Genomic DNA, 56,684 nt, shown 5'->3' with positions numbered 1-56,684 from the left:
CCACCCCGCACCCGACCACGGGCTGATCAGCCGCCGGAGGTGTCCAGCTCCGCGTCCTCGCCGACGCCGGCGCAGTCGTACGGGTCCTTCAGCCAGCCGTCCGGCAGGACCACCCGGTTGTTGCCGGAGGTGCGGCCGCGCGGGCCGTCGGCGCCGGTGGGCCAGGGCTGGTCCAGGTCGAGTTCGTCGAGGCCCGCGCGCAGCGCCTCCAGGGAGGAGGTGATCGCGAGGCGCTTGCGCATCTCGGAGCCGACCGCGAAGCCCTTGAGGTACCAGGCGACGTGCTTGCGGAAGTCGATGACGCCGCGCGCCTCGTCGCCGATCCACTCGCCGAGCAGCGTGGCGTGCCGGACCATGACGTCGGCGACCTCGCGCAGGGCGGGCCGGGCGAAGGAGTCGGTGCGGCCCTCGAAGGCGGCGACCAGGTCGGCGAAGAGCCACGGCCGCCCGAGGCAGCCGCGCCCGACGACGACGCCGTCGCAGCCGGTCTCGCGGACCATGCGCAGCGCGTCCTCGGCGGACCAGATGTCGCCGTTGCCGAGCACCGGGATCTCCGGGACGTGCTCCTTGAGGCGGGCGATGGCGTCCCAGTCGGCGGTGCCGCCGTAGTGCTGGGCGGTGGTGCGGCCGTGCAGGGCGATGGCGGTCACGCCCTCCTCGACGGCGATGCGGCCGGCGTCGAGGAAGGTGAGGTGGTCGTCGTCGATGCCCTTGCGCATCTTCATGGTGACGGGCAGGTCGCCGGCGCCGGTGACGGCCTCGCGGACGATGGCGCGCAGCAGGTTCCGCTTGTACGGGAGGGCCGAGCCGCCGCCCTTGCGGGTCACCTTGGGCACGGGGCAGCCGAAGTTCAGGTCGATGTGGTCGGCGAGACCCTCCTCCGCGATCATGCGGACGGCCTTGCCGACGGTCACCGGGTCCACGCCGTACAGCTGGATCGAGCGCGGCGTCTCGGTCGCGTCGAAGTGGATGAGCTGCATGGTCTTCTCGTTGCGCTCGACCAGCGCCCGGGTCGTGATCATCTCGCTCACGAACAGGCCCTTGCCGCCGCTGAACTCACGGCACAGCGTGCGGAACGGCGCGTTCGTGATCCCGGCCATCGGTGCGAGCACCACGGGCGGCGCGACGGTGTGCGGGCCGATCCGCAGGGGTGCGGCGGTGGAGCCGGGGGCGGGCGTGGTGAGCGTGGACATTCCTCCATTGTCACGTACGCGGGGCAGTGCTCGGCGGGCCGCGGGCCGGAGATCATGTATTGGTCATTAGTTAGCCGCACTATTGAAACGGGCGTACGATGGCGGTCATGCCGGAGCTCACCCACCGCCGACGCATGCTCGTGCTGGCCATCTGCTGCATGAGCCTGCTGATCGTGAGCATCGACAACACGATCCTCAACGTCGCCCTCCCCTCCATGCAGCGCGACTTCGGCGCGAGCACGTCGGGGCTCCAGTGGGCGGTCGACGCCTACACGCTGGTGCTGGCCGCGCTGCTGATGCTGGCCGGCTCCACCGCGGACCGGATCGGCCGCAAGCGGGTCTTCATGACCGGCCTCGTGGTCTTCACCCTCGGCTCGCTCCTGTGCTCCCTGGCGCCCGGCCTGTCCTCGCTGGTCATCTTCCGGATGATCCAGGCGGTGGGCGGTTCGATGCTCAACCCGGTCGCCATGTCGATCATCACCAACACCTTCACCGACCCGCGGGAGCGGGCCCGCGCGATCGGGGTGTGGGGCGCGGTGGTGGGCATCTCCATGGCCGCCGGGCCGCTGGTGGGCGGGGTACTGGTCGAGTCGGTCGGCTGGCGCTCGATCTTCTGGGTCAACCTCCCGGTGGGCCTCGCCGCCCTGCTGCTCACCCTCCGCTACGTCCCCGAGTCCCGGGCGCCCAAGGCCCGCCGGCCCGACCCGCTGGGCCAGCTGCTGGTGATCGTGCTCTTCGGCTCCCTGACGTACGCGATCATCGAGGCGCCGAACGCCGGGTTCACGGCGGTCCTGCCCTTCGCGGTGCTGGCGCTGGCCGCGCTGGCCGGCCTGCTCGTGCACGAGCCGCGTCGCGCCGAACCCCTCATCGAGCTGCGCTTCTTCCGTTCCGCGCCGTTCAGCGGCGCCACCGTCATCGCGATCAGCGCGTTCGCGGCGCTGGGCGGCTTTCTGTTCCTGTCCACGCTGTACCTCCAGAACGTGCGGGGACTGAGCGCGCTGGAGGCCGGGCTGTGGATGCTGCCGATGGCCGTCCCGACCTTCCTGTGCGCCCCGCTGTCCGGGCGGCTGGTCGGCAGCCGGGGGCCGCGGCTGCCGCTGCTGATCGCGGGCGGCGCGCTGACCGTGAGCGGGGCGCTGTTCGCCGCCTTCGAGGCCGAGACCTCCGACGTCACCCTCTTCGTCGGCTACGTCCTGTTCGGCATCGGCTTCGGCTTCGTCAACGCGCCCATCACCAACACGGCCGTCTCCGGCATGCCACGCGCCCAGGCCGGGGTGGCCGCCGCCGTCGCCTCCACCAGCCGCCAGCTGGGCCAGACGCTGGGGGTGGCGGTGATCGGCGCGGTGCTGGCGACGGGCGTGGGCGCCTCCTCGTACCGGGACACCTTCGTCTCGGCCTCCCGCCCCGGCTGGTGGATCCTGGCCGCCTGCGGGCTGGCGGTCCTCGTCCTGGGGGCCGTCACCAACGGCCGCTGGGCCCACCGCACGGCGGAACGCACCGCCGACCGGCTCAGGTCACCGGAGGCACGGGAGACGGCGCGGGCGAAGGCCTGACGCGCTCCACAGGGGCGCGGGGAACCGCGCGACCGGCCCGCACGCCCCGGCAGGCGACGGACCCGAGCGACACAGCACCCCCTCGTCCCGGCCCGCATCACGCGGGGAAGGGGCGCGGGGAACTGCGCGACCAGCCCCCACCCACCCGCAGACGACATACCCGAGCGACACAGCACCCCCTCCGCCCCGGCCCACCCCACGCCCCGAAGGGGCGCGGGGAACTGCGCGACCAGCCCCCACCCGCCCGCAGACGACATACCCGAGCGACACAGCACCCCCTCCGCCCCGGCCCGCATCACGCCCCGAAGGGGCGCGGGGAACTGCGCGACCAGCCCCCACCCACCCGCAGACGGCGACGCAGCGCACCCCTCCGCCCCCGCCTCAGCGCAGCGGAATCGGCAGCCGCTCCGCCACCATCGGCCAGTACTTCAGGATCGCCTCCTCCACCTCCGGCAGCGCCCGCTGGCCCGCCAGGGCCAGGACGATCGCCGCCGCCACGCCCGTCCACGCCACCGGGCCCAGCGGGGTGCAGCCGAAGAGGCGGCTCACGCCCGGGGTCTGGACGAGGGCGACCAGCGCGGCGGCCGAGCCCAGGGACGTGACCTGGACCAGGCGGCTGTCCCGGCGGTCGGCGAGGGTCTGGGCGAGCTGGGTGCCGACCACGGCGCACAGGGCCATCGTCGTCGAGCGGCGGTCCGTGCCCGGCGTGAAGCGGCCGAAGAGCCAGGCCGCGGTCGCCCCGAGCGCCGTGGTCAGGGCCCGGTGCCGGATCTGCCGCAGCAGAGGCTCGCCCAGCACCGCCGTACCCAGCGGCGCACCCGCGTCGGCTGCCTCCTGCTCGGGGTCCCCCGTGCGCGTCACCGCGACCGCCATCGCCGGGAACAGGTCGGTGAAGAGGTTCACCAGCAGCATCTGGCGGGTCGACAGCGGCGAGGAGCCGCTCAGCACCGTGCCGAGGATGCCGAAGCCGACCTCGCCCGCGTTGCCGCCGATCAGGATCGCGATGGCGTCGGCGACGCTGTGCCACAGCGCCCGCCCCTCCCGGACCGCCTCCACAAGAACCAGCAGGTCGTCGCCGGTCACCACCAGGTCGGCGGCGTTGCGGGCGGCGGCCGAGCCGCGGGCGCTGATGCCGACGCCGATGTCAGCGGCGCGGATGGCGGCGGCGTCGTTGGCACCGTCGCCGACCATGCCGACGACCCGCCCGGCGTCCCGCAGCGACTCGACGACCTGGAGCTTCTGCTCCGGCGCCACCCGGGCCACCACGTCCGCGTCGCGCAGCATGCGGGAGCGCGCCGTACGGTCGGCGGCGGCGAGTTCGTCGCCGGTGACCACGACCGCGTCCTCGGGCCAGCCCAGGTCGACGGCGATGGCGTGGGCGGTCTGCGGGTGGTCGCCGGTCAGCACCACGGGCCGTACGCCCGCCTCGCGCAGCCCGCGCACCAGCGCCGGGGACGTCTCGCGGGGCACGTCGGCCAGCGCCAGCAGCCCCGTGAACTCCAGCTTCGCCGGCTGCTGTTCGAGGACGTCGGCCGCCTTCTCGCCCCGGCGCAGGGGGCGGGAGGCCACCGCGATGATGCGCAGTCCGTCGCGGGCCAGGGCCTGCGCCACCTCCAGGGCGTGCGACGGCAGGTCGGCGCAGGCCGGCAGCACCGTCTCCGGGGCGCCCTTGACCACCAGCGTCTCGGGACCGCGGGCCCGGTCCCGTCCGACGGCGGCGGCGTAACCGCGCGAGGTCTCGAAGGGCAGGCCCTCCACCTGCGTCCACCCCGGGTCGTCGCCCGCCGCGTCCAGGACCGCCTCGTCGGTCGCGTGGGTGGGCCGGTTCCCGTCGCCGTTCAGCCGGGGGACGGCGCGCGCGGCGGTCCGTACGGCGTCGGCCGCCTCCGGGTCGCCCACCCTGCGGACCGTGCCGTCGGCGCCCGCGACGCGCGTCAGGCGCAGCCTGTTCTCGGTGAGCGTGCCGGTCTTGTCGAAGCAGATGGTGTCCATCCGGCCCAGCGCCTCCAGCGTGCGCGGGGTGCGCACGAGGACCCCGCGCCGGCTCAGCCGCCGGGCCGCCGCGAGCTGCGCCACCGTCGCCACCAGGGGCAGCCCCTCGGGCACGGCGGCCACCGCGACCGACACCCCGCCGGCGACGGCCTGCCGGACCGGCGCCCCGCGCAGCAGCGACAGACCGGTGACCGCGGCCCCGCCCGCCAGGGTGAGCGGCAGCGCCTTGCGGGTCAGTTCCTGGAGCCTGGCCTGCACCCCGGCCGCGGCGGGCGTCCGGGCGGCGAGCGCCACCGCCCGCGCCGACTCGGTGTGGTCGCCGATGTCCACGACGACGGCCCGGGCGCGGCCGGCCACCACGGTCGTGCCCTCGAAGACCATGCAGTACCGCTCCGCCACCGGGGCCTTGGGCGCCGGGTCCACGCTCTTGCCCACCGGCAGCGACTCACCGGTCAGCGCGGACTCGTCCACCTCCAGACCGTCCTCCCACAGCAGCCGGGCGTCGGCCGGGACGACGTCGTCCGTCTTCAGTTCGATCACATACCCCGGGTGCAGCCGGGACGCGTCCATGATGCGCGGCAGCCCGCCCTCCCGTTCGGGCTCCTCGGTGACCCGGGCCTTCTGCGTCTGCTCGGCCAGCAGCCCGGACAGCGCCCGCTCGGCGCGCAGCCGCTGGAACCCGCCGACCAGGGCGTTCAGGTCGAGCGCCCCGACCACCAGCAGGGCGTCCACGACCGACCCGAGGATCGCGGAGGCCGCCGAGCCGACCGCGAGCACCGGGGTGAGCGGATCGTCCAGTTCCCCGCGGACCGCCCGGGCCAGCTCCCACGACCAGAACGCCGGGGCCAGCACCGGCACCCGGCCCGCCCGGTCGGCGACCGCGCGCAGCCGGGCCGCGGCCTGCTCGACGACGGTCGGATCGGGCTCGCTCTCCCGCTCCAGGCGGTCCCGTACGGCGTCCGGGGCCAGCGCGTGCCACGCCACCCGGGCCCGGGGATGCGGGGCGCGGGCCATCGCCACGCCGACCGCGGCACGCGTCCCGGACAGCAGGGCCGCCGCCGCGCTCGCGTCGACCGGCGCGTGCCGCAGCCCGGACAGCGCGATGAAGCTCGGCCTGCCGCGACGACGGCCGCGCGCCTCGCCGACCGCCACAAGCAGGCCCGACAGCGCGGCACCGGACCGGGCCAGCGTCTGCGAGCGGCGCCCGACGGCACGGGCCGCGGGCACCGCCCGCAGCAGCCGCCACACGTCGGAGAGCCCCTGCGGAGCGATCACGTCCGCGCCCCATGCCACCGGGGAGTCCGCGTCGGCCAGGGCGACGGCCACGTCCCCGGCGAGCAGCCCGGCCAGCACCGAGTCGTCGTCCTCGGGCCGGGGCCGTACGACCGTGACGACGCCGCCCTCGGGCTGCAGTTCGGCCACGACGTCCGCGAGCGGGCGCCGCGCGTCGACGACCTGGTCCGCGAGGCCGGTGAAGTCGGCCAGCGCCGGGTCCTGGACCATCACCACGCGCAGGCCGGCCCGCCGGGCCGCGTCCAGCACGTCCTCGGTCCACGGGTCGGCGCCGTCGTCCGGCAGCCGCAGCGCGCTCGGGTGCAGTACGACCGTGCGGGCCATCTCCAGCTGCCGCAGCCGTCCGGGGTCGCGCACCAGCAGACCGGTACGGGACAGGGCCGCGCTCAGTACGGCGTGGAAGGCGGCGGGACCGTACCGCGCGGCCTTGGGCGAGCCGGCCAGCACGGCCTCGGCCGCCTCGGCCACGTCGTGCTTGACCAGCAGCGTCGCCGCGGCGCCCGCGACGCTGCCGGCCGAGGCGTGGGCGGCGTAGTCCTGGGCCGGGGAGGTGCGCGGCGCCGGGCGCAGGGTGAGGTCGGCGGGCAGGCTGCCGCGGCCGGGGGCGCAGAGCTGGTCGTGCACCACCTCGAAGGCCGCCGTCCGGGCCACCGCCTCCGTCAACTGGCAGGCACGCAGCGCCCCGTCGAGGACCAGCGAGGTGGGGCTCTGCCCGGCGCCGTGCACGGCGGCGTTGGCGGCGGCCAGCGCCACGTCCATGCGGTGGTCGCCCATCCGCTCGCGCAGCCAGGCGCGGAAGGCCGGGTTCTCGCGCAGCAGTGTCGCCACGGCGGTGATCAGGCGCGGCGAGGGCGGCAGCCGCAGGCGTGCGCCGGTCACGGCGGCGGCGATGCCGAGGAGATCGGCGCCGAGGGCGGTCGCGGCGACGCGCACCGGGGCCGGGTCGCCGGGGTGGGCCAGTTCGTCCACCTGGTCGCCGGCGTCCTGCCGGTCCCGTCGGTCCGTACGGGTGAGTCCGTGCCGCTCGGCGAGTTCGGTGACGTGGTCCACGACGGAGTCGGTCAGCTCCTCCTCGGTCGCGGTCACCACCAGCCTCGCGAGGCCGGTGTCCCAGTAGGCGACCAGCACGTCCGGGTGTTCGGCCACCTCCGCGGCCACCCTTCGCGCGACGCGTTCCGTGCCGCCCGCCAGGCGCACCTCGTCGGACTCGGCCGGGGCGAGGGCGAGGTGGGCCCGGGGTCCGGCCCGCCAGTCCCGGGTGCCGCCGGGCAGCGCGGACCGGGCGACCCGGGCCGCGCGGGCGGCGAAGTCGGCGCCTCGCACACCGGCCCGCGCGGTGCCCGCGACCGCGCCGGCGGCGGCGCCGACGGCGGGTGCGGTGGAGCGGGCGAGCAGCCGGGGGCCGGCCAGTACGAATCCGGTGACGGCGTCCTGGGACCGCGTCAGAAGTGCGCCGACCATGGCCGCGGCTCAGCCCGTCCTGCGGGTGCGCGAGGCGGCGGCCGTCCTACGGCCGCCGGCCGGGCCCGAGGCGGGGGGACGGCTGGACGACGCCTTCTTTCCCGAGCGGCTCCTGCTCCGTGCGGGTGACGCGGTCTTCTTCGCGGGGGCCTTCCTGGCGGCGGTCTTCGTGGCGGTCGTCTTCTTCGCCGCGGCCTTCTTCGCCGTGGCCTGCTTCGCCGTCGTCTTTCTGGCCGTCGCCTTTTTGGCGGTCGCCTTCGTCGCCGCGGTCGCCTTCTTCGTCGCCGCCGTCGCCTGCCTCGTGGCCGCCGTCGCCTTCTTCGTCGCCGCCGTTGCCTGCTTCGTCGCCGCGGTCGCCTTCTTCGTCGCCGCCGTCGCCTGCCTCGCCGCGGCGGACTTCGTGGCCGCCGACTGGGCCGTGGTCTTCTTCGCGGTGGTCTTCCTGGCGGTGGTCTTCTTCGCCGCCGCCTTCTTCGCCGCGGCCGGCTTCGAGGCAGTCGACTTGGAGGCAGTCGACTTCGCCGCCGCGGTCTTGGCGGTGCTCTTCCCGGCGGCGGCGCTCTTCCCGGCAGTCCCGGTGGCACCGTTACCACCAGCGCCCCGCCCGGCGACCCCGTTCCCGTTCCGCCGCCGTGACTGCGTCAGCCAGGCCACCGCCGCTCCGGTGAGCGCCACCGGCCACTCCACCATCCCGGCGACGCCCAGCACCCCCGCACCCGTGTAGACGATCACGCGCCGTCCGCGCGGCGACACCGCGCCGATCCGTTCCAGCGCGCCCTCGGCGGCCTTACCGACCGTCGTGGCGCCCGGCACCTTCTGTACCGCGGAAGCGGCCGCGTGCAACGGCCGCGGGAGTGTCTGCGCCGACTTCTGCTCAGCCATGACTGTTCGTCCTCGCCCTGTCCGTGCGGTGGGAAACCCTGGGAACATCACCTTCCGCACAACTCCGCGTTCCCGCACCTCGGGCGTCACCCCGACGGCGTCACCCCGACGGGGCCGCGGCACGCTCCAGGGCGATCGCGTGCAGCCTCTCCAGCCGCTCCCGGGACTCCTCGTCGGCGGGCGCGTACGTCACCATCCGGGGTCCGGCCCCGGGCCCCAGCCACAGGTCCGTGTGGTCGAGACGGAGCCGCCCGACGTACCGGTTGAGGAACTCCTTGCGCTTGCCGCGGTGGGCGAGTACCTCGTGCCGGTCCCACACCTCGCGGAAGTCCGGCGACTGCGTCCGCAGCCGTTTCAGCAGCATCTTCCAGGCCGGTTCGCCGAGATGACCGGCCATCGAGGCGCGGAACCGGGCGGCCATCAGCCGCTGGGTCTCCTCCAGGTGGACGATCGAGGACCGCCACGGCTCGTGGGTGAAGGAGAGGACCATGCAGTTGCGGTCCTCGGGCGGCACCGCGTCCAGGTCGCACAGCAGCAGCCCGTACGTGCGGTTGTGGGCGAGGATGTCGTAGCGGCTGTTCTGCACGCACGCCGGAAAGGGCTCGAACTGCTCCAGCAGGGCGCGCAGCGCCGGGGTGACGGCCGGGCAGACCGTCGCGGGCGTCGGGTCGACGGCTCCCGCCAGCTGGAAGAGGTGGGCGCGCTCGGACGGGTCGAGCAGCAGGGCGCGGGCGAGGGCGTCGAGGACCTGCACGGAGACCTGAATGTCGCGGGCCTGCTCCAGCCAGGTGTACCAGGTGACGCCGACGGCCGAGAGCTGGGCGACCTCCTCGCGCCGCAGCCCCGGTGTCCGGCGGCGGCGTCCGCGGTCCAGCCCGACCTGCTCGGGGGCGATGCGTTCGCGGCGGCTGCGCAGGAAGGCCGCGAGTTCGTGGCGCCGGACCTCCGAGCCCGTGTGCCCGGGCCGGGCCCCCGGCGCCGTCTCCTGGGCCGTCATCGTCGTCATTCCTCCAGCGTGCCGCGGTCCGGACCCTGTTGCCAGGTACTTCTTCTACCAGGACAAGGAGACTCTGGTACCACCCTGGAAAGGGTCGCAGGCTCGTCCACGTGACCGAAACCATCACTTCACGTCCCGTCCGTGCGACCGTGCCGGCGCCATCCGTGCTCGGCGGCCTCGGACTCTTCACGGTGCTGCTGGCCGCGGCACTCCCCTTGATCGACTTCTTCATCGTCAACGTCGCCCTGCCCACCATCGGCGCGGACCTGTCCGCGGGCGAGGCGGTCCTGGAACTCGTCGTCGCCGGGTACGGGGTGGCGTACGCCGTCCTGCTGGTCCTCGGCGGCCGCCTGGGCGACCTGTTCGGCCGGCGACGGCTGTTCCTGGGCGGCATGGCGGCCTTCGGACTGACCTCGCTGGCCTGCGGGCTGGCCCCGGACGCCTGGACGCTGGTGGCGGCCCGGGTGGCGCAGGGCGCCGCGTCGGCCGCGATGCTGCCGCAGGTGCTGGCCACCATCCAGGCGACCACCTCCGGCCCCCGGCGCGCGCGGGCCATGGGCCTGTACGGTGCCACGGCCGGCCTGTCGATGGTGGCCGGGCAGATCCTGGGCGGCGTGCTGGTCGCCGCGGACATCGCCGGCACCGGCTGGCGCTCCGTCTTCCTGGTGAACGTGCCGGTCGTCCTCGTCGGCCTGTTCCTGGCCGTCCGCGCGGTCCCGGAGACCCGCTCCGCGCGCCCGGAGCCGGTGGACGTCGCGGGCACCCTGCTGCTGGCGGCGTCGCTGCTGGCCCTGCTGGTACCGCTCACCGAGGGCCGGGCGGCCGGGTGGCCGCTGTGGACATGGCTGTCGCTCGCCGCCTTCCCGCTCTTCGCGTGGGCCTTCTACGCGGTGGAGCGCCGGGCCGACCGGTCGGGCCGGACACCGCTGGTCCCGCCGAGCCTGTTCTCGATCGTCCCGCTGCGGCGCGGGCTGCTGCTGCTCGTGCCGTTCTCGATCGGCTTCAGCGGCTTCATGTTCGTCATCGCGGTGGCGTTGCAGCAGGGCGCGGGCCTGGGCCCGGTGGCCGCGGGGCTGACCCTGGCGCCGCTGGCGGTGACGTTCTTCCTCGGCTCCCTCGCCGGCCCCCGGCTGGTCGCCCGCTACGGCACCCGCGTGGTCACGGCCGGCGCCGCCCTGCAAGGGGTGGGCCTGGCGCTGATGACGCTCGCGGCGTGGCGTTCCTGGCCGGACCTCGGCCTGGTCGAACTCCTCCCGGGCGCGGCGGTCGCCGGGGCGGGCCAGGCGCTCCAGCTCCCGGTGGTCTTCCGGATCGTCCTCTCGGAGGTCCCGCCCGAGCGCGCGGGCGTGGGCAGCGGCGTCATGATCACGGCCCAGCAGTCGGCGCTGGCCCTGGGCGTGGCCACGCTGGGCACGCTGTTCCTCTCCCTGGTCCCGGGCGCGGGCATGGGCGACGCGCTGGTGATCACCCTCCTGGTACAGCTGGCGACGGTGGTACTGACCGGCCTGCTGAGCCTGCGCCTGCCGCGGACGATCGACTGAGCCCCGCCTTCCTGGTCCAGACCTCTTGACGAAAGGTCTGGACCACACCACTGTCATGCCTACGACATTCTCGACACCTCACCGCACCCCCACCGGGAGGCCCGGCATGACCCGCCCCAAGGTCCGCCGCACGATCCGTCTACTGGCCGCCGCACTGGCGGCCACCGTCCTGGCCCCGCTGGGGGCCACCACCGCGTCCGCCGCACCCTCACCCGCCCCCGCGGCCGACACCTGCGCCGTGAAGTCCAAGCCCGCCGGCAAGGTCCTCCAGGGCTACTGGGAGAACTGGGACGGCGCCGCCAACGGCGTGCACCCGCCCTTCGGCTGGACGCCCATCACCGACTCGCGCATCGGCACCCACGGCTACAACGTGCTGAACGCGGCCTTCCCGGTCATCCGCTCCGACGGAACGGCCCTGTGGGAGGACGGCATGGACAGGGGCGTGAAGGTGGCGACGCCCGCGGAGATGTGCGCGGCCAAGGCGTCCGGGCAGACGATCCTGCTCTCGATCGGCGGCGCGACGGCCGGCATCGACCTCAACTCCACCGCCGTCGCCGACCGTTTCGTCGACACGATCGTGCCGATCCTGAAGAAGTACAACTTCGACGGCATCGACATCGACATCGAGACCGGCCTGACCGGCAGCGGCAGCATCGGCCGACTCTCCACGTCCCAGGCCAACCTGATCCGCATCATCGACGGCGTACTCGCCCGCATGCCCGCGAACTTCGGCCTCACCATGGCCCCGGAGACCGCCTACGTCACCGGCGGCAGCGTCACCTACGGCTCCATCTGGGGCGCGTACCTCCCCGTCATCAAGAAGTACGCGGACAACGGCCGCCTGTGGTGGCTGAACATGCAGTACTACAACGGCAGCATGTACGGCTGCTCCGGCGACTCCTACCCGGCCGGCACGGTCCAGGGCTTCACCCAGCAGACCGACTGCCTGGACAAGGGCCTCGTCATCCAGGGCACGACGATCCGGGTGCCCTACGACAAGCAGGTCCCGGGCCTGCCCGCCCAGCCCGGCGCGGGCGGCGGCCACATGTCCCCGTCCCTGGTGGCCCAGGCCTGGAACCACTACAACGGCGCCCTCAAGGGCCTGATGACGTGGTCCCTCAACTGGGACGGCTCGAAGAACTGGACCTTCGGCGACAACGTGAAGTCACTCCAGGGCCGCTGACGAACGAGCAGGTCCCCGAACGCCAAAGGCCCACCCCTCACCCGACCGAGTCGGGTGGTGGGTGGGCACAGGCCCGGGGGTCCAGGGGGCGGAGCCCCCTGGTACCTCAACCGAAAAGAACGGTCAGCACCCGACCAGCCGGGACGCCAGGTACCCCTCGATCTGGTCGAGAGACACCCGCTCCTGCTTCATCGTGTCCCGCTCACGGACCGTCACCGCATTGTCGTCGAGCGTGTCGAAGTCGACGGTGACGCAGAACGGCGTACCGATCTCGTCCTGCCGCCGGTACCGGCGCCCGATCGCCCCGGCGTCGTCGAACTCGATGTTCCAGTTCTGCCGCAGCGCCTGCGCGAGCCCCTTCGCCTTGGGCGAAAGCTCGGGGTTGCGGGACAGCGGCAGCACGGCGACCTTCACCGGGGACAGCCGCGGGTCGAGCCGCAGCACGGTGCGCTTCTCCAGCTTGCCCTTGGCGTTCGGCGCCTCGTCCTCGATGTACGCGTCGAGCAGGAAGGCGAGCATCGCCCGGCCGACACCGGCCGCCGGCTCGATGACGTACGGCGTCCAGCGCTCGCCGGCCTCCTGGTCGAAGTAGGAGAGGTCCTGGCCGGAGGCCTTCGCGTGCGAGGAGAGGTCGTAGTCGGTGCGGTTGGCCACACCCTCCAGCTCGCCCCACTCGCTGCCGCCGAAGGAGAACCGGTACTCGATGTCAGCGGTGCGCTTGGAGTAGTGGGAGAGCTTCTCGGCCGGGTGCTCGTACCAGCGCATGTTCTCCTCGCGCAGGCCCAAGCCCGTGTACCAGTTCCAGCGCTGCTCCATCCAGTACTCCTGCCACTTCTCGTCCTCGCCCGGCTTGACGAAGAACTCCATCTCCATCTGCTCGAACTCGCGGGTCCGGAAGATGAAGTTGCCGGGCGTGATCTCGTTGCGGAAGGACTTGCCCATCTGGGCGATGCCGAACGGCGGCTTGCGGCGCGAGGTGGTCTGCACCTGGGCGAAGTTGGTGAAGATGCCCTGCGCGGTCTCGGGCCGCAGGTAGGCGACGGAGCCGCTGTCCTGGGTCGGGCCGAGGTGGGTGGAGAGCAGACCGGAGAACTGCTTGGGCTCGGTGAAGGTGCCCTTGTTGCCGCAGTTGGGGCAGTTGAGGTCGGCCAGGCCGTTCTCGGGAGCCTTGCCCTTCTTCTCCTCGTAGGCCTCCTCCAGGTGGTCCGCGCGGAACCGCTTGTGGCAGGAGGTGCACTCGGTCAGCGGGTCCGTGAAGGTGGCGACGTGACCGGAGGCCACCCAGACCTCGGGGGCCAGGATCACGGAGGAGTCGAGACCGACGACGTCCTCGCGCGAGGTGACCATGTAGCGCCACCACTGGCGCTTGAGGTTCTCCTTGAGCTCGACACCGAGCGGACCGTAGTCCCAGGCGGCGCGCTGACCGCCGTAGATCTCACTGCAGGGGAATACGAAGCCACGGCGCTTGCTCAGGCTGACGATGGTGTCGATCTTGTCGGCGGCCACGGTGCTCTCTTCATTACGACGACGGTGACTGACTGGTGCGGCGCGAAGCGCCTCGATGAGGGGTGGTGGTCGGGAGACGGGCGGGCGAAGCGAGATGCTTCCAGAGAATGCTTCAGGTTACCGGCGTGGACTGCCCCTCAACCAAATCGGGTCCACGTCCGCCTCCGAAACATCATTGTTGACAACCGTTTCCATATTCAGTGAAAATGAATGCCATGAACGCACGACGACGCCGCATATCCGGCATAGCACTCACCGCGGCCACCGCCCTCGGCCTCGGCACCCTTACCGCCTGCTCCGGCGACGACGGCGAGGCCGCGGTCGGCACGGACAAGTTCGACGTCGTCGCGTCCTTCTACCCGATGCAGTATCTCGCCGAGGAGATCGGCGGTGACCACGTCAACGTCACCACGCTCACCGAGCCCGGCCAGGAGCCGCACGACCTGGAGCTGAGCGCCAAGCAGACCGCCGAGATGGGCGAGGCCGACGCGGTGCTCCACCTGTCCTCGCTCCAGCCCGCCGTCGACGAGGCCATCGCCCAGTCCGACGTGAAGACCAAGATCGACGCGGCGAAGCTGACGAAGCTCGAGGACCACGGCGAAGTGGAGCACGACCACGGCGGCGAGGGGCACGCCGAGGAGGAGCACGCCGAAGAGGGCCACGCGGAGGAGGAGCACGCCCTCGACCCGCACGTCTGGCTGGACCCGGTGAAGTACGCCGAGATCGCCGAAGGCGTCGCCGCGGCCTTCGAGAAGGCCGACCCGGACAACGCCGCCGACTACCGCGAGAACGCCGACGCCCTGGCGAAGAAGCTGGACGGCCTGAACACCGCGTTCGAGGACGGGCTGGCGAACACCGACTCCAAGGTCTTCTTCACCAACCACGCCGCCTTCGGCTACCTCGCCGAGCGCTACGGCCTCACCCAGGAGGCCATCACCGGTGTCAGCCCGGAGAGCGAGCCGAGCCCCGCCCGGATCAAGGAGCTGCAGAAGGAGGCCAAGGCCGACGGCGTGACGACCGTCTTCTACGAGACCCTGGTCTCCGACAAGACCGCCAAGACCCTCGCCGATGACGCCGGCCTGAAGACCGACGTCCTCGACCCGCTGGAAGGCATCACGGACAAGTCCAAGGGCGACGACTACGTCCAGGTCATGGAAGCGAACCTCAAGGCACTGCAGGCCGCCCTCGGCGCCAAGTGACCGCCACGACCGCCACGGAGGACATCGTGAGCGACGAACCCGTCATATCCCTGCGCGGCGTCCGTGCCGAGCTGGGCTCGCGCCCCGTGCTGCGCGGCATCGACCTCACCATGGGACGCGGTGAGGTCGTGGCGCTGCTCGGCGCGAACGGCTCGGGCAAGTCCACGGCCGTGCGCACGCTCATCGGCCAGGTGCCGCTCACGGCCGGCCAGGTCGAGCTGTTCGGCACCGCGCGCCGCCGCTTCCGCGACTGGGCCCGCGTGGGCTACGTCCCGCAGCGCACCACGGCCGCGGGCGGCGTCCCGGCCACGGTCGACGAGGTCGTCTCCTCCGGCCGCCTCTCCCGCGCCCGCCTCGGCATCCTCCGCAGGGCCGACCGCGAGGCCGTACGCCGGGCCCTCGTCCTGGTCGGCATGGCCGACCGCGCCAAGGACTCCGTGAACGCCCTCTCCGGCGGCCAGCACCAGCGGGTACTGATCGCCCGCGCGCTCGCCGCCGAACCCGAGCTGCTGATCATGGACGAGCCGATGGCCGGGGTCGACCTGGCCAGCCAGGAGGTGCTGGCCGAGACCCTCACCCGGCAGGTCGCGGCCGGCGCCACGGTCCTCCTCGTCCTGCACGAGCTGGGTCCTCTGGAGCCCTTGATCGACCGGGCCGTGGTGCTGCGTGACGGCTGCGTCGTGCACGACGGCCCCCCGCCCGAGGCGGTGGGGCAGCACGCGCTGCCCGGCCACGACCACGTACACCCGCACGCGCCGGTGGACGCCGCGCCTCTGCGCACCGGACTGCTGAGCTGAGAAGCCCATGGAAATCCTGAACTACGCCTTCATGCAGCGGGCCCTGCTGGCGGCCGTCCTGGTCGGCATCACGGCTCCCGCCATCGGCATCTACCTGGTACAGCGCCGCCAGGCCCTCATGGGCGACGGCATCGGCCATGTCGCGATGACCGGCGTCGGCCTCGGCTTCCTGCTGACCTGGTCCCCGGTCTGGATGGCGACCCTGGTCGCCGTTCTCGGCGCGGTCCTCATGGAGCTGATCCGCTGGTACGGCAAGACGCACGGTGACGTCGCCCTCGCCATGCTCTTCTACGGCGGCATGGCCGGCGGCGTGATGTTCATCAACCTCGCGCCGGGGGGCTCGAACGCCAACCTCACCTCGTACCTCTTCGGCTCCCTGTCCACGGTGTCCGAGTCCGACGTGACGGCGATCTGCCTCCTGGCCGCGTTCGTGGTCCTCGTCACCGTCGGCCTGCGGCGCCAGCTCTTCGCGGTCAGCCAGGACGAGGAGTTCGCCCGCGTCACCGGCCTGCCGGTGCGTGCGCTGAACCTGCTGACGGCCGTCACGGCGGCGGTCACGGTGACGGTCGCGATGCGCGTCGTCGGACTGCTGCTGGTGTCGGCGCTGATGGTGGTCCCCGTGGCCGCCGCGCAGCAGCTCACCCGCAGCTTCGCCGCCACCTTCGCGATCGCCGTGGCCATCGGCGTCAGCGTGACGATCGGCGGCACGGTCTCGTCGTACTACCAGGACGTGCCGCCCGGCGCGACCATCGTGCTGCTCACCATCGGGGCCTTCGTCCTGCTGACCCTGCTGGCCGCTCCGCTGGCCCGCAGACGCGCACGGGCCGCCACCGCGGGCAAGGGCGCCGACGACCCGGCGGGGTGCGGTATTCCCGCCACTCGTGGAGCCGACGACGGCATCGGCGTCTGACGAGCGGACGCCGGACTGGCACAATGGCCCGGCAAGCCGCAGACGTGAGGAGGAACCGGTGACGACCGCTGGACCGCCCGTGAAGGGCCGCGCCACCCGGCAGCGGGCCGCCGTGTCGGCGGCGCTGCAGGAGGTCGAGGAGTTCCGCAGCGCGCAGGAACTGCACGACATGCTCAAGCACAAGGGCGACTCGGTCGGACTCACCACGGTCTACCGCACCCTGCAGTCCCTCGCCGACGCCGGCGAGGTGGACGTCCTGCGCACCGCCGACGGCGAGTCCGTCTACCGCCGCTGCTCCACCGACGACCATCACCACCACCTGGTCTGCCGGTCCTGCGGCAAGGCCGTCGAGGTCGAGGGCCCCGCGGTGGAGAAGTGGGCCGAGGCCATCGCCGCCGAGCACGGCTACGTCAACGTCGCCCACACCGTGGAGATCTTCGGCACCTGCGCCGACTGCGCGAAGGCCGGCGCCTAGGCCTTCGCGACGCACCCGGCCCGGACCCCCGCGGCCGGCCGCACGCCGACGAGCACCACCGCCGACACAACCGCACGACCGGCCTACGGAAACCACGAGACCGGCAGGCCGCGAGACCGACAGGCCGGCTGGCCACGAGGCCGCGAGGCCGCGAACCCACCAGACCGCGGCACCGCCAGGCCGGCAGACCACCAGACCGCGTGACCGGCTGGCCCGAGCCCACCAGGCCCCAGGCCCCAGGCCCCAGGCCCCACACTCCAGGCCCCACACTCCAGGCCCCAGGCCCCAGGCCCACAATCCACCCGGCCGACAGGCCTGCGGGCCTGCGGGCCTGCGGGCCACCAGACCGGCAGGCCACCAGACCACGAGACCGCCAGACCGCGGCACCGCCAGATCGCGAGACCGCGGAACCGCGGAACCGCGGAACCGCGAGGCCACCAGACCGGCAGGCCGCCAGACCACGAGACCGCGAAACCGGCTGGCCACCAGCCCACCAGACCCCAGCCGCCACACCGCCAAGCCCCAGGCCCACGATCCACCCGGCCGACAGGCCTGCGGGCCTGCGGGCCTACGGGCCGTCCGGTGGTGGCGTCGGCGGGCGGTCGGTGGGGCCGGGGGGCAGGTTCGCCGCCGCCAGGAGGAGGACCACCGCGGCGATGACGAACAGGGCCCGGCCGGTGCCCAGCGGCACCAGCAGCAGGGTGCCCAGCGTGCCGCCGGCGAAGATCCCGGCCACCGTCGCCGTCCACCGCGTCCTGGCCAGCCGCTGCCCGCCCGTCATCCCCCGCAGCGCCGCGCGCGGATCTCTCAGCACGTCGTTGACGAGCTGGGCGATGGCGGTCTGGCTCAGCAGCGTCGGCATCCCCGGTACGTGCACGCGCAGCGCCGTGGAGGCCCGCAGCCCCATGGCCAGCGCCACCGTCCCGACCACCACGAGGTCCGCCCCGGCCACCGCGCCGGTGCCGTGCCGCCCCACGGCCACGCCACCGGCGAGCACCAGCAGCAGGCCCTCACCGGCCAGCCCGACCGCGAACCAGGGCCGCCCGCGCGCCGCGAGCCACGTCAGCAGCACCGCGCCCACCGCGGCCCCCACCAGGAACGCCCCGATGGCGGTGGCGGGCCGCGCCACCGGCACGTCGCCCTCCCCGGCCAGCGCGAACGACAGGAACAGCACGTTGCCGGTCGCCAGCGCGCAGAAGACCTTGCCCATGGTCAGGAAGCTGACGGCGTCCACGGCGCCCGCGAGCACCGTGAGCACGGTCATCACGGCCGTACGCCGGACGTCGGGCGGGGACGCGGAGGGCTCCTCGGGCATGCCGTCAGCATGGGCGGGGCGGCGGGACGGTCGGCGCGACCGGCGCGGCGACACACCCCGAAGCACCCGAGCGCCCCAGCGGGCGCCCGCCGCTACGCCTGCCTGCCCTCCATGGCGAGCAACTCCTCGTTCGGGATGGCCCCGCCGAACCGCCGGTCGCGGGAGGCGAACTCCAGGCACGCCCGCCACAGGTCGCGCCGGTCGAAGTCGGGCCACAGCACGTCCTGGAACACCATCTCGGCGTACGCGCTCTGCCAGAGCAGGTAGTTGGACGTGCGCTGCTCGCCGCTGGGCCGCAGGAACAGGTCCACGTCCGGCATGTCCGGGTAGTAGAGGTACTTCGCGAGAGTCTTCTCGTTGACCTTCGACGGGTCGAGCTTCCCGGCCCGCACGTCCTCGGCGAGAGCCTGCGCGGCGTCGGCGATCTCGGCGCGGCCGCCGTAGTTCATGCAGAAGTACAGCGTCAGCCGGTCGTTCTCCTTGGTCTGCTCCTGGGCGACCTGGAGTTCCTTGGCGACGGACTTCCACAGCCTGGGCATCCGGCCCACCCAGCGCACGCGGATCCCCAGCTCGTCGAGCTGGTCGCGGGTCTTGCGGATGAAGTCCCGGTTGAAGTTCATCAGGAAGCGCACCTCGTCCGGCGACCGCTTCCAGTTCTCGGTGGAGAAGGCGTACAGCGAGATGTTCTGCACGCCCATCTCGATCGCGCCCTGGAGCACGTCGAGCACCCGCTCGGCCCCGACCTTGTGCCCCTCGGTCCGCGGCAGCCCGCGGTCCTTGGCCCAGCGCCCGTTGCCGTCCATGACGATCGCCACATGCTCGGGGACCAGCTCACCGAGGCCCGGGGGCCGCGCGCCGGACGGGTGCGGCTCCGGCGTCCTGTACTCCCGGCGCTGCCGCCCAAGGATCCCGCGTACCGCCATGTGTCTCTCGTCTCCTCGTACTGTGGTTCTGCGTGGTTCTGCGTGTTTCTGCCTAGGACTTCTCGACGTACCGCAGGGAGCGCAGGCCCCGCTCCAGGTGCCAGTGCAGATAGGCGGACACCAGCCCGCTGCCCTCCCGCACGTACCGCGGCTCGCACGCGTCCGCGGTCCCCCAGTCTCCCGTGAGCAGCGCCCCGAGCAGTTCCAGGGCCTGCGGCGAGGGTACGACGCTGCCGGGCACCCGGCAGTCGGCACAGACGGAACCGCCCGACCCGACCGAGAAGAACCGGTTCGGACCGGGCAGGCCGCACTTCGCGCAGTCCCCGAAGGTCGGCGCGTACCCGTTCACCGCCAGCGAGCGCAGGAGGAACGCGTCGAGCACGAGGTTCGGCGCGTGCTCGCCCCGGGCGAGGGTGCGCAGCGCGCCGACGAGCAGCAGGTACTGCTGCACCGCCGGCTCGCCCTCGTGGTCGGTGAACCGCTCGGCCGTCTCCAGCATGGCCGTCCCGGCGGTGTACCGGGCGTAGTCCGTGACGATCCCGCCGCCGTACGGCGCGATGGTCTCGCTCTGCGTGCACAGCGGCAGCCCGCGCCCGACCAGCTCGCTGTTCTTGGCGAAGAACTGCACGTCGACATGGGAGAAGGGTTCGAGGCGGGCCCCGAACTTCGACTTCGTCCGCCGCACCCCGCGTGCCACGGCGCGTACGCGTCCGTGACCGCGCGTGAGCAAGGTGATGATCCGGTCCGCCTCACCCAGCTTCTGGGTGCGCAGCACGATGCCGTCGTCGCGGAACAGACTCATGCCGCCCATTCTCGCGCATGCCCCGGGGCGCCTCGCCACGACCGCGGACATCGGGGTGCGCCGCGGAAAACCCGTTGGCGGCCCACGGCGAGCGCTGCTACTTTCCCGGTGGCCGTGCGACAGAGCGAGGAGGTGGTACCCGTGAACGTTTCGACGTGGGTGCTCCCCTCCGGGGTCACGGTCGGGCGATAGGTCGTCCGGGAGCGCCGTTCCAGCGCACTCCCGAAAGGCACGACCATGCACTTCACTTCCGAACGACGCCTCGACGACGGTGTCGTCGCCCGCGACTTCACCCTCGGCGAGATCCCCGGCACCCTGTGGACGCCGGAATCCGCATCCGCCGCACCGGTTCCGCTGGTCCTCATGGCCCACAACAACGGCATGGCCAGGACGGAGCCCCGGCTGGTGGCCCGGGCCCGGCACACCGCGGCGGCCGGCTACGCGGTGGCCTCCGTCGACGCCGCCGGATGCGGTGACCGGCCCCGTTCCGCGGCCGACGAGCGGGTACGCGCCGACCTCCGCCGGGCGATGCGGGCCGGGGAGCCGGTCGACGAGATTTTCGAGTCGCTGGTCGGCCCGCTGGTCGAGAACGCGGCACCGGAATGGCGGACCGCCCTGGACGCCCTCCTCGCGCTGCCCGGGATCGGCGGCCCGGTCGGGTACTCGGGGTGGATGGCCCTCGGCATCCGCCTCGCGGTGGACGAGCCGCGCGTCGCGGCCGCCGGCTTCTTCGCCGGCGGATTCGTGCCCCGCGCCCAGCGCGAGGAGGCACGGCGGGTCTCCGTTCCGCTGCTGGTCCTGCTGCAGTGGGACGACGAGGGGAACCCCCGGCAGCGGGCCCTGGACCTCTTCGACGCCTTCGGCAGCAAGGAGAAGACGCTGCACGCCAACATGGGCGGGCACACCGGCACCCCGTGGTTCGAGGTGCAGGACGGGGACAGGTTCTTCGGCCGGCACCTGAAGTAGGGCCGCGGCTGGGGTGGTTCCTCGGGTAAACCCCCGTATGGAGAGGGTTGTTGCCCGGATGGGGGCGGCGCCTCGGATCCGTGAGGCTCGTCGTATGACGCAGCGCAAGCGAATCATCCGCGACGCCGCCCTCGTCGGCGTCTCCACCGCACTCCTCGGGATCACCGCGCCGGTCACCGCCTCGGCCGCGACCGCGGACCCGGCCGGGACCCTCACCTGGACGGACTGCGGCGGGGGCGCAGTCGACCCCCGTCAGCAGTGCGCCACGCTCCAGGTGCCCATGGACCACGCCGATCCCGGCGGCCCCCGTATCGACATCGCCGTCTCGCGTATCCGGAGCGAGGATCCGGACGCCCGGCGCGGGACACTGCTGCTCATCCCCGGCGGGCCGGGCGGGTCCAGCCTGAACGACCCGTCGGGGAAGGGGCAGAAGCTGCCGCAGAGTGTCCGGGAGGCCTACGACCTCGTCGGGTTCGCGCCGCGCGGGCTCGCCCCCTCCGCCTCCGTCGACTGCGGGCTGGAGACCGCCGACCTCGCCACCTCCAGGCTCCGCCCCTGGCCCGCCCCCGACGGCTCGATCGACGCGAACCTCGGCACCGCCCGGCGCATCACCGACGCCTGCCTGCGCAACGGCGGCGAGCTGATGCGGCACCTCAGCACCGCGAACGAGGCCCGCGACCTCGACCGTCTCCGGGCCGCGCTCGGCGAGCGGAAGATCTCCGCGTGGGGGGTGTCGTACGGGACGTACGTCGGCGCGGTGTACGCGCAGCTCTTCCCGCACCGCACCGACCGCGTCGTGCTGGACAGCAACGACGACCCCGACCCGGCCCGCGTCGGCCGTGCCTGGCTCGCCGGGCACGAGCAGGGCGTGGAGGACACCTTCCCGGACTTCGCCGCGTGGGCGTCGCGGCCGGGCAACCCGGACCGCGTGGCGCGCCGTGCCGCTGACGTACGGCCGCTGTTCCTGCGGCTCGCCGCCCGGCTGGACCGCGAGCCGATCCCCTGGCCGGGAGCCAACCCGGAGGAGCTGAACGGCAACGTGCTGCGCCAGACGATGCTGGACAGCCTGGACCGCCCCAGCGGTTATCCCACGCTCGCCAAGCTGATGCGGGCCGCGGCGCAGGGCACCGTGCCGCCCGCGCCCCAGGCGCCGCCCGAGTCCGTGCTGCAGAACGTCACCGCCGTGGGCGTCGGGACGCTCTGCAACGACGTCGCCTGGCCGAAGTCGCCCGCCGTGTACCGCAAGGGCGTCGCCGAGAGCCGCGCGAAGTATCCGCTCACCGCCGGGATGCCCCGCAACGCGATGATGTGCGCCGCCTGGCCGTACCCGCCGCGCGAGGCGCCGGTGCGGATCACCGGCCGGGGGCCGTCCAACGTCCTGCTCGTCCAGAACGAACGGGACGTGAACACCCCGCTCAGCGGCGCCCGGAAGATGCGGGAGGCGCTCGGCCGGCGCGCGGTCATGGTCACCGTGGACTCCACCGGCCACGGCGCCTACCTCGCCAACGGCAACGCCTGCGGCGACCGGACCGTCTCCCGCTTCCTCGCGACCGGCGACCGGCCCGCGGCCGACGTGTACTGCCGGGACTGGACGCCCGGCACCACCAGCCCCGACTCGTAGGCCACGATGACCAGTTGCGCGCGGTCCCGCGCCCCCAGCTTGCCCATGATGCGGCTGACGTGGGTCTTGGCGGTCAGGGGGCTCAGGCCCAGGGAGTCGGCGATCTCCGTGTTGTTGAGGCCACGGGCGACCAGGGCGAGGACCTGGCGTTCCCGGTCGGACAGGCAGTCGGGGCCCGCGGTGCCCGCGGCGGGCGTCGCGGGGCTGCGCAGGAACCTTTCGATCAGGCGGGCGGTCGGTCCGGGCGGCAGGAGCGCGTCGCCCGCCGTCACCGTGCGGATGGCGTCGAGGAGTTCGGCGGGCCGGGTGTCTCGCCGCCCGGCAGCCGGTCCTGGATCCTGGCGACCGGCGTCGAGTCGGCGCCGGCCGGCAGGTAGTCGACGGCGCGGTCGCGCTGCACGTCCGCGAGTTCCGACGCGAACGGCGAGGTCATCGCCAGGACCGTGATCCACAGTCCGAGCACCAGCCAGGGCACGGCCCGCCGCCGCCCCCTCGTCTCCCCGCTTGTCCCTACGGCCCCCATCGGGGTGACGTGCGGGCGCCGTTACTCCCCAGGGAGTAACGGGAGTACCGGTGCGGGGGCGGTCAGGCCTGGTCGACCATCCAGTTGCCGTCCTCCTCGTCGTCGACGCGCACCTCCAGTTCGCGCAGGCCCATGCCCGCGTCCCAGAGTTCCCGGAAGCGCTTGAGCCGGTCCCGTACGTAGTCCTGGCGCGCGGTGAGGCGGGTCCGCACATTGACGTCGCGCAGGTCCTGTTCGATCTCGAACGACACCTCCTCGTCGTAGAGGATGAAGTCGTTGGTGGTGCCGCGCTGGAGGTGCGGGGGCAGTTCGGGCAGGACCGCCACGCGGACGTCGATGCGGCGCAGTTCCTGCTCCTCGCACAGCCGCAGCAGCCGGTCGTCGAGTTCGCGGGCGCTCTCCAGCAGGAACAGGCGGCGTACCGCGACGCCCTGTTCGTCGATGGCCGCCTGCTGGGCGTCGAGGTAGCGTCCGGCGGGCTCGCTGTTCCAGAACTGCCGGTCCACGGAGGTGCTGGTGGCGAGGATGGACTGCTCGGCGGCCCGGGTGAGGGTGAGCATCCAGTCGTGGTTCTCGCCGGGGCACTCGGCGCTCAGGTTGGTGAGGTCCGCCATGTGGCCGACCACCCGCTCCATCTCCAGGTGGACGAAGGTGTGCAGGATCGAGGGGCTGGGCAGCAGGACGTCGGCGAAGCCCTTGGCCAGGTCGGGCACGCTGTCGATGCGGACCGGGTCCAGCGGCGTCCCGGACTCGCCGGACCGGTGGTCCCCGTGGGTGACGTGCGTCTCGACGAGCTGCTTGACGTCCTCGGTGTACCGGGTCAGACCGGACTTCAGCTCGTCGTCGTACTGGTTCAGCCCGTCCCGTACGGCGGCGGTGTTCTCGGCGAGGGCGCTCTCCACCCGGCGGGTGTGCTCCTCCAGCCGCTCGTGGGCCGGGCGTGGGGCCAGGCCGAGCACGTACTGGACGAGTACCGCCGCGCCGGCGCAGAGGACGGCGGCCGCGAACTGCCGCAGGGTGCCGCCGTCGGGGCTGAGCAGTGCCGTGACGCTCCAGAAGAGGGCGCCGGCCACGAGGGCGACCAGCAGCATGCGCGCCCATGGGGACTCGCCCCTCGGGTCGGCCGGGCCCGGGGTGCGGGCCGTGTCGTCGGGTCGGGGTGACTGTGCCGTGCTCATCTCGCTTCTCCCCCCGTTGGGATGCGCGTCGGATCGGGGTGCGGGGATGTGCGTGGGAGGCGCTGGGTCCGGTCAGGGAGCCGGCTCCACCTCCCGGTGAGGTGCGGGGATGGCGTGCAGGGTGAGCTGGTCGCGGATGCGCTGCACCAGCGCCTGCCACTGCCGGGTGAAGCCGGGCCGTTCCTCCAGCGGGTCCCACAGCGGGGCCAGGTCCCGGGTCACCCGGGCCCGTGGCATCCACAGGTGCAGCAGGTGGTCCACGGCCGGCCGCAGCGCCCGTACGACGGCGCCGGCGTCCTGCGCGGGTGAGGCGCCGAGCCGGATGCCGTCGAGCATGCGGACGACGGTGGTGAGGAGCCAGTCGTGCAGGGCGAGGTCGTCGCAGAGCGCCGCGAGGTCGGCGCCGTCGGTGTCCTCGGGCACCCGCAGGCGTACGGTGCGCAGTTCGTCCTCGGCGAGGGTGAACCGTTCGAGGGAGGGGGCGTCCCCCGGGTCCGCGGGGAGGGCCACCCAGCGCAGCCGGGTGGGCCGGGAGCGGAAGGGCGGGCGCTGGTCGAGCAGGGGGTGGCGCAGCAGCCGGGTGAGCAGCCCGTCGGCGATCAGGCCGACGTCGAGGTCGCCGTGGCGTCCGCCGCCGAGCACGCCCTGCGCGACCGCCTCGTGCGGGAGCCTGCCGAGCGGTTCGACCACTCCGGGCCGCACCAGGTACTCGCCCCAGGGCCGCCGCTGGTCGGGACCGGCGGCGGGGAGGCGGCAGTACGCGGAGGTCTGCAGGACCCGCCCCTCGGTGAGCGCGGCGTGCGCGGTGACGGTGCCCACCGCGCGGACCCGGGCGCCGTTGGCGCTGGGCAGCGGGCAGTCGACGCCGGTGAGGGTGTCGGGGGAACGCGCGTAGAGGCCCGGGCGCTCGGAGAGCAGGACGCGTTCGTCGGCGCGCAGGCCGAGGAGCTGGGCGGCGGAGCGGATGTCGAGGGCCTGCCGGGCGGGCAGCAGGCAGGTGCGGATCTCGCCGCAGGCGAGGACGGCGGGCGGGGTGCTCTGCCGCGGCGCCATCTCAGGGCGCCGTGTAGAAGACGTAGGAGACGCGGTCGGCGACCGAGTCGGGGACGGCCGTGCGCTCGTTCCCGGAACGCTCGGCGACCTGCGCCAGCGCCCCCGGGTCGACCTCGATCTGGTCGAGGATCACACGCACCGCGTGTTCGACCGGGAGGAAACGGTTGGGCACGACGGAACAGGTCCGGTAGGCGGAGAAGGGGTCGGCGCGCGGGTTGAGCCGGACCAGGGAGGGCAGTTCGTCCCAGTCCTCGGGGAAGCCGGTGCCGGTGTGCGGCTGCGGGACGAGGACGGCCTCGCCGGCGTCGCGCAGCAGTCCGAGACGGGCGAGCTGCCACACGGCGGCGAGGAAGGGGCAGGACCAGGTGCGGCGCCCCTCGGCATCGTCGTTCCACAGTTCGACGTCGAGGAAGACGGAGTGGCGGCGGGCGGCGGTCTCCCGGGGCGGCTGCCAGTCGGGGGTCCGCTTCATCGCCTGGGCGGCGCGGACGACGGTGCCGCGGTCGCCGTTGGCGAGCCAGCCGGTCCGCGCGGTGGGCGGGCGCCTGCCGTAGCTGCCGGGGGCGGGCGATTCCACGATGCGGCCGGCCACCGCCTCCGCGACGGGCGTCTTGCCGGTGACGGCGCAGCCGGACTCGCGGGCCAGGTAGTCGACGGCGAGCCCGGCCCGTTCGGCCTCCGCGAGGAGCATGGGGACGACCTCGGCCGGGGTGGAGAACCGGCTGAAGTAGTCGTCGATCAGGAAGCAGGTGCTGATCCGGGCCCGCTTGCCGCCGGCCCGCGCGCCGGCCGCGGCCCGCGCCGCCTCCACCCAGGGCCTGACCTCGGCGAAGTGCCGCCGCAGCCGCTCCGGCCCGGCCTCGAAGTCCTCCATGTAGAGATGCCCCAGCTCCAGCGAGAGATGAGCCAGCGGCACCGACTGGGTACGCGCCTCGGCAGCGGTCTCCCGGAACACGGCGTCACTCACGGCCGCCCCCAATGCACGTCGTCCGTCAGGCGGCGGGCGATCTCCTCCAGGGCTCCCAGCGTCTCCTTGTTCGCTATCTGGGTGGTGAGCACGTCCTCCTCGGTGATCAGCTGCTCGCGCCACTGGAGTATCGGCTCCAGTGGTACGACACCGAGGACGACGCTGTCTCCGATGCGGTGCTCGGTGGCGAGCCGGCGCAGCGCCTTGTCACAGGCCTGCATCCAGGCGGTCTGGGCGGGTGAGCCCTGGGACCACAGCGGCGACTCGGGGTCGGGCACGGCCGTTCGTACGAATCGGATGGCGGCGCGCAGGGTCTCCTCGTCGTGGCCGCGTTCGACACCGCCGCCGATGATGCCGTGGTCGGCGTGGACCAGTCCGGAGGCGGCGATCACGTGCTGGCGGGTCCAGCGGTGGAAGACCAGCCAGCGGAAGGGGACGTTGCGCATGCGCGGGTGGGCGATGGCCGCGAGGACCATGTCGACGGCGTAGCTGCGGCCGGCGCTGAGGTCGACGACGGTGACGTCGAACTCGCCGTTGAGCTTGAGCAGCAGGTCGATGCAGCGCTCCAGGGCCTCCTCGCCGGTGGCGAACTCGCCGCCGCCGGCGTCGCCGGGGAACAGCACCAGGCGGCCGGACTGGTTGGGGCGGGCGCGCAGCAGGGGGTGCTCGGTCTGCCGCCAGACGTCGATGCGGACTGGTTCCGCGGTCTCGCCCTCCAGGTAGGAGTGGAGGCCGTGTTCCTCGGTGCCGCGCATGGCGCCGGGCACGTCGAAGACGGCGGCGGCGGTGGGTGAGCCGAAGTCGAAGTCGACGTAGGCCACGTGGTCGCCGGTGAGGGCTCGCTGGTAGGCCAGGTTGGCGCTGGTGACCGAGCGCCCCGTGCCTCCCTTGTCGGAGGCGGCGAAGACGAGCACGCTCACACCTCCTGGGCGGCGGCGCCCCGGGCCTGGGCCAGGGTGTCGAGTTCCTGGAGCACGGGCAGGGCCAGGGCGAAGGCGGTGGCGGGCCGGTCGTCGACCAGGCTGCGGGCGCGGTCGAGGCGGCTCTCGATGCTCCGCATGGCGCGGGCCCTGCTCCCGTCGGCGGCGGCGGACGCCTCCAGTTGCTCCTTGCCGAACAGGTGGGTGGCCTCGCTGAGCAGTTCGCTGGCGAGTTCGGCGAGTTCGGGGCTGCGGATGGGCTGCTGCTCGTACAGGATGCGGGCGGCGACGAGGCACTCGGTGACGCGCTCGGTGATGCTCCAGGACATCCGCAGCCCGGCCTCGTGGGCCTCGGGGTAGACGGCCTGGACGTTGTCCCAGAGGCCGGCGCCTTCCTCGTCGTCGATGCGGCGGGCCCACAGGTGCTCGAAGGCCTGCTCGGCCAGGCGCAGCAGCCGGTCCTGGGCGCCGATGTTCCGGGAGAGTTCGGCGAGCTGGATGATCCGCTTGAGGAGCTGTGCGGAGAAGTCGGTCATCCGCCACAGCAGTTGCCCGCCGGAGCGCTCGGATCCGGCGAGCGGCATGGTGACGCCGGGGGTGTGCAGCCGGATGGTGGGGTCGTTCCTGGTCATTCTGCTGGTGACCCTGCCGCGGTCGGCGAGGCGCTCCATGATGGCGACGGTGCGGGTGAGGTCGTCGTCGGTCGCCTTCCGGCGGACCAGGTCGTGGACGACGATGGCCGCGACGGTCAGGGAGAAGTACTCGGACTCCAGGCGCAGTCCGGTGGTCTGCCAGGGCAGGTCCTCCAGAGGCCAGCGCTCGCTGCCGAAACGCGCGATCGCGGACCAGTACTGCTGGCTCAGTTCCCAGCGCAGGCGCAGCATCTCGGCGAGCTTCTGCTGGTCCTCGTCGAGCAGACCGAGGGTGAGGGTGCGCTCGGAGAACAGGTCCTGGATGCCGTCGAGGGCGGTGACGGTGAAGTACACGTAGGGCAGCCGGTCGGCGATGCCGTCGGGCTGGCCGGGTACGGGGAGGCTCAGGTCGGTGATCTTCGGCGCGTCCTTGACGATGCCCCAGGCCCAGCCGCACTCGAAGAGCTGGCTCTCGTCGCGGATGCCCTCGTCGACCTGGATGCCCCTGGAGATGCTCTCGATGATGGTGGCGCGCAGCGGGCGTAACCGGCGGGAGAACTGCTGGAGGACGAGCCGGTCGGACTGCCCGCCCTGTCCGATGACCTCGATCAGCCGGCTGCCCTGTTCGGACTCGGCGTCGAAGACGTTGACGGTGAAGGAGCGCAGCAGGCTGACCATCGCGGCGGTCAGCCGGGTGTTGGTGGCGTCCCGCAGCTCGGCGACGGCCTTGCGCACCTCGGGGCGGGTGGTGGTGCTCTCGTAGATCTTGAGGAAGCCGAGGGTGGCGAGGCAGAGCGTGACGGACATGGAGTAGGAGTCGACCACGCCGAGCTGGTACTGCTCGTGGGTGATCCCGCCGCCGGCCTCGGCGGGGCGGAAGTAGTGGCCGCCGGAGAAGGTGGGGCTGTCGTCCGTGCCGGTGTGGGTGCGCATGAACTGGGTCAGCGCGGTGATCAGGTTGGGCGGGATCTCCAGCCGGCTGCCGACGCGGTCGAGGGCGCGCAGGATGTCACGTTCGGTGGTGTCGGGCTGGTCGAGGCGGAAGGCGGGGACCTCGGTGGCCGGATACAGGATGCAGAGCAGGCGTTCGGCGTCGGCGACGCTGCTCAGCCCGTCGGTGTCCCCCCGGACGAGCTTCCCGTCGTCGAACGAGTGACGGGCCATGGCCTGCCAGATCTCCAGCAGGTGCTGCCGCGGCTTGATCTGCATCCCCGCACCCCTCGTACAGATCTCGTTGCCCTGTGTTCAGCATGGTCCCCGTTCCTACGGGGTGGCAATCTCCGAATTGCGCCGCCCCAGGGCGAGGAGCATTCCCTCGTGTCCCGGCCGCACCATGTGGTGCAGATCGTGGATCTCCAGCTCTCCGGTGAAGGGCCCGAGGCTCTCCCTGACCCGGTCCTCGTTCACCCGGTAGGCCGGGTAGTCGTGGGCGCCGACCCGGTAGCCGACGGACTCCTTCATGAAGGCGGCGGCGAACGGGGCTCCGTCACCGAGCGCGTTCATGAAGCAGCGCACGCCCCGCTGGAACTCCTCGGGGCACTCGGACATCGAGTCGGCGACGAAGAACATGGTCCCGAGCCCCCAGCGGCGGTGGCCGTGCTCCAGGTCGAACAGGTTGCCGCGCTCCACCCGGACGATCTCGCCGGCCAGTTCCCTGGGCTCGACGGCGCGGTAGGCGGGGGCCTCGCACAGCACGTTCCAGAACGGGTCCCAGGCGGTGTCGTACCCGGCCGGGGAGACCTGCTTCTCCAGGTACTCGACGTTCGGGTGCGCGTACTCCAGCAGCAGGACCTTGTCGCACCAGGGCAGCATGGAGAGCGCGGGGTAGAGGTTGGCGCCGGCGCCGACGTCGATGCCGCGCACCGGGTGCGGGGCGTCGGCGAAGCAGCGGCTGAAGTGGTCGCGCATCAGCCGGACGATGAGGAGGTCGACCTCCAGCGGTGTCCGGTAGTTGTCGTCGACGTACGCCTCCGGATCGAACTTCGACCACGGTGCGTCGGCGTTGCGATCCATAGTCATCCTGCCGCGTTCCATTCGATTCCGGACAAACCCCAGTGTTGTGCACGGTAGGGCACCGGGGCACAGCGAGACAGCAGGGAACTCGCCACTCCGCATCCGCCGGGCGCACGTCGGGCGCATCGTCGCACGCCCGAACTCGCCCTTGCACGGCCGAAGTTGGAAGCTCACTCTAGCCAGAAGGAGTCACCGGCCGCCACACGAAGCGTCATTCCTTCGAGTAGGGCTCCGGTGGCGAGGAGTTGACGTCCGCACGTGCTGACTGGGGGCTGCATGACCGCCGAACCGCTGGAACGTTCCCTCGACCGCCACGACCTGCTCCCGGGGGCCGCCGACGGCCCGGACGGCCCACCTCTGGACCTGCGCACCGCCCGGGAGTCCGATCTGCCCGAACTGCGGCGGCTCGACGAGGAGGTGTTCCGGGAGTTCGCCTATCCCGGCTTCCTGCTGCGCCAGCTCTTCGACATGTACGAGGAACACTTCCTGGTGCTCGACGACGGCGCGGGCCGGCTGCGCGGCTACGTGCTGGCCGCCACCCGGGCGCTCGGCGCGGACAGCTGGATACTCGGCCTGGGCGTGACCCCGGACCGGCGCCGGCACGGCCTGGGGACGGAGCTGATGACGGAGGTCCTGACCCGGTTGCGCCGGGACGGCATCGACGTCGTGCGCCTGACCGTGGAGCCCGCCAACCTCGCGGCGATCTTCCTCTACCGCTCCCTGGGCTTCCGCCCGGAGGAGCCCGACGGGGGGCTGCGCCAGGACTACTTCGGACCGGGCATGCACCGCCAGATCATGCGCCTCGACCTGCCCGGCTAGGGCCTGTCTGACGCACCGCCGTTCGGTCAGGAGGGTGTGCCCGCCGATTCCATGAGGCGGGTGATGTCGTCGGAGCAGAGGGTCAGGGCCGCCCCGACCGTCGCCAGGGCGTCGCGTTCGGCGGCGGTGTAGGGGCCGTCGGCGAGGGCGATGCGGGCGCCCTGGAGCAGGATCGACTCACGTCCGACGGTGGCGAGGTGCGGGGCCAGCGGGTCCAGCGCCTCGTGCAGTTCTATGGCGAGGCCCGGCACGCAGGGTTCGCCGTGGACCCGGCCGGTGTCCGCCTCCAGCGCCTCGACGAGCGCGTTCAGCTGCTCCTCGGTGCAGTCCTCGAAGCCGGCCGCGCGCACCGCGACGGCCGCCGTCTCCAGCGCGGTGCGGGAACAGGCACCGCCGGCGGCGAGGACCGCGAGGGCAACGGTGTGGACGGCGTCGCGGAGCATCGCCGAGAAGCGGGTGGTGGTGGGGTGGTCGAGGACCTCGGTGCCGTAGTGGCGGCGGCAGGCCGCGCACTCGACGGTCGGCGCGGACTCGCCGCGGGGCAGCAGGGGCACGCCGAGCAGGGTGAAGCGGCGCCGTCCGGCGAGCCGCTGGTAGTTGCGGTCGCCGCCGCAGCCGGGGCAGAAGAACTCGCCGTCGCCGACCGGCGTCCACGCGGTGCGGGTGCCCAGGATGCGTGGCAGCCGGGCAGCTCGGCCGTTTCGTCCCCGTCCAGGCAGCACGTCGCACCTCCGTAACGGCGCGACAGCATCGTCGCGCTGGCGTGATGTTAGCCACATCACCGACGTGGAGTCAGTACCCGGGACGAGACCTTTCCGTGACCTGCACAGATATATGGCCGGTATATGACGGCGCCCCGCCCGCCGTTCTGCGGCGAGCGGGGCACCAAACCACCGATTCGGCTGGTCAGCGAGTTGCGCGGTTGACGGCGGAGACGACGGCCTTCAGCGAGGCGCGCGTGGTGTTCGCGTCGATTCCGATGCCCCACAGCACCTTGTCGCCGATGGCGCACTCGATGTAGGAGGCGGCCTGCGCGGAGGCGCCCTCGCTCATCGTGTGCTCCTGGTAGTCCAGCAGCCGTACGTCGATGCCGACGCCCTGCAGCGCGTGGAAGAACGCCGAGATCGGGCCGTTGCCGGTGCCGACCAAGGTGGTCTCCGCGCCGTCGACGGTCGCCTCGACGGTGAGGGTGTCGACGCCGTCGCGGTCGGTCGTGGTCTGGCCGTTGGCCACCTGGATGCGGCCCCAGGGGTTGTCCGGGTTGGGCAGGTACTCGTCCTGGAAGACCTCCCAGATCGCCTTGGGCGTGATCTCGCCGCCCTCGGCGTCCGTCTTGGCCTGGATGGTCTTGGAGAACTCGATCTGCATCCGGCGGGGCAGGTCCAGGCTGTGGTCGTTCTTCAGGACGTAGGCGATGCCGCCCTTGCCGGACTGCGAGTTGACGCGGATGACCGCCTCGTAGGAGCGGCCGACGTCCTTCGGGTCGATGGGCAGGTACGGGACGGCCCACTCGATGTCGTCGACGGTGACGCCCTTCGCGGCCGCGTCGGCCTCCATGGCGTCGAAGCCCTTCTTGATGGCGTCCTGGTGGGAGCCGGAGAAGGACGTGTAGACCAGGTCGCCCGCGTACGGGTGGCGCGGGTGGACCTCCATCTGGTTGCAGTACTCCCACGTGCGACGGATCTCGTCGATGTCGGAGAAGTCGATCTGCGGGTCGACGCCCTGGGAGAACAGGTTCATGCCCAGGGTGACCAGGTCGACGTTGCCGGTGCGCTCGCCCTGTCCGAACAGGCAGCCCTCGATGCGGTCGGCGCCGGCCATCAGCGCCAGCTCGGCCGCCGCCACCGCCGTACCGCGGTCGTTGTGCGGGTGGACGGACAGGCAGACGTACTCGCGGCGGGAGAGGTTGCGGCCCATCCACTCGAAGCGGTCCGCGTGCGTGGACGGCGTGGAACGCTCCACGGTGGCGGGCAGATTGAGGATGATCTCGCGGCCGGGGCCGGGCTGGTAGGTGTCCATCACCGCCTCGCAGACCTCCAGCGCGAAGTCCAGCTCGGTGTCGGTGAAGATCTCCGGCGAGTACTGGTAGCCGAAGTCCGTCTCGGGGCCCAGCAGTTTCTCGGCGTACTCCATGACCAGCCGGGTGCCGTCGACGGCGATCTGCTTGATGTCGTCCCGGGAGCCGCGGAAGACGACCCGGCGGAAGACGGGGGCGGTCGCGTTGTACAGGTGGACCGTGGCCCGCCTGGCGCCCTTCAGGGACTCCACCGTGCGCTCGATCAGGTCCTCGCGGGCCTGGGTCAGCACGGAGATCGTGACGTCGTCCGGGATGGCGTCCGGGTCCTCGATGATGGAGCGTACGAAGTCGAAGTCGGTCTGGCCGGAGGCCGGGAAGCCGACCTCGATCTCCTTGTAGCCCATCTTGACCAGCAGATCGAACATCGCGCGCTTGCGGGCGGGCGACATGGGGTCGATCAGGGCCTGGTTGCCGTCGCGCAGGTCGGTGGAGAGCCAGCGGGGGGCGGCGGTGATCCGCCGGTCCGGCCAGGTGCGGTCGGCGATGTCGACCTGCTCGTACCCGCGGTACTTGGCTGTCGGCATGGGGCTGGGCTGCTGGCGGTTGGCCATGATGGCGTGGGCTCCTCGTGAGTTCCGCGGTGTCCGCGTGGTCCGGAAGGACGGCCGACGGCACCACCAAGCTCCGCGGGGAGGGAGTCGGCCTCTTACAGGCCCTCGCCGCGGCAGCTAAGGAGAAGCAGCCCGAAACGCATGATGCCCAGCACCATAGCCGAGCCACGCCGGTCACGCGGGTCCGTATCAGTATGCGGGACCACGGAGGGAACCGGGACAAAAAGTGCCGTATACCACTTGTCGGCGGTCGCGGAGCCGCCTTGGTGCCGATTTTCACCAATCGTGGTTGCGGGTGGTGACACCCTCGTCACGCAGTGCGAAGGTGCCGGACATGACGACCTACGGGGGCTTCGAGCCCGTCTTCTGCACCATCGTGCCGCCCCACGTCCTCGACCGGCTGGCCCAGCACGCCGATCCGGTGCTCTCCGGACCGGCCCGCCGCACCCTCCAGCGCGACGCCTTCGAGCGCACCCACCGACAGCTGACCACGGTCATCGGCGCCGCCACGATCACCCCGCGCGCCGGTGCCGAGGCCGGGAAGCCGCACCGCACGGTCTTCGACGCCCGGCACGGCACCGACCTGCCCGGCAAGAAGGTGCGCACCGAGGGTGAGGAGCCCGGCCGGGACGCCACCGTGAACCGCGCCTACGCGGGCCTGGGCGCCACCTTCGAGCACTTCCTCAAGGTGTACCGGCGCGACTCCGTCGACGGCGCCGGACTGCCGCTGGACGCGACCGTGCACTACGACCGCGAGTACAACAACGCCTTCTGGAACGGCGAGCAGATGGTCTTCGGCGACGGGGACGGGGAGATCTTCCTCGACTTCACCGTCGCCCTGGACGTGATCGGCCACGAGCTGACCCACGGCGTCACCCAGCACACCGCCAACCTGACCTACTACGGCCAGCCGGGCGCCCTGAACGAGTCGGTCTCGGACGTCTTCGGGGCCCTCGTCAAGCAGTACTCGCTCGGCCAGACCGCCGCCGAGGCCGACTGGCTGATCGGCGCCGGACTCCTCGCCCCGCGCGTGACGGGCGTGGCGCTGCGCTCCATGAAGGCGCCGGGCACGGCGTACGACGACGACGTGCTCGGCAAGGACCCGCAGCCCGCGACGATGGACGACTTCGTCCGCACCGGCCGCGACAACGGCGGTGTGCACATCAACTCCGGCATCCCCAACCACGCCTTCCACCTGCTGGCCACCGCGCTCGGCGGGCACGCCTGGGAGCGGGCCGGGCAGATCTGGTACGACGTGCTGACCGGCGGTGAGCTGGCGCAGGACGCGCTGTTCGCGGACTTCGCGACGCTCACCCTGAAGGCCGCCCGGGAGCGCTACGGCGACGGCGAGGAACTGGAGGCGGTGCGCAAGGCCTGGGAGCAGGTCGGGGTGCGCACGCCGTAGTTCCGTACTAGACACGGTGGCATGCGGATTTTGGTGAGGCGCACAGGAGGCTTCGCGGGCATCGAGCGCCACGCGGAGGTCGATACGGCCGAGCGCCCCGACGCGGGCGAGTGGCACGCGCTGGCCGAGCGGGCGTGCGCGGACGGCCGGGCCACGCCCCCGGTCGGGGTCCCGGACGGGTTCAGCTACCAGATCACCGTGGACGGGAAGACGGTGTACGCCGCCGACCCCCGGCTGACGGACGAGCAGCGCAGGCTGATCTCCCGGGTGCTGAAGGAGGGTGCGTAACGCGGAACGCCGTTGACGTGCACGGGCGTTGACTTCCCGCGCCGGGGGTGCGGATGATCCGCGCATGGCGACTGATCCGAGCACGGGCACGGCCCCGGACCCGCTCCCCCGGTTCCCGGACGGCTTCCTGTGGGGCGTGTCGACCTCGGCCCATCAGATCGAGGGCGCGGCCGGCCTGCGCGAGCGCTCCGTGTGGGACGACTTCACGGACCTGCCGGGGCGGGTGAAGGACGGCTCGACGGCGGCGGTGGCCTGCGACCACTACCACCGCCACCGCGAGGACGTGGCGCTGCTGGCGGACCTCGGCGTGGACGCGTACCGCTTCTCGGTCTCCTGGCCCCGGGTGAACTCGCCCGGCGGCCTCGACTTCTACGACCGCCTCGTCGACGACCTGTGCGCGGCGGGCGTCCGGCCGGTGCCGACGCTCTTCCACTGGGACCTGCCGGCCGGCCTGGACTGGCTGGAGCGGGACACCGCCGCCCGGTTCGCCGCGTACGTGTCGGTCGTCGCCGACCGGCTGGGCGACCGGGTCGGCAAGTGGATCACCCTCAACGAACCCGCCGAGCACACCCTGCTCGGCCACGCCCTCGGCACCCACGCCCCCGGCCGCACGCTGCTCTTCGACGCCCTGCCGGTCGCCCACCACCAGCTCCTCGCGCACGGTCTGGCGGTACGGGCGCTGCGCGCGGCGGGCGCCACGGACATCGGCATCGCCAATTCGCACGGGCCCACCTGGCCCGCCTCAAACGACCCGGCCGACCGGGAGGCGGCGGACCTGTACGACGTCCTGCTGAACCGGATGTTCAGCGACCCGCTGCTGACCGGGCGCTACCCGGAGGGCATCGGCGAGCTGATGCCCGGGGACGTGGCGGCGGACCTGGAGGTCGTCGCGGAGCCGCTGGACTTCTACGGCGTGAACTACTACGCGCCGGCCCGGGTGGGCGCCCCGCTGGGCACCGAGTCCGGGGCCGGGGCCGGCGGGGTGACCCTGCCCGCCGGACTGCCCTTCTCGCTGCGCGCCGTCGAGGACCGGCCGCTGACGGACTTCGGCTGGCCGGTCGTCCCCGAGGGGCTGACCGAGCTGCTCACCGGCCTGCGCGACCGCTACGGCGAGCGGCTCCCGCCCGTCGTCATCACCGAGAACGGCTGCTCCTACGAGGGCCTGGACGACCGGGACCGCATCGCCTACCTCGACGGACACGTCCGCGCCCTGCACCGGGCCGTCGAGGCGGGGGTGGACGTGCGCGGCTACTTCGTGTGGTCGCTCCTCGACAACTTCGAGTGGGCCGAGGGGTACGCCCGGCGGTTCGGACTGGTCCACGTGGACTTCACGACGCTGGAGCGCACGCCCAAGGCGTCGTACGGGTGGTTCCGGGACCTGGTCCGCGAGGGGCGGCCGGGCGGGCGGCCGGGCGCCGCCGGAGGGCCGCCCATATAAAAACCTCGGCGCTGTCGGCGGGGAGTCGTACGCTGGAGGCAGCAGACCACACCCGTCACGCGGCACGCGCCGCAGAGGAGGACGAGCAGGCCTAGAGCGCCGGCCCATGACTCAGACACCCTCAGCCCACACCCCCGCGCAGGGGCAGGCGAGAGCACAGATCAGCGTCCCCGCCCAGCACCCCATGGTGACCGTCCTGGGCTCCGGAGACTCCCTCCTGCGCGTGATCGAGAAGGCCTTCCCGGCGGCCGACATCCATGTCCGGGGCAATGAGATCAGCGCCGTCGGCGACACCCACGAGGTCGCCCTCATTCAGCGCGTTTTCGACGAGATGATGCTGGTGCTCCGCACGGGGCAGCCGATGACGGAGGACGCAGTGGAACGCTCGATCGCCATGCTCAAGGCGAGCGAGAACGGGGAGAGCGACGGCCAGGAGACCCCGGCCGAGGTGCTCACGCAGAACATCCTGTCCTCGCGCGGCCGCACCATCCGCCCCAAGACGCTGAACCAGAAGCGGTACGTCGACGCGATCGACAAGCACACCGTCGTCTTCGGCATCGGCCCCGCGGGCACCGGCAAGACCTACCTGGCGATGGCGAAGGCCGTACAGGCCCTCCAGTCCAAGCAGGTCAACCGGATCATCCTGACCCGTCCGGCGGTCGAGGCCGGCGAGCGGCTCGGCTTCCTGCCGGGCACGCTCTACGAGAAGATCGACCCGTATCTGCGCCCGTTGTACGACGCGCTGCACGACATGCTCGACCCCGACTCGATCCCGCGCCTGATGGCGGCCGGGACGATCGAGGTCGCGCCGCTGGCGTACATGCGCGGCCGCACGCTGAACGACGCGTTCATCATCCTGGACGAGGCCCAGAACACCAGCCCCGAGCAGATGAAGATGTTCCTCACCCGCCTCGGCTTCGAGTCGAAGATCGTGATCACGGGTGACGTGACGCAGGTCGACCTGCCCGGCGGCACCAAGTCGGGCCTGCGGCAGGTCCAGGAGATCCTGGACGGCGTCGAGGACGTCCACTTCTCCCGGCTCACGTCGCACGACGTGGTCCGGCACAAGCTGGTGGGCCGTATCGTCGACGCCTACGAGTTGTACGACAGCCGCAACGGCACCGAGAACGGCTCCCACAAGGGCGGCCACGCTCCGCGCAACGGTGCCAAGGCCAAGGGGAAGTAGACCAGCACGACCATGTCGATCGACGTCAACAACGAGTCCGGAACCGAGGTCGACGAGCAGGCGATCCTCGACATCGCCCGCTACGCGCTCGCGCGGATGCGCATCCACCCGCTCTCCGAGCTCTCGGTGATCGTCGTGGACGACGGCGCCATGGAGCAGCTGCACCTCCAGTGGATGGACCTGCCCGGTCCCACCGACGTGATGTCCTTCCCGATGGACGAGCTGCGCCCGCCCGCCAAGGAGGAGGACGAGCCGCCGCAGGGGCTGCTCGGCGACATCGTGCTCTGCCCGGAGGTCGCCGCCAAGCAGGGCACCGAGGCGCCGACGCAGCACTCCATGGACGAGGAGCTCCAGCTCCTCACCGTCCACGGGGTGCTGCACCTGCTCGGCTACGACCACGAGGAGGCGGACGAGAAGGCCGAGATGTTCGGTCTCCAGGCCGCCATCGTGGACGGCTGGCGTGCGGAGCGGGGCCTGACCGGCCCGTCTCCGGCCCCGACCGTCTCATGAGCCTCCCCCTGGTCGCGGGCGCCGTGGCCCTGATCGTGGTCGCCTGGCTCGCCGCCTGCGCGGAGGCGGGCCTCGCGCGGGTCTCCAGCTTCCGCGCCGAGGAGGCGGTACGGTCCGGGCGGCGCGGTGGCGAGAAGCTCGCCAAGGTCGCCGCCGACCCGACGCGCTATCTCAACGTGGCGCTGCTGGTCCGGGTCGCCTGCGAGATGGCGGCCGCCGCGCTGGTCGCGTACGCCTGCCTGCAGGAGTTCGCCAACACCACCGAGGCCCTGCTGATCGCCATCGCCGTGATGGTGCTCGTCTCGTACGTCGCCGTCGGGGTCTCCCCGCGCACCATCGGCCGCCAGCACCCGCTGAACACGGCGACGGTCGCGGCGTACGTGCTGGTGCCGCTGGCCCGCGTGATGGGCCCGATCCCGTCGCTGCTCATCCTCATCGGCAACGCGCTCACCCCCGGCAAGGGCTTCCGCCGCGGCCCCTTCGCCTCCGAGGCGGAGCTGCGCGCGCTGGTCGACTACGCCGAGAAGGAGTCCCTGATCGAGGCCGAGGAGCGCCGCATGGTGCACTCGGTGTTCGAACTGGGCGACACCCTCGTGCGCGAGGTCATGGTCCCGCGCACCGACCTCGTGGTCATCGAGCGCTACAAGACCATCCGGCAGGCGCTCACCCTCGCCCTGCGCTCGGGCTTCTCGCGCATCCCGGTCACCGGGGACAGCGAGGACGACATCGTCGGCATCGTGTACCTGAAGGACCTGGTCCGCAGGACGCACATCAGCCGGGAGGCGGAGAGCGACCTGGTCTCCACCGCGATGCGCCCGGCGACCTTCGTGCCCGACACCAAGAACGCCGGTGACCTGCTGCGCGAGATGCAGAAGGAGCGCAGCCACGTCGCCGTCGTCATCGACGAGTACGGCGGCACGGCCGGCATCGTCACCATCGAGGACATCCTGGAGGAGATCGTCGGCGAGATCACCGACGAGTACGACCGGGAGCTGCCGCCGGTCGAGGAGCTGGGCGGGGACCGCTACCGGGTCACCGCGCGTCTCGACATCGGCGACCTGGGCGAGCTGTACGGCCTGGACGCGTTCGACGACGAGGACGTGGAGACGGTGGGCGGTCTGCTGGCCAAGGCGCTGGGCCGGGTGCCGATCGCCGGTGCCTCCTCGATCGTGGAGCTGCCCGACGGGCGGGAACTGCGGCTGACCGCGGAGGCCGCGGCGGGCCGCCGGAACAAGATCGTGACGGTGCTGGCGGAGCCGGTGGGCGCCACGGAGGTCCCGAGGGAGGCGTTGCAGGAGTGAGTCCCGAGGAGCTGCGCGACTTCTGCCTGTCCTTCAACGCCTCGGTGGAGGACTTCCCCTTCAACCCGGAGACCTCGGTCTTCAAGGTGCTGGGGAAGATGTTCGCGCTGTCCTCGCTGGACGGGCGCCCGCTCACGGTCAACCTCAAGTGCGACCCGGACGAGGCGGTGCGGCTGCGGGGCGAGCACCCGGGGCTGATCGTTCCGGGCTGGCACATGAACAAACGGCACTGGAACACGGTGACCGCCGACGGCGGACTCCCGGACCGGGTGGTCCGGGAGCTGGTCGAGGACTCGTACGACCTGGTGGTCGCCGGTCTGCCGCGCGCGGAACGCCTCCGTCTCGACCGTCCCTGAGCCCGCTCCTGATCACTGAACGTATGCTCGGTCCATGACCGAGACTCCCGCCCTCGACCCCGAGGACCGCAAGATCGTCACCCTGGCCCGTTCCGCCCGGGCCCGCAACGGTGTGCCCGAGGGGGCGGCCGTGCGCGACGAGACCGGACGCACCTACGTCGCCGGGACCGTGGACCTGGACTCGCTGAAGCTGAGCGCGCTGCGTACCGCGGTGGCGATGGCGGTGGCGTCCGGCGCGAAGTCCCTGGAGGCGGCGGCCGTGGTGACCGAGGCGGAGGCGGCGTCGGCGGAGGACCGGGCGGCGGTACGGGACCTGGGCGGTCCCGGGACACCGGTGCTGGTCGCCTCGCCCGACGGTACGGTCCGCTCCACGGTGAGCGCGGGCTGAGGGCGGCCCTGCCGTCGACCTTGGTACGGCGGGGCTCCGGGGATCAGGGACAATGGGCGCCATGAGCGTTCGTACCCAGTCATCCGAAGAACCGGCCGAGACTGTTCACCGGGCCGGCTTCGCCTGCTTCGTGGGCCGCCCCAACGCGGGCAAGTCCACCCTCACGAACGCTCTGGTCGGGCAGAAGGTGGCGATCACCTCGAACCGTCCGCAGACCACGCGGCACACCGTGCGGGGCATCGTGCACCGCGAGGAGGCCCAGCTGATCCTGGTGGACACCCCTGGGCTGCACAAGCCGCGCACGCTGCTGGGCGAGCGGCTGAACGACGTGGTGCGCACGACGTGGGCCGAGGTGGACGTCATCGGTTTCTGTCTGCCGGCCAACGAGAAGCTGGGCCCCGGTGACCGCTTCATCGCCAAGGAGCTGGCGGGGATCCGGAAGACGCCGAAGGTCGCGATCGTCACGAAGACCGACCTGGTGGACGGCAAGACCCTGGCCGAGCAGCTGATCGCGATCGACCGGCTCGGCGAGGAACTGGGCATCACCTGGGCGGAGATCGTCCCGGTGTCGGCGACCGGGAACAAGCAGGTCGACCTGCTCGCGGACCTGCTGACCCCGCTGCTGCCCGAGGGCCCCGCGCTCTACCCCGAGGGCGACCTGACCGACGAGCCCGAGCAGGTCATGGTCGCCGAGCTGATCCGGGAGGCCGCGCTGGAGGGCGTACGGGACGAGCTGCCGCACTCCATCGCGGTGGTCGTCGAGGAGATGCTCCCGCGCGAGGACCGCCCCGCCGACAAGCCGCTCCTGGACATCCACGCCAACGTTTTCATCGAACGCCCCAGCCAGAAGGGCATCATCATCGGCCCCAAGGGCAAGCGCCTGAAGGACGTCGGCATCAAGTCCCGCAAGCAGATCGAGGCCCTCCTCGGCACGCCGGTCTTCCTCGACCTGCACGTGAAGGTCGCCAAGGACTGGCAGCGCGACCCCAAGCAGCTGCGACGGCTCGGGTTCTGACGCGCCCCCTGCCCCGCACGCCGGCCACGCGGCGGCAGCCGCAGATCGACACAGCCTGGACCTCCACGTGAAGGTCGCCAAGGACTGGCAGCGCGACCCCAAGCAGCTGCGACGGCTCGGGTTCTGAGCCCGGGGCCGGGCGGTCAGGACGGGGGGCGGAAGCCGATCGTCGGGACGGCCCGGCGCAGGGGCCAGGCGGCGGGCGGGTCGTCGGGGAGCAGGGCGGCGAGGAACGCGTAGCGGCGCAGGGCCGTGGGGTCCTGGCCCCGGACCGACTGGACCTTGCGCCACCAGGTGGCGATCTCGCCCCAGCCGGGCGCCGACAGGGAGCCGCCGAACTCCTGGACCGAGAGGGCGGCGGTCAGACCGGCGAAGGCCAGCCGGTCGGCCAGGGGCCAGCCGGCCAGGGTGCCGGTGACGAACCCGGCGACGAAGACGTCCCCCGCACCGGTCGGGTCCAGGGCCTCCACCTCGATCGCCGGGACCTCGGCGCTCTCCCCCGTCCGCCGGTCCACCGCGTACGCGCCCTCCGCGCCGAGGGTGACCACGGCGAGCGGCACGTGCTCGGTCAGGGCGTGCGCCGCGGCGCGCGGGCAGGTGGCTCCGGTGTAGCGCATGGCCTCCTCCGCGTTGGGCAGGAAGGCCTCGCAGTGCGCGAGGTCGAAGAGCCCGGCCAGGTCCCAGGCGCCGGTGTCGTCCCAGCCGACGTCGGCGAAGACGCGGGTGCCGCGGGCGGCGGCCTGGGCGATCCAGGGGGCGCTCACGCCGGGCGTGAGGGAGGCGACGGCGGCCCGCGCACGCGGCGGGCAGTCGGGCGACGGCTCCTCCGGCGGCGGCTCGTGGCCGTGGGAGACCATCGTGCGCTCCCCCTCGTACGCCATCGAGACCGTCACCGGCGAGTGCCAGCCCGGAACGGTGCGCGAGGAGCCGAGGTCGATGCCCTCGCCCTGGGCCAGGACGTCCCAGCAGTAGTCACCGTAGTGGTCGTCGCCGAAGGCCGCGGCGAGCGAGGTGCGCAGGCCGAGGCGGGCCAGCGCGGTCGCCATGTTGGCGATGCCGCCCGGGCTCGATCCCATGCCGCGCGCCCAGGACTCGGTGCCGCGCACCGGTGCGGAGTCGAGCCCGGTGAAGACGACGTCGAGGAAGACGGTGCCGGTCAGATACACGTCCCAGGGTGGGTCCTGCGGGCCGCGCAGCGCGGCGAGAGGATCGACCCGGGACCGGCGGTGCGATTCCTCGTCCTGGGCGTGGCGATGGGTTCTCGCGTCGGCCGGCGTGGCGGGCATGGCGGGCACGTCGGACGCGGTGGACACGGTGGACGCTGTCACGGTGCGCTCCCTGGCATGGTGCGGGTCTGGCCAGTGTGCACCACGCCGCCGACAATGCCCGCGCCCTACCAGCGCGGCACGGAGGGCGTGACCCAGTCCGGGTCCGCCACCCGCATCGCGGCGGCGTCGTCGCGGTCGCGCAGGGTGCCGTCGTCCTCCAGCCAGCGCCGGTGCAGGAACGCCAGGCGGTCGCGGTCGAGTTCGACACCGAGGCCGGGCGCGTCGGAGACGGTGACGCGGCCGCCGTCGAAGACGAGTCGTTCGGTGAGCACGTCCTCGGACTGCCAGGGGTAGTGGGAGTCGCAGGCGTGGTGCAGGCCGGGGACGGTGGCCGCGACGTGGGTCATGGCGGCGAGGCTGATCCCGAGGTGGGTGTTGGAGTGCATGGACACGCCCACACCGAAGGTGCGGCAGACGGCGGCGAGCTGCTGGGTGTTGCGCAGCCCGCCCCAGTAGTGGTGGTCGGAGAGCACGACCTGGACGGCGCCCTCGGTGAACGCCTCCCGGATCTCGTCGAACGTCGTCACGCACATGTTGGTGGCGAGCGGCACCCCGGTCTTCGCGGCGACCTCGGCCATGGCCGGCGTGCCGAGCGCGGGATCCTCCAGGTACTCCAGGAGGTCCCCCAGTTCCCCGGCGACCCTGAGCGAGGTCTCCACGGACCAGGCGCCGTTGGGGTCCAGGCGCAGCGGGTGTCCGGGGAAGGCGTCGGCGAGCGCCCTGATCGCGGCGATCTCCTCGTCGGGCGGGAAGACACCGCCCTTGAGCTTGAAGGAGGTGAAGCCGTACCGCTCGGTGAAGGCGCGGGCCTGTGCGACCACGCCGGCCGGGTCGAGGGCGGCGCCCCAGTCGTCCCGTTCGGCGGCGACGCCCTCGGGGTGGGCGGCCCATTTGTAGAAGAGGTAGGCGCTGTACTCGACACGGTCGCGGACCTTGCCGCCCAGCAGCGCGTGCACGGGCAGGCCGAGCGCCTTGCCGAGGGCGTCCAGGCAGGCGACCTCGAAGCCCGAGACGACGGACAGGCGCAGCTTGTCGGCGGTCTGGACGCCGCGCAGCCCGCCGACGTCGACCTGGGCCAAGACCCGGGAGCCGTCGACGGCGACCTCGTCGGCCGCGGTGAACAGGCCGTTCAGATCGCTGACCTGACGGCCGATCAGCTTCTCGGCGAAGGGCCGGGCCAGTTCCAGGTACTTGGCGTCGCCGTAGGTCTCACCGATGCCGCTGACCCCGTCGGCGGTCTCGACCTCGATGATCAGGCGGGGCGTGTACGGCTGGTGCACGCCCTGCGTGTTGAGCAGCGGAGGGTCCGCCACGAGGATCGGCGTGAGGTGGACGGCCGTGATGGTGAGGTCGGCGGTCACGGGCGGCTCCTGGCAGGTCGGGTCCGGCGGCGGACGGGGCCCCGGACTGCCGTCTCCATATGTAAACGGCATCCATATATGGAGTTCGAGATTAGAGAGCCCGCCCCCGAGGCGTCAATGGTGCGGCCGACCGGTGCGGTGCCGCCGCGTCACCCGGTGGGGAAGGTGTACTCCGCCACCTCGGCCAGACAGCGCGCCCGCAGTTCCTCGTCGTCCTCCAGGAAGGAGGCGAGGAACGAGTTGCGGGCCAGTTCCCGCAGCCGCTCCTCGGTGAGCCCGAGGGCGAGGCGCACGGCGTCGAAGTTGTCGCCCGCGTAGCCGCCGAAGTAGGCCGGGTCGTCGGAGTTGACGGTGCACATGAGGCCCGCGTCGAGCATCACCGGCAGGGGGTGCTCGGCGAGGGTGTCGACCGTACGCAGCCGGACGTTGGACAGCGGGCACAGGGTCAGCGGGACGCGGTCGCGCACCAGCCGCGCCACCAGCTCCGGGTCCTCCAGCGAGCGCAGGCCGTGGTCGACGCGCTCGACGCCCAGGACGTCCAGGGCCTCGGTGACGTACTCCGGCGGCCCTTCCTCGCCCGCGTGCGCGACCCGGCGCAGCCCGAGCGCGGCGGCGGCCTCGTACACCTCGCGGAACTTGACCGGCGGGTGGCCGACCTCGGCGGAGTCCAGGCCGACGCCGGTGATGCGGTCCAGGTACGGCTTCGCGGCGTCCAGCGTCGCGAGGGCCGACTCGGCGGACTCGTCGCGCAGGAAGCACATGATCAGCCGGGTGGAGACACCGTGGTTCTCCCGGCTGCGGCCCAGCGCCCGCCACAGCCCCTCCACGACCGTGCCCATCTCCACGCCCCGGGCGAGGTGGGCCTGCGGGTCGAAGAAGATCTCCGCGTGCCTCACGCCCTGCGCGGCGGCGCGGGCGAGGTAGGCGTCGGCGAGGTCCTCGAAGTCCCGCTCGGTGCGCAGGACGGCCATCAGTTCGTAGTACAGGTTGAGGAAGGACTGGAGGTCCTCGAACCGGTACGCCTCGCGCAGCGCGTCCTCGTCGGCGTACGGCAGGGGCACACTGTTGCGGGCGGCCAGCTCGAAGGCCAGCTCCGGCTCCAGGGTGCCTTCGATGTGGAGGTGCAGTTCAGCTTTGGGCAGGGACATCAGAGCATCGTACGGCGGTTTCACCGACGTTTCGGAACGGGGATCCGGGTGAGGTCACGGGCCACGGTCAGCTCGCCCGCGAACCCGGCGGCCCTCGCCTGCCGCTCGAACTCCTCGGGCTCGGAGTAGCGCTGGCTGAAGTGGGTCAGCACCAGGTGCCGCACGCCCGCGTCCCGGGCGACCCGGGCGGCCTGGCCGGCGGTCAGGTGGCCGTGGTCGGTGGCGAGCGCCTCGTCCTCGTCGAGGAAGGTGGACTCGATGACCAGCAGGTCGCAGCCCTCGGCGAGCGTGTGCACCCCCGGGCAGAGCCGGGTGTCCATGACGAACGCGAACCGCTGGCCGCGGCGGACCTCGCTGACCTCGTCGAGCCGGACGCCGCCCAGCGAGCCCTCCCGCTGGAGGCGGCCGACGTCGGGGCCCGTGATGCCGTGTGCGGCCAGGCGGTCGGGGAGCATGCGGCGGCCGTCGGGTTCGGTGAGGCGGTAGCCGTAGGACTCGACGGGGTGGGACAGCTTGTGGGCGTCGAGGGTGTAGGCGGGGGTGACCGCCAGCGGCCCGTCCGTGTCCACCGGCGACTCGGTGAGCGCGACCGTCTCGCGGTACGCGGTGGCGTACCGCAGTCGTTCGAAGAAGCGGCGTCCGGAGCGCGGGTAGTGGGTGGTGATCTCGTGCGGGACCTGGTCGAGGTTGATGCGCTGGATGACACCGGCCAGGCCCAGGCTGTGGTCGCCGTGGAAGTGCGTGACGCAGATCCGGTTCAGGTCGTGGGCGGCGGCCCCGGCGCGGAGCATCTGGCGCTGCGTGCCCTCGCCGGGGTCGAACAGGATGCCCTCGCCGTCCCAGCGCAGCAGGTACCCGTTGTGGTTGCGGTGCCGGGTCGGGACCTGGCTTGCGGTACCGAGGACGACCAGTTCACGTACGGACATCGTGGGCTATCCGGGGGGCCATTCGAGGCCGCGGCCGCCGAGGACGTGGGCGTGCGCGTGCCAGACGGTCTGGCCGGCACCGGTGCCGGTGTTGAAGACGGTCCGATAGCTGTCCAGTTTCTCCTGGTCGGCGACCGCCTGCGTCTCGCGCAGGACGTCCGCGGCGAGGTCCGGGGCACCGGCGGCGAGCGCGGCGGCGTCGCGGTGGTGCGCCTTGGGGATCACCAGGACGTGGGTGGGGGCCTGGGGGTTTATGTCGCGGAAGGCGACGGTGGTGTCCGTCTCGCGGACGATCGTCGCGGGGATCTGGCCTGCGACGATCTTGCAGAACAGGCAGTCGTCCTGGGGTTCCCCTGCCATGCGCGTGCGCTCCTTTTCGCAGGTGGGCTGGTATGGGGGCATGGTAGTCGGTCGGGTGCGGGCCGGTGAGGGTTGATCGCGCCCACGCGGCGGAGCCGCAGAGCGACACAGCCCCGCGCCCCTAGGTGGGGATACTTGGCGGTGTTTTGGCTGGGGCCGACTCCAGTGACTCCAGGGCCAGCCGGATCGCCTCGTCCAGTTGGGGGTCGCGGTCCGCCGCGTGGTCCTGGGGGCGCTGCCAGACCTCCACGTCGGGGTCGACGCCGTGGTTCTCCACGCCCCAGCCGTAACCCTCCAGCCAGAAGGCGTACTTGGGCTGGGTGATCAGGGTGCCGTCGACCAGGCGGTAGCGGCTGTCGATGCCGATGACGCCGCCCCAGGTGCGGGTGCCGACGACGGGGCCGATGCCGAGTGCCTTGATGGCGGCGTTGACGATGTCGCCGTCGGAGCCGGAGAACTCGTTGGCGACGGCGACGACCGGGCCGCGGGGCGCGTCCAGCGGGTAGCTGGAGGGGCGCATCCCGCGGGGCAGGTCCCAGCCGACGATGCGCCGGGCCAGCTTCTCCACGACGAGCTGGGAGGTGTGCCCGCCGCGGTTCTCGCGGACGTCGACGACCAGGCCCTCGCGGGCCACCTCGACGCGCAGGTCGCGGTGGATCTGGGCCCAGCCGGGCGCCTGCATGTCGGGAACGTGCAGGTAGCCGAGCCGGCCGCCGGACTTCTCGTGGACGTAGGCGCGGCGGTCGGCGACCCACGCGTGGTAGCGCAGCGGCTCCTCGTCGGCGAGGGGGACGACGACGGCGTGCCGCAGTTCGCCGCCGCCGGACGGGGAGATGGTCAGCTCGACGGCCTTGCCCGCCGTGCCGACCAGCAGCGGGCCGGGTCCGGTGACCCGGTCCACGGGCTGTCCGGCGACCGCGACGATCGCGTCCCCCGCGCGCACGGCGACGCCGGGCGCGGCGAGCGGGGAGCGGGCGTCGGGGTCGGAGGTCTCCGAGGGCAGGACGCGGTCGATGCGCCAGGTGCCGTCCTCGTGCCGGGAGAGGTCGGCGCCGAGCAGGCCCTGCCGGGCACCGGAGCCGTGGCCGCCGCGCGGGGTGACGTAGGCGTGCGAGGTGCCGAGTTCGCCCTGCACCTCCCAGAGGAGGTCGACCAGGTCGTCGTGGGTGGCGAGGCGGTCCAGGACGGGCCGGTAGCGGTCGAGGACGCCGTCCCAGTCGACGCCGTTCATGTCGGCCCGCCAGAAGTGGTCCCGCATGATGCGGCCGGTCTCGTCGAACATCTGGCGCCACTCGGCGGCCGGGTCGACGGTCTGCCGCACCCGGCCCAGGTCCACACCGATGTTGGTGTCGCTGTCCTCGTCGCCGGAGGCCCGCCGGTCGCTGGGCACGACCTTGAGCCGCCCGTCGGCCCACAGCAGCACCCGCTTGCCGTCGCCGCTGACCTCGAAGTGGTCTGCGTCGCCCGCGAGATGCTCGACGCGCTGCTGGGCGAGGTCGTACCGCTCCAGCTCGGTGTTCGGGTCGGGGGCGTCCGGGGTGGCGCGGGAGGCGCCGAGGACGCCGGTGAGCGGGTGGCGCAGCCACAGGACGCCGTCCTTGGCGGCGCGCAGCCCGGAGTAGCGGGCGGCCTCGACCGGGAAGGGCACGATGCGGTCGGCGAGGCCCTCGATGTCGATCCGGGTGGTCGGGGTGCCCTCGCTGTCGGGGGTCTCCTCCCGGTCCGGGGTCTCGAAGGGGCGGCCGTGGCGCTGCGGGCCGAAGGGCGAGGGCGTGGTCGCGGCGAGCGTGATCAGGTACGGCCGGGCGCCCTCGATGAAGGCCAGGTCGAAGACATGCTCGTCGTAGACGGGGTCGAAGGAGCGGGTGGAGAGGAAGGCGAGGTGCTTGCCGTCCAGGGTGAAGGCGGGCGCGTAGTCCTTGAAGCGCAGCGGCGTCGCCTCGCTCACCGACAGGTCGGTGGTGTTGGCGAGCTTGAGCTGGCGCAGCGGGTCGGGGCCGGGGTGGGACCAGGCGAGCCAGGCGGAGTCGGGCGAGAAGACCAGCCCGGAGGCGTCGCCGTCCTCGCTGCGGTCGACCTCGCGGACCTCGCCGCTCTCGCGCTCGACGAGCAGGACCCGCCCGTCGTGCGAGGCGACGGCGGCCCGGCTGCCGTCGGGGGCCATGGCGAGGTGCAGCACCCGGCCGAGCCGTCCGGCGGCCAGGCGCCGCGCGGTGGTGCCGGGCGCGAGTCCGGTGGCGGGCGCGAACTCCAGGGCGTCGTCGCCCTCGGCGTCCGTCACCCACACCACCCACTCCTCGCCGTCGACGCGGAAGGTGCGGGGCAGCCGGGTGCGGACCCCGGGCGTCGCCGTGAGGGCGCGGGCCGGTCCGGCGCGGTGGGTGACCCAGTGCACGGCGCCCCGGACGGCGACGGCGCTGCCGCGTGCCGTGTGGTCGGGGGAGGCCGAGCCGAACCAGCGGGCGGCGTTCAGCGGGTAGGACTGGAGGTCGACGCGGGCGCCGCCGAGCCGGATGTCCAGCCGGCGGGGCTCGGCGCCGTCGAGGTCGTCGAGGGTCCACAGCTCACCGGCGCTGGAGTAGACGACGCGGGTGCCGTCGGTCGCGGCGTGCCGGGCGTAGAAGCCGTCGAGCGGCGTGTGGCGGCGCAGGTCGGAGCCGTCGGCGAGGGAGGAGTAGACGGCGCCGGTGCCCTCGTGGTCGGAGAGGAAGGCGACGCGGTCGCCGACCCAGAAGGGGTACTCGATGTTGCCGTCGAGGTCGCCGTGGAGGCGTACGAACTCGCCGTCGTCCTCGCGGTCGATCCACAACTTGCCCGCCGTGCCGCCCCGGTAGCGCTTCCACCAGGCGGCCTCGCGGCCCATCGGCGCGGACAGCAGCACGGTGTGCGGCCCGTCCGCGACGTCGCCGACGGGACCGTACGGCAGGGTGGCGGCCGGTCCGCCGTCGAGCGGGACGGCGCGGGCCCAGCTGCGGCGCAGGCTGGCCTGTCCGTAGGTGCTGAGGGCGAGGACCTCGCCGTCCGGGGTCCAGCCGCGTACCTGGGTCCTGATGCTGCCCCAGTGGGTGAGGCGCTCGGCGCGGCCGCCGTCGACGGGCGCGACGTGCACCTCGGGGGCGCCGTCCCGGGTGGAGGTCCAGGCGACCGTGGTGCCGTCGGGCGAGACGCGCGGGTGGTTCACCGGCACGTTGTCGGCGCTGACCCGCCAGGCCCGGCCGCCGTCGAGCGGGGCGAGCCACACGTCGTCCTCGGCGGTGAAGGCGACCAACTCGCCGTGCGGGTGCGGAAAGCGGAGGTAGGCAGGCGCTGCGGGCTGTGTCACCCCCTCACCCTATGCAGCGGCGCGTTCCTCCGACAGAGGTTTGGATCACTTGCCGGTCGTCGGCCCGGCGGACTACTTGCCCTCGACCGGGCGGCAGTGCGGGTCGTCCGGGCACCAGATGGTCCGAGTGACGGTCACGGTGGGCCCGGGCTGCTGCGGGGAGGGGCGGTTCGCGGGCGGGGCGCTGGTGGCGTCGCAGTTGCCCAGCCCCTTGACCCGGAACCACTCCTTGCCGTCCACCTCGGTCGTGAGGTCGCCGCGCACACAGGCGCCGTTGACGACGCGGGTCACCTTGCCGTCGACGGTGATCTCCTTGCCGTCGTCGGTCTCCCCGTCGCAGTCGACGGAGGCGACGGTCTCCTCGCTCGCCGACGCGGTGGAGCCGTCACCCCCGGTGTTCGCGGTGCAGGTGAGCCACCGCACGTCGGCCTTCTGCCGCTCCAGTTCACGCGTCATGGTCCGGTCGGTCGTGTACGCCACGGTCGCGGAACTGAGCCCGCCCGGTTCGCACGCGACCACACCCGCGACGGCGACGACCGCGCCGACGGTCACCGGAGCCACACGCCAAATCCGCCTCAATGCCCCCATGGAGGGCAGCCTCCCACCGGTCCGGGGCGGGCGGTAGGGGGCATACGGCCACGGTGGCGACGGGCCGCCGGTTGCCGTGTCAGGACCAGCGGCCGGTGCGGGTCAGCAGGGCGGCGGTCGCCGCGGTGCCCGCGGTGGAGGTGCGCAGGACGCTGCGGCCCAGGCGGTAGGGCCGGGCGCCGGCTTCCGCGAAGAGCGCCAACTCCTCGGGGGAGACGCCCCCTTCGGGTCCGACGACCAGCACGATGTCGCCCGAGGCGGGGAGTTCGGCGGCGGCCAGGGGTGCGTCGCCGCTCTCGTGGAGTACGGCGGCGAAGTCGGCGGCGGCCAGAAGTGAGGCAACCTGCTTGCCGGTCGCCGCGTCCGCGACGTCGGGGAAGCGGACCCGGCGGGACTGCTTGCCGGCCTCGCGGGCCGTCGCCCGCCACTTGCCGAGCGCCTTCTGGCCGCGCTCACCCTTCCACTGCGTGATGCAGCGGGACGCCGCCCAGGGCACGATCGCGTCGACGCCGACCTCGGTCATCGTCTCCACGGCCAGTTCGCCCCGGTCGCCCTTGGGCAGGGCCTGGACGACGGTGATCCGGGGCTGCTCCGGCGGTTCCTCGTGGACCGTCTCCAGGTCCGTGACGACGAGGCGGTCCTTGCCCTCGGCGGCCTTCACCACGCCCTCGGCCCAGTGTCCGCGTCCGTCGGTGAGGACGACGTCCTCGCCGGACCGCAGCCGCTTCACGGAGACGGCATGCCGTCCCTCGGGGCCGTCGAGGACGTACTCCCCCGCCGTCAGGTCGGCCGGGCCGAGGGAGTCGACCACGAACACCGGTGCCGTCATCGGCCCGCGCCTCCCGTCGCGTAGTGCGACAACGCTGTCCCGGCGGCGGCGAGTTCGGCCACCAGTACCTCCACCAGCTGTCCGGCGGGCAGCTCGCGGGCCATCCGGTGGCCCTGCCCGGCCCAGAGCGCCATGCCCTGCGCGTCGCCCGCCTTGGCCGCGGCCTTGCGCAGCGGGGCGGTGAGATGGTGCACGTCCGGGTAGGCGGCGGGGGCGTAGGGGCCGTGCTCGCGCAGGAAGCGGTTGACCAGGCCGCGGGCGGGGCGGCCGGAGAAGGCGCGGGTCAGTTCGGTGCGCACGAACAGGGGGTTGGTCAGCGCCTGCTTGTGCAGGTCGTGCGCGCCGGACTCGGGGGTGGCGAGGAAGGCGGTGCCCAGCTGGGCCGCGCTCGCGCCGGCCGCGAGGACCGAGGCGATCTGACCGCCGCGCATGATGCCGCCGGCGGCGACGATGGGCAGGCTCACCGCCTCCCGGACCTGGGCGACCAGCGACAGCAGTCCGGTGCCGGCACCGCCGGTCTCCGGGCTGTCCCGGTGGGTGCCCTGGTGGCCGCCCGCCTCGGCGCCCTGCGCGATCACCGCGTCGGCGCCGGACCGCTCCACGGCACGGGCCTCGTCCGCGGTGGTCGCCGCGACCAGGGCGAAGGTGCCGACGCGGTGCAGGGAGTCGACGACCTCGGTGCTCGGGACGCCGAAGTGGAAGGAGACGACCGGCACGGGGTTGTCCAGCAGCACCGCGAGCTTGGTGTCGTAGCCGTCGTCCCGGCCGCTGTCGGGGTCGCCGAGTTCCGTCTCGTACCAGGCGGCCTCGCCGGCCAGCTGGTGGGCGTACACGCCGACGGCCGCCGGGTCGGGGGTCTCCGGGTGCGGCATGAAGAGGTTGACGCCGAAGGGGCGTGCGGTGAGCCCCCGCAGCTCCTTGATCTCCTGGTACATCCCGTCCGCGGTCTTGTACCCGGCGGCCAGGAATCCCAGCCCGCCCGCCTCGCAGACCGCGGCGGCGAGCCGCGGCACGGAGACGCCGCCCGCCATCGGCGCCTGCACGATCGGGTAGGGGAAGAGATCGGTCAGTGCGGAGGACATGACCGCATGTTGTCACGTCCTCCGAACAAGTCCGAATCCGGGCTTCCGTCGGCATACGCCAGAAGCATCCGCATCCCGGAGCCACCCACCGAGCCCGGCGGCGCCCCGGAGGGCCACCGCCTCAGCGCCCGTTGAACGCGTCCTTCAGCCGGGAGAACAGACCCTGCTGCCCGGGCTGGAACTGGCCCTGCGGCCGTTCCTCGCCGCGCAGGGCGGCCAGCTCGCGCAGGACGCGCTCCTGCTCGGGGTCGAGCTTGGTCGGGGTGGTGACCTCGACGTGGACGATGAGGTCGCCCCGGCCGCCGCCGCGCAGGTGGGTGACGCCCCGGCCGTGCAGCGGGACCGACTGGCCGGACTGGGTGCCCGGGCGGATGTCGATCTCCTCCATGCCGTCGAGCGTCTCCAGCGGCACCTTCGTGCCGAGGGCCGCCGCCGTCATCGGGATGGTGACCGTGCAGTGCAGGTCGTCGCCGCGGCGCTGGAAGGTGGAGTGCGGCAGCTCGTGGATCTCGACGTACAGGTCGCCGGCCGGGCCGCCGCCGGGGCCGACCTCGCCCTCGCCCGCGAGCTGGATCCGGGTGCCGTTGTCGACGCCCGCCGGGATCTTGACGGTCAGGGTCCGCCGGGAGCGGATGCGGCCGTCGCCCGCGCACTCGGGGCACGGGGTCGGGACCACGGTGCCGAAGCCCTGGCACTGCGGGCAGGGCCGCGAGGTCATGACCTGGCCCAGGAAGGACCGGGTCACCTGCGAGACCTCACCGCGGCCGCGGCACATGTCGCACGTCTGGGCAGACGTGCCGGGCGCCGCGCCCTCGCCGTTGCAGGTGTTGCAGACCACGGCGGTGTCGACCTGGATGTCCTTGGTCGTGCCGAAGGCCGCCTCGTCCAGCTCGACCTCGATGCGGATCATCGCGTCCTGGCCGCGGCGGGTGCGCGAGCGCGGCCCGCGCTGCGACGCCGTACCGAAGAACGCGTCCATGATGTCCGAGAAGTTCCCGAAGCCACCCGCGCCGAAGCCGCCGGCCCCGCCGCCCGCCTGGGACATCGGGTCGCCGCCGAGGTCGTAGACCTGCTTCTTCTGCGGGTCCGACAGCACCTCGTAGGCGGCGTTGATCTCCTTGAACCGCTCCTGGGTCTTCGGATCGGGGTTGACGTCCGGATGCAGCTCGCGGGCGAGCCTCCGGAACGCCTTCTTGATCTCGTCCTGGGACGCGTCGCGGCGTACGCCGAGTACGGCGTAGTAGTCCGTGGCCACCTACGACTCCGCCAGGATCTGTCCGACGTACCGTGCCACTGCGCGTACCGCTCCCATCGTTCCCGGGTAGTCCATGCGGGTCGGTCCGACCACGCCGAGCTTGGCAACCGCCTCGCCGCCCGAACCGTAGCCCACCGACACGACGGACGTGGAGTTGAGTCCCTCATGGGCGTTCTCATGACCGATTCGGACGGTCACGCCCGGATCCTTCGCCTCGCCGAGCAGCTTGAGGAGCACGACCTGCTCCTCGAGCGCCTCCAGCACCGGCCGGATCACCAAGGGGAAGTCGTGCCCGAAGCGGGTCAGATTGGCGGTGCCGCCGATCATCAACCGCTCCTCGTTCTCCTCGACCAGCGTCTCCAGGAGAGTGGAGAGCACGGTGGAGACCGTACCGCGATCCTCGGCCTCGAAGGCATCCGGCAGCTCCTCGACCAGACCCGGCACGTCGGTGAAACGACGGCCCGCGACCCGGCTGTTGAGCCGGGCGCGCAGATCCGCGAGGGACGCCTCGCCGAACGGCGCCGGGCAGTCGACCATCCGCTGCTCGACCCGTCCGGTGTCCGTGATCAGCACGAGCATCAGGCGCGCGGGCGCGAGGGCCAGCAGCTCCACGTGCCGCACGGTCGAGCGGGTCAGCGAGGGGTACTGCACGACGGCGACCTGCCGGGTCAGCTGCGCGAGCAGCCGCACCGTGCGGGCCACCACGTCGTCGAGGTCGACGGCGCCCTCCAGGAAGTTCTGGATGGCGCGCCGCTCGGGCGCGGTCATGGGCTTGACGCCGGCCAGCTTGTCGACGAACAGGCGGTAGCCCTTGTCGGTCGGGATGCGCCCGGCACTGGTGTGCGGCTGGGCGATGAACCCCTCGTCCTCCAGGGCCGCCATGTCATTGCGCACGGTGGCCGGCGAGACGCCGAGGTTGTGCCGCTCGGTGAGGGCCTTGGACCCGACCGGCTCCTCGGTGCCGACGTAGTCCTGGACGATGGCGCGCAGTACCTGGAGCCTGCGTTCACTGAGCATCCGCGCCACACCTCCAGAAGTCGTCCGCCCGCTGTCCTGCCGGTCCGTCCTGGCACTCACGGCGCGCGAGTGCCAGACTTCCCCGGCCCAGTGTACGGCCGTGGGGTACGCCCCCGGCAAGGCCGGGGCCACGCCGACGTGCGGCGAGACCGTGTGGCGATAGCGTCGGGGCCGTGACGGTGACTTGGGAGGACCTGGGATGGGAGCGGGTGGCGGCCGGGGTGGGCCGGTGCCGGCTGCCGGGCTGGGACTGCACGGCGGGGCTGGTCCTCGGCACGGACGCGGTGCTGATGATCGACGCGGGATCGAGCCTGGGCGAGGGCGCCCGGTTGCGCGCGGGGGCGCAACGGCTGGCCGGGCACCGTGTGACGCATCTCGCGCTGACCCACCCGCACTTCGACCACGTCCTCGGCGCCGCGGCGTTCGCGGGCGCGGAGGTCTACGGCGCGGTGGGCACCGACGCGGTGTTCGCTCCGGGCGGACACGGGCGGGAGGCGCTGCGCGCGGACGCGGTGGCTCAGGGGCTGGACGAGCGGCGGGCGGAGGAGGCGGTCGACGCGCTGGTCCGCGTCCCGCACGAGGTCTGCGGCGAGCGGACGCTCGACCTGGGCGGCGGGCGGCAGGTCCTGCTCGCCAACGTGGGCCCCGGGCACACCGGCCACGACCTCGCGGTGCTGGTGCCGGGCGACCCGGAGGTGGTGTTCTGCGGTGACCTGGTCGAGGAGTCCGGCGAACCTCAGGCCGGCCCCGACGCCGTACCGTCGCACTGGCCCGCGGCCCTGGACCGGCTGCTCGACCTGGGCGGCGCGGACGCGCGGTACGTCCCCGGTCACGGAGCGGTGGTGGACGCGGCGTTCGTCCGGGCCCAACGGGACGCGCTGTCCGCGCGTTTCGGCGTGTCGCACTGATCACGAACGGCGGATTCCTCGTATCGTCGGCAGAATGCGCCAGTACTCCGCCGACCTGACCCCTCCGTGGAAGAAGTCGCAGCCCGTACCCGAGGTACCCGCCGACCCCGGCCTGGTGGTCGAGGAGCCCGGCACCGGGTTCTGCGGCGCGGTGATCGGCTGCGAGGCGGGCACGGTGACGCTGGAGGACCGCTTCGGCAAGCACCGGGTGTTCCCGATGGAGCCGCGCGGCTTCCTGCTCGAGGGGCGCGTGGTGACGCTGGTGCGGCCCGCGTCCGGCCCGGTGCGCCCCTCGCGTACGGCGTCCGGTTCGGTCGCCGTCCCCGGCGCACGCGCCCGGGTGGCGCGCGCCGGACGCATCTATGTCGAGGGCCGGCACGACGCCGAGCTGGTCGAGAAGGTGTGGGGCGACGACCTGCGCGTCGAGGGCGTCGTCGTGGAGTACCTGGGGGGCGTGGACGACCTGCCGTCGATCGTCGCGGACTTCGCCCCGGGGCCGGACGCGCGGCTCGGCGTCCTCGTGGACCACCTGGTGCCGGGGTCGAAGGAGTCCCGGATCGCGGAGGCGGTGACGGGCGAGCACGTCTTGGTCGTCGGCCATCCCTACATCGACGTCTGGGAGGCGGTGAAGCCGGCGTCCGTGGGGATCGACGCCTGGCCGCGGGTGCCGCGCGGGCAGGACTGGAAGACGGGCGTGTGCCGGGCCCTGGGCTGGCCCGCCGACAACACCGGGGCGGTGTGGCAGGCGATCCTGGCCCGGGTCGGCTCGTACAAGGACCTGGAGCCGGAGCTGCTGGGCCGGGTGGAGGAACTGATCGACTTCGTGACCGCGTAAGTCACGTCTTTCAGCCCCTCCGGGCTGCATTTCAGCCCCTCCGGGGTGCATTTCAGCCCCTCCGGCGTTTGAGGAGCGGGGGTCCGGGGGCGGAGCCCCCGGGACGGGACGGGACGGGTAGGGGCGGCGGGGGCGAAACAGGCTGTTCAGTCCACCAGATCCCGCACCACCGCGTCCGCCAGCAACCGCCCGCGCAGCGTGAGCACCGCGCTCCCCGCCTCGTACGGCCCTTCCTCCAGCAGCCCTTCCGACAGCGCCCGCCGGGACGCCGCGAGCCCCGCCTCCCGCAGCAGCGCCAGCGGCACCCCCTCCCGCAGCCGCAGCTCCAGCAGGACGCGCTCCACACGCCGGTCCTCGTCCGTGAGGATCTCCCGCCCGGCCCCCGGCGACTTCCCCGCCGCCAGCGCCCCGGCGTACGCCCCGGGGTGCTTCACGTTCCACCAGCGCACACCGCCCACGTGGGAGTGGGCTCCCGGCCCCGCGCCCCACCAGTCGG

The 56,684-nt window shown here is 72.8% G+C and carries 50 protein-coding genes and 2 pseudogenes (2 of these 52 cut by a window edge); 23 read left to right on the top strand and 29 right to left on the bottom strand.

What is annotated here, in order from left to right; translation table 11 throughout:
- A protein-coding gene (locus tag ACFW01_RS02365) for a CDP-alcohol phosphatidyltransferase (protein WP_384502196.1) crosses the window boundary here: on the top strand, positions 1-26 show its 3' end. 1,954 nt of this gene lie to the left of the window's left edge; 26 of the gene's 1,980 nt are visible here — the last part of the coding sequence; its start codon lies off the left edge, out of view; it ends in the stop codon at positions 24-26.
- Here the strand turns inward: ACFW01_RS02365 and dusB are convergent, their stop codons facing one another.
- Entirely contained in the window at positions 27-1,193 is a 1,167-nt protein-coding gene (dusB, locus tag ACFW01_RS02360; RefSeq protein ID WP_384502195.1) for a tRNA dihydrouridine synthase DusB, read from the bottom strand. It lies immediately after the preceding gene.
- A 107-nt stretch (positions 1,194-1,300) separates the two neighbouring features.
- On the opposite strand from dusB, the gene ACFW01_RS02355 reads away from it, so the two are divergent.
- Positions 1,301-2,746, top strand: a complete 1,446-nt coding sequence (locus ACFW01_RS02355) for an MFS transporter (protein ID WP_384502194.1) — start codon at positions 1,301-1,303, stop codon at positions 2,744-2,746.
- A 381-nt stretch (positions 2,747-3,127) separates the two neighbouring features.
- Here ACFW01_RS02355 and ACFW01_RS02350 read toward each other — a convergent pair whose 3' ends face one another.
- Positions 3,128-7,492 (bottom strand): HAD-IC family P-type ATPase, encoded by a 4,365-nt coding sequence (locus ACFW01_RS02350; RefSeq protein ID WP_384502193.1) that lies wholly within the window; start codon positions 7,490-7,492, stop codon positions 3,128-3,130.
- Here ACFW01_RS02350 and ACFW01_RS02345 point away from each other — a divergent pair.
- On the top strand, positions 7,491-8,216 hold the full coding sequence (locus tag ACFW01_RS02345) for a hypothetical protein (RefSeq protein WP_384502192.1): 726 nt from the start codon (positions 7,491-7,493) through the stop codon (positions 8,214-8,216). The genes ACFW01_RS02350 and ACFW01_RS02345 overlap by 2 nt on opposite strands.
- 258 nt (positions 8,217-8,474) lie before the next feature.
- On the opposite strand, the gene ACFW01_RS02340 is transcribed toward ACFW01_RS02345, so the two are convergent.
- On the bottom strand, positions 8,475-9,371 hold the full coding sequence (locus ACFW01_RS02340; RefSeq protein WP_384502239.1) for a helix-turn-helix domain-containing protein: 897 nt from the start codon (positions 9,369-9,371) through the stop codon (positions 8,475-8,477).
- 110 nt (positions 9,372-9,481) lie between these two features.
- On the opposite strand from ACFW01_RS02340, the gene ACFW01_RS02335 reads away from it, so the two are divergent.
- Positions 9,482-10,912 carry an MFS transporter gene (locus ACFW01_RS02335; RefSeq protein ID WP_384502191.1) on the top strand — a complete coding sequence of 477 codons (1,431 nt, stop codon included), beginning with the start codon at positions 9,482-9,484 and terminating at the stop codon, positions 10,910-10,912.
- Between the two features lie 106 nt (positions 10,913-11,018).
- Entirely contained in the window at positions 11,019-12,095 is a 1,077-nt protein-coding gene (locus ACFW01_RS02330) for a chitinase (RefSeq protein ID WP_384502190.1), read from the top strand.
- Positions 12,096-12,218: 123 nt separating this feature from the next.
- Here the strand turns inward: ACFW01_RS02330 and ACFW01_RS02325 are convergent, their stop codons facing one another.
- Positions 12,219-13,601, bottom strand: a complete 1,383-nt coding sequence (locus ACFW01_RS02325; RefSeq protein ID WP_234954510.1) for a glycine--tRNA ligase — start codon at positions 13,599-13,601, stop codon at positions 12,219-12,221.
- 215 nt (positions 13,602-13,816) lie between these two features.
- On the opposite strand from ACFW01_RS02325, the gene ACFW01_RS02320 reads away from it, so the two are divergent.
- Genes ACFW01_RS02320 through ACFW01_RS02305 form a run of 4 tightly spaced genes read left to right on the top strand, consistent with a single transcriptional unit; the run spans position 13,817 to position 16,982 of the window.
- The gene (locus tag ACFW01_RS02320; RefSeq protein ID WP_234954512.1) at positions 13,817-14,800 is read left to right on the top strand and encodes a zinc ABC transporter substrate-binding protein; all 984 of its coding nucleotides are present in this window, start codon (positions 13,817-13,819) and stop codon (positions 14,798-14,800) included.
- A 26-nt stretch (positions 14,801-14,826) separates the two neighbouring features.
- The gene (locus tag ACFW01_RS02315; RefSeq protein WP_384502189.1) at positions 14,827-15,597 is read left to right on the top strand and encodes a metal ABC transporter ATP-binding protein; all 771 of its coding nucleotides are present in this window, start codon (positions 14,827-14,829) and stop codon (positions 15,595-15,597) included.
- A gap of 7 nt (positions 15,598-15,604) precedes the next feature.
- A complete protein-coding gene (locus tag ACFW01_RS02310) occupies positions 15,605-16,507 on the top strand; it encodes a metal ABC transporter permease (RefSeq protein ID WP_234954516.1) in 903 nt (300 codons plus the stop codon).
- 58 nt (positions 16,508-16,565) lie between these two features.
- Positions 16,566-16,982 carry a Fur family transcriptional regulator gene (locus ACFW01_RS02305; RefSeq protein ID WP_384502188.1) on the top strand — a complete coding sequence of 139 codons (417 nt, stop codon included), beginning with the start codon at positions 16,566-16,568 and terminating at the stop codon, positions 16,980-16,982.
- A gap of 568 nt (positions 16,983-17,550) precedes the next feature.
- Here the strand turns inward: ACFW01_RS02305 and ACFW01_RS02300 are convergent.
- The 3 genes from ACFW01_RS02300 to recO all read right to left on the bottom strand — a co-directional run bounded on the left by ACFW01_RS02300 (position 17,551) and on the right by recO (position 20,022).
- Positions 17,551-18,297, bottom strand: a complete 747-nt coding sequence (locus tag ACFW01_RS02300; RefSeq protein ID WP_234954520.1) for a YoaK family protein — start codon at positions 18,295-18,297, stop codon at positions 17,551-17,553.
- 92 nt (positions 18,298-18,389) lie between these two features.
- Complete coding sequence (locus tag ACFW01_RS02295) at positions 18,390-19,220, bottom strand: isoprenyl transferase (RefSeq protein WP_234954522.1); 831 nt, start codon at positions 19,218-19,220, stop codon at positions 18,390-18,392.
- A 52-nt stretch (positions 19,221-19,272) separates the two neighbouring features.
- The gene (gene recO, locus ACFW01_RS02290) at positions 19,273-20,022 is read right to left on the bottom strand and encodes a DNA repair protein RecO (protein WP_161329502.1); all 750 of its coding nucleotides are present in this window, start codon (positions 20,020-20,022) and stop codon (positions 19,273-19,275) included.
- Between the two features lie 237 nt (positions 20,023-20,259).
- Here recO and ACFW01_RS02285 point away from each other — a divergent pair, with 237 nt between their 5' ends.
- A complete protein-coding gene (locus ACFW01_RS02285; protein ID WP_234954524.1) occupies positions 20,260-20,988 on the top strand; it encodes an alpha/beta hydrolase in 729 nt (242 codons plus the stop codon).
- Between the two features lie 94 nt (positions 20,989-21,082).
- Positions 21,083-22,609: an alpha/beta hydrolase gene (locus ACFW01_RS02280; protein WP_234954525.1), complete on the top strand. Its 1,527-nt coding sequence runs from the start codon at positions 21,083-21,085 to the stop codon at positions 22,607-22,609.
- Here ACFW01_RS02280 and ACFW01_RS02275 read toward each other — a convergent pair.
- The 8 genes and pseudogenes from ACFW01_RS02275 to ACFW01_RS02240 all read right to left on the bottom strand — a co-directional run.
- Positions 22,576-22,923, bottom strand: a pseudogene (locus ACFW01_RS02275) (response regulator transcription factor); the annotation flags it as partial. The gene ACFW01_RS02280 and the pseudogene ACFW01_RS02275 overlap by 34 nt on opposite strands.
- Positions 22,920-23,132 (bottom strand): annotated as a pseudogene (locus tag ACFW01_RS02270) (MMPL family transporter); the annotation flags it as partial. The pseudogenes ACFW01_RS02270 and ACFW01_RS02275, both read right to left, overlap by 4 nt.
- A gap of 62 nt (positions 23,133-23,194) precedes the next feature.
- A complete protein-coding gene (locus tag ACFW01_RS02265) occupies positions 23,195-24,310 on the bottom strand; it encodes a hypothetical protein (protein ID WP_384502187.1) in 1,116 nt (371 codons plus the stop codon).
- Between the two features lie 72 nt (positions 24,311-24,382).
- The gene (locus ACFW01_RS02260; RefSeq protein ID WP_234954529.1) at positions 24,383-25,363 is read right to left on the bottom strand and encodes an SCO2521 family protein; all 981 of its coding nucleotides are present in this window, start codon (positions 25,361-25,363) and stop codon (positions 24,383-24,385) included.
- A 1-nt stretch (position 25,364) separates the two neighbouring features.
- A complete protein-coding gene (locus ACFW01_RS02255) occupies positions 25,365-26,330 on the bottom strand; it encodes an SCO2522 family protein (RefSeq protein WP_234954531.1) in 966 nt (321 codons plus the stop codon).
- Positions 26,327-27,244, bottom strand: a complete 918-nt coding sequence (locus ACFW01_RS02250) for an SCO2523 family variant P-loop protein (RefSeq protein WP_234954684.1) — start codon at positions 27,242-27,244, stop codon at positions 26,327-26,329. Before ACFW01_RS02250 ends, ACFW01_RS02255 begins: the two co-directional genes overlap by 4 nt.
- 2 nt (positions 27,245-27,246) lie before the next feature.
- Positions 27,247-29,091, bottom strand: coding sequence for an SCO2524 family protein (locus ACFW01_RS02245; RefSeq protein ID WP_234954533.1), 1,845 nt, complete (start codon positions 29,089-29,091; stop codon positions 27,247-27,249).
- A gap of 54 nt (positions 29,092-29,145) precedes the next feature.
- Positions 29,146-29,901, bottom strand: a complete 756-nt coding sequence (locus ACFW01_RS02240) for an SCO2525 family SAM-dependent methyltransferase (protein ID WP_234954535.1) — start codon at positions 29,899-29,901, stop codon at positions 29,146-29,148.
- A gap of 270 nt (positions 29,902-30,171) precedes the next feature.
- On the opposite strand from ACFW01_RS02240, the gene ACFW01_RS02235 reads away from it, so the two are divergent.
- Positions 30,172-30,714 (top strand): N-acetyltransferase, encoded by a 543-nt coding sequence (locus tag ACFW01_RS02235; RefSeq protein ID WP_234954537.1) that lies wholly within the window; start codon positions 30,172-30,174, stop codon positions 30,712-30,714.
- A gap of 26 nt (positions 30,715-30,740) precedes the next feature.
- Here the strand turns inward: ACFW01_RS02235 and ACFW01_RS02230 are convergent, their stop codons facing one another.
- Positions 30,741-31,436: a TerB family tellurite resistance protein gene (locus ACFW01_RS02230; protein WP_234954539.1), complete on the bottom strand. Its 696-nt coding sequence runs from the start codon at positions 31,434-31,436 to the stop codon at positions 30,741-30,743.
- Between the two features lie 184 nt (positions 31,437-31,620).
- Positions 31,621-33,342 (bottom strand): 2-isopropylmalate synthase, encoded by a 1,722-nt coding sequence (gene leuA, locus ACFW01_RS02225; RefSeq protein ID WP_234954540.1) that lies wholly within the window; start codon positions 33,340-33,342, stop codon positions 31,621-31,623.
- Positions 33,343-33,676: 334 nt separating this feature from the next.
- On the opposite strand from leuA, the gene ACFW01_RS02220 reads away from it, so the two are divergent.
- The 9 genes from ACFW01_RS02220 to era all read left to right on the top strand — a co-directional run bounded on the left by ACFW01_RS02220 (position 33,677) and on the right by era (position 41,229).
- Positions 33,677-34,747, top strand: coding sequence for a M4 family metallopeptidase (locus ACFW01_RS02220; protein ID WP_234954541.1), 1,071 nt, complete (start codon positions 33,677-33,679; stop codon positions 34,745-34,747).
- A gap of 21 nt (positions 34,748-34,768) precedes the next feature.
- Positions 34,769-35,035: a protealysin inhibitor emfourin gene (locus tag ACFW01_RS02215; protein WP_234954542.1), complete on the top strand. Its 267-nt coding sequence runs from the start codon at positions 34,769-34,771 to the stop codon at positions 35,033-35,035.
- A gap of 64 nt (positions 35,036-35,099) precedes the next feature.
- A complete protein-coding gene (locus ACFW01_RS02210) occupies positions 35,100-36,473 on the top strand; it encodes a GH1 family beta-glucosidase (protein WP_234954543.1) in 1,374 nt (457 codons plus the stop codon).
- Between the two features lie 106 nt (positions 36,474-36,579).
- Positions 36,580-37,659: a PhoH family protein gene (locus ACFW01_RS02205; protein WP_234954544.1), complete on the top strand. Its 1,080-nt coding sequence runs from the start codon at positions 36,580-36,582 to the stop codon at positions 37,657-37,659.
- A gap of 12 nt (positions 37,660-37,671) precedes the next feature.
- Positions 37,672-38,169 carry an rRNA maturation RNase YbeY gene (gene ybeY / locus ACFW01_RS02200; protein ID WP_234954545.1) on the top strand — a complete coding sequence of 166 codons (498 nt, stop codon included), beginning with the start codon at positions 37,672-37,674 and terminating at the stop codon, positions 38,167-38,169.
- Positions 38,166-39,470, top strand: a complete 1,305-nt coding sequence (locus tag ACFW01_RS02195) for a hemolysin family protein (RefSeq protein WP_384502186.1) — start codon at positions 38,166-38,168, stop codon at positions 39,468-39,470. The genes ybeY and ACFW01_RS02195 overlap by 4 nt, the downstream gene beginning before the upstream one ends.
- On the top strand, positions 39,467-39,826 hold the full coding sequence (locus tag ACFW01_RS02190) for an MmcQ/YjbR family DNA-binding protein (RefSeq protein ID WP_234954549.1): 360 nt from the start codon (positions 39,467-39,469) through the stop codon (positions 39,824-39,826). Before ACFW01_RS02195 ends, ACFW01_RS02190 begins: the two co-directional genes overlap by 4 nt.
- 34 nt (positions 39,827-39,860) lie before the next feature.
- Positions 39,861-40,214 carry a cytidine deaminase gene (locus ACFW01_RS02185; RefSeq protein ID WP_234954551.1) on the top strand — a complete coding sequence of 118 codons (354 nt, stop codon included), beginning with the start codon at positions 39,861-39,863 and terminating at the stop codon, positions 40,212-40,214.
- A 61-nt stretch (positions 40,215-40,275) separates the two neighbouring features.
- Positions 40,276-41,229: a GTPase Era gene (gene era / locus ACFW01_RS02180; RefSeq protein ID WP_161341751.1), complete on the top strand. Its 954-nt coding sequence runs from the start codon at positions 40,276-40,278 to the stop codon at positions 41,227-41,229.
- A gap of 143 nt (positions 41,230-41,372) precedes the next feature.
- Here era and ACFW01_RS02175 read toward each other — a convergent pair whose 3' ends face one another.
- From ACFW01_RS02175 to hrcA, 11 genes are all read right to left on the bottom strand, one after another.
- Complete coding sequence (locus tag ACFW01_RS02175; RefSeq protein ID WP_384502238.1) at positions 41,373-42,515, bottom strand: carbohydrate kinase family protein; 1,143 nt, start codon at positions 42,513-42,515, stop codon at positions 41,373-41,375.
- A 107-nt stretch (positions 42,516-42,622) separates the two neighbouring features.
- Positions 42,623-43,918: a glucarate dehydratase family protein gene (locus ACFW01_RS02170; RefSeq protein ID WP_384502185.1), complete on the bottom strand. Its 1,296-nt coding sequence runs from the start codon at positions 43,916-43,918 to the stop codon at positions 42,623-42,625.
- 149 nt (positions 43,919-44,067) lie between these two features.
- A complete protein-coding gene (locus ACFW01_RS02165) occupies positions 44,068-45,066 on the bottom strand; it encodes an adenosine deaminase (RefSeq protein ID WP_234954557.1) in 999 nt (332 codons plus the stop codon).
- Positions 45,067-45,086: 20 nt separating this feature from the next.
- On the bottom strand, positions 45,087-45,992 hold the full coding sequence (locus ACFW01_RS02160) for a ribonuclease Z (RefSeq protein WP_384502184.1): 906 nt from the start codon (positions 45,990-45,992) through the stop codon (positions 45,087-45,089).
- A 6-nt stretch (positions 45,993-45,998) separates the two neighbouring features.
- A complete protein-coding gene (locus tag ACFW01_RS02155) occupies positions 45,999-46,352 on the bottom strand; it encodes a histidine triad nucleotide-binding protein (RefSeq protein WP_384502183.1) in 354 nt (117 codons plus the stop codon).
- Positions 46,353-46,473: 121 nt separating this feature from the next.
- The gene (locus ACFW01_RS02150) at positions 46,474-49,674 is read right to left on the bottom strand and encodes a S41 family peptidase (protein ID WP_234954563.1); all 3,201 of its coding nucleotides are present in this window, start codon (positions 49,672-49,674) and stop codon (positions 46,474-46,476) included.
- 72 nt (positions 49,675-49,746) lie between these two features.
- The gene (locus ACFW01_RS02145) at positions 49,747-50,262 is read right to left on the bottom strand and encodes a hypothetical protein (RefSeq protein ID WP_234954565.1); all 516 of its coding nucleotides are present in this window, start codon (positions 50,260-50,262) and stop codon (positions 49,747-49,749) included.
- A gap of 79 nt (positions 50,263-50,341) precedes the next feature.
- Positions 50,342-51,091: a 16S rRNA (uracil(1498)-N(3))-methyltransferase gene (locus ACFW01_RS02140; protein ID WP_234954566.1), complete on the bottom strand. Its 750-nt coding sequence runs from the start codon at positions 51,089-51,091 to the stop codon at positions 50,342-50,344.
- On the bottom strand, positions 51,088-52,173 hold the full coding sequence (locus ACFW01_RS02135) for a nitronate monooxygenase (protein WP_234954567.1): 1,086 nt from the start codon (positions 52,171-52,173) through the stop codon (positions 51,088-51,090). Before ACFW01_RS02135 ends, ACFW01_RS02140 begins: the two co-directional genes overlap by 4 nt.
- Positions 52,174-52,294: 121 nt before the next feature.
- A complete protein-coding gene (gene dnaJ / locus ACFW01_RS02130) occupies positions 52,295-53,428 on the bottom strand; it encodes a molecular chaperone DnaJ (RefSeq protein ID WP_125491710.1) in 1,134 nt (377 codons plus the stop codon).
- A complete protein-coding gene (hrcA, locus tag ACFW01_RS02125) occupies positions 53,429-54,445 on the bottom strand; it encodes a heat-inducible transcriptional repressor HrcA (RefSeq protein ID WP_122620162.1) in 1,017 nt (338 codons plus the stop codon).
- Positions 54,446-54,618: 173 nt separating this feature from the next.
- Between hrcA and ACFW01_RS02120 the strand changes: the two genes are divergently transcribed.
- Together ACFW01_RS02120 and ACFW01_RS02115 are read left to right on the top strand one after the other, a co-directional pair.
- Entirely contained in the window at positions 54,619-55,353 is a 735-nt protein-coding gene (locus ACFW01_RS02120; protein WP_234954568.1) for an MBL fold metallo-hydrolase, read from the top strand.
- Between the two features lie 34 nt (positions 55,354-55,387).
- Positions 55,388-56,188, top strand: coding sequence for a DUF3097 domain-containing protein (locus tag ACFW01_RS02115; protein ID WP_234954569.1), 801 nt, complete (start codon positions 55,388-55,390; stop codon positions 56,186-56,188).
- Positions 56,189-56,334: 146 nt separating this feature from the next.
- Here ACFW01_RS02115 and hemW read toward each other — a convergent pair whose 3' ends face one another.
- Positions 56,335-56,684: the final stretch of a radical SAM family heme chaperone HemW gene (gene hemW / locus ACFW01_RS02110; RefSeq protein WP_234954570.1), read on the bottom strand. 883 nt of this gene lie beyond the right edge of the window; the window shows 350 of its 1,233 coding nt (coding positions 884-1,233); its start codon lies beyond the right edge, outside the window — the gene reads right to left on this strand; the stop codon is at positions 56,335-56,337.

It is taken from the genome of Streptomyces sp. NPDC058985, from assembly GCF_042740985.1.
Taxonomy (GTDB): Bacteria; Actinomycetota; Actinomycetes; order Streptomycetales; family Streptomycetaceae; genus Streptomyces.
The sequence above is the reverse complement of the archived record's forward strand: the minus strand, read 5'-3'. Positions and strand labels throughout refer to the sequence as shown.

Excerpts from the sequence above, each read along its gene's own strand:
- dusB (WP_384502195.1), bottom strand. The coding sequence starts at position 1,193 with ATGTCCACGCTCACCACGCCCGCCCCCGGCTCCACCGCCGCACCCCTG.
- ACFW01_RS02355 (WP_384502194.1), top strand. The coding sequence starts at position 1,301 with ATGCCGGAGCTCACCCACCGCCGACGCATGCTCGTGCTGGCCATCTGC.
- ACFW01_RS02345 (WP_384502192.1), top strand. The coding sequence starts at position 7,491 with ATGGCCGCGGCTCAGCCCGTCCTGCGGGTGCGCGAGGCGGCGGCCGTC.
- ACFW01_RS02350 (WP_384502193.1), bottom strand. The coding sequence starts at position 7,492 with ATGGTCGGCGCACTTCTGACGCGGTCCCAGGACGCCGTCACCGGATTC.
- ACFW01_RS02340 (WP_384502239.1), bottom strand. The coding sequence starts at position 9,371 with ATGACGGCCCAGGAGACGGCGCCGGGGGCCCGGCCCGGGCACACGGGC.
- ACFW01_RS02330 (WP_384502190.1), top strand. The coding sequence starts at position 11,019 with ATGACCCGCCCCAAGGTCCGCCGCACGATCCGTCTACTGGCCGCCGCA.
- ACFW01_RS02320 (WP_234954512.1), top strand. The coding sequence starts at position 13,817 with ATGAACGCACGACGACGCCGCATATCCGGCATAGCACTCACCGCGGCC.
- ACFW01_RS02310 (WP_234954516.1), top strand. The coding sequence starts at position 15,605 with ATGGAAATCCTGAACTACGCCTTCATGCAGCGGGCCCTGCTGGCGGCC.
- ACFW01_RS02300 (WP_234954520.1), bottom strand. The coding sequence starts at position 18,297 with ATGCCCGAGGAGCCCTCCGCGTCCCCGCCCGACGTCCGGCGTACGGCC.
- ACFW01_RS02295 (WP_234954522.1), bottom strand. The coding sequence starts at position 19,220 with ATGGCGGTACGCGGGATCCTTGGGCGGCAGCGCCGGGAGTACAGGACG.
- recO (WP_161329502.1), bottom strand. The coding sequence starts at position 20,022 with ATGAGTCTGTTCCGCGACGACGGCATCGTGCTGCGCACCCAGAAGCTG.
- ACFW01_RS02285 (WP_234954524.1), top strand. The coding sequence starts at position 20,260 with ATGCACTTCACTTCCGAACGACGCCTCGACGACGGTGTCGTCGCCCGC.
- ACFW01_RS02280 (WP_234954525.1), top strand. The coding sequence starts at position 21,083 with ATGACGCAGCGCAAGCGAATCATCCGCGACGCCGCCCTCGTCGGCGTC.
- ACFW01_RS02265 (WP_384502187.1), bottom strand. The coding sequence starts at position 24,310 with ATGAGCACGGCACAGTCACCCCGACCCGACGACACGGCCCGCACCCCG.
- ACFW01_RS02260 (WP_234954529.1), bottom strand. The coding sequence starts at position 25,363 with ATGGCGCCGCGGCAGAGCACCCCGCCCGCCGTCCTCGCCTGCGGCGAG.
- ACFW01_RS02245 (WP_234954533.1), bottom strand. The coding sequence starts at position 29,091 with ATGCAGATCAAGCCGCGGCAGCACCTGCTGGAGATCTGGCAGGCCATG.
- ACFW01_RS02240 (WP_234954535.1), bottom strand. The coding sequence starts at position 29,901 with ATGACTATGGATCGCAACGCCGACGCACCGTGGTCGAAGTTCGATCCG.
- ACFW01_RS02235 (WP_234954537.1), top strand. The coding sequence starts at position 30,172 with ATGACCGCCGAACCGCTGGAACGTTCCCTCGACCGCCACGACCTGCTC.
- leuA (WP_234954540.1), bottom strand. The coding sequence starts at position 33,342 with ATGGCCAACCGCCAGCAGCCCAGCCCCATGCCGACAGCCAAGTACCGC.
- ACFW01_RS02220 (WP_234954541.1), top strand. The coding sequence starts at position 33,677 with ATGACGACCTACGGGGGCTTCGAGCCCGTCTTCTGCACCATCGTGCCG.
- ACFW01_RS02215 (WP_234954542.1), top strand. The coding sequence starts at position 34,769 with ATGCGGATTTTGGTGAGGCGCACAGGAGGCTTCGCGGGCATCGAGCGC.
- ACFW01_RS02210 (WP_234954543.1), top strand. The coding sequence starts at position 35,100 with ATGGCGACTGATCCGAGCACGGGCACGGCCCCGGACCCGCTCCCCCGG.
- ACFW01_RS02205 (WP_234954544.1), top strand. The coding sequence starts at position 36,580 with ATGACTCAGACACCCTCAGCCCACACCCCCGCGCAGGGGCAGGCGAGA.
- ybeY (WP_234954545.1), top strand. The coding sequence starts at position 37,672 with ATGTCGATCGACGTCAACAACGAGTCCGGAACCGAGGTCGACGAGCAG.
- ACFW01_RS02195 (WP_384502186.1), top strand. The coding sequence starts at position 38,166 with ATGAGCCTCCCCCTGGTCGCGGGCGCCGTGGCCCTGATCGTGGTCGCC.
- ACFW01_RS02185 (WP_234954551.1), top strand. The coding sequence starts at position 39,861 with ATGACCGAGACTCCCGCCCTCGACCCCGAGGACCGCAAGATCGTCACC.
- era (WP_161341751.1), top strand. The coding sequence starts at position 40,276 with ATGAGCGTTCGTACCCAGTCATCCGAAGAACCGGCCGAGACTGTTCAC.
- ACFW01_RS02175 (WP_384502238.1), bottom strand. The coding sequence starts at position 42,515 with ATGCCCGCCACGCCGGCCGACGCGAGAACCCATCGCCACGCCCAGGAC.
- ACFW01_RS02165 (WP_234954557.1), bottom strand. The coding sequence starts at position 45,066 with ATGTCCCTGCCCAAAGCTGAACTGCACCTCCACATCGAAGGCACCCTG.
- ACFW01_RS02160 (WP_384502184.1), bottom strand. The coding sequence starts at position 45,992 with ATGTCCGTACGTGAACTGGTCGTCCTCGGTACCGCAAGCCAGGTCCCG.
- ACFW01_RS02155 (WP_384502183.1), bottom strand. The coding sequence starts at position 46,352 with ATGGCAGGGGAACCCCAGGACGACTGCCTGTTCTGCAAGATCGTCGCA.
- ACFW01_RS02145 (WP_234954565.1), bottom strand. The coding sequence starts at position 50,262 with ATGGGGGCATTGAGGCGGATTTGGCGTGTGGCTCCGGTGACCGTCGGC.
- ACFW01_RS02140 (WP_234954566.1), bottom strand. The coding sequence starts at position 51,091 with ATGACGGCACCGGTGTTCGTGGTCGACTCCCTCGGCCCGGCCGACCTG.
- ACFW01_RS02135 (WP_234954567.1), bottom strand. The coding sequence starts at position 52,173 with ATGTCCTCCGCACTGACCGATCTCTTCCCCTACCCGATCGTGCAGGCG.
- hrcA (WP_122620162.1), bottom strand. The coding sequence starts at position 54,445 with ATGCTCAGTGAACGCAGGCTCCAGGTACTGCGCGCCATCGTCCAGGAC.
- ACFW01_RS02115 (WP_234954569.1), top strand. The coding sequence starts at position 55,388 with ATGCGCCAGTACTCCGCCGACCTGACCCCTCCGTGGAAGAAGTCGCAG.